At 53.3% G+C, this 57,671-nt stretch carries 48 protein-coding genes and 2 riboswitches (1 of these 50 only partly in view); of the genes, 27 read left to right on the forward strand and 21 right to left on the reverse strand.

The annotated features are described in order from the left end of the window. Window positions 1-485: 485 nt before the first annotated feature. The 4 genes from argC to BN348_RS11135 form a co-directional block, all read right to left on the reverse strand. Window positions 486-1,523: an N-acetyl-gamma-glutamyl-phosphate reductase gene (gene argC / locus BN348_RS11120; protein ID WP_040198078.1), complete on the reverse strand. Its 1,038-nt coding sequence runs from the start codon at window positions 1,521-1,523 to the stop codon at window positions 486-488. After that, a complete protein-coding gene (gene argH / locus BN348_RS11125; RefSeq protein WP_040198079.1) occupies window positions 1,513-2,895 on the reverse strand; it encodes an argininosuccinate lyase in 1,383 nt (460 codons plus the stop codon). The genes argC and argH overlap by 11 nt, the downstream gene beginning before the upstream one ends. 342 nt (window positions 2,896-3,237) lie before the next feature. Next, window positions 3,238-3,627, reverse strand: a complete 390-nt coding sequence (locus BN348_RS11130; RefSeq protein WP_040198080.1) for a DUF4279 domain-containing protein — start codon at window positions 3,625-3,627, stop codon at window positions 3,238-3,240. A 150-nt stretch (window positions 3,628-3,777) separates the two neighbouring features. Next, a complete protein-coding gene (locus tag BN348_RS11135) occupies window positions 3,778-5,004 on the reverse strand; it encodes an argininosuccinate synthase (protein ID WP_040198081.1) in 1,227 nt (408 codons plus the stop codon). 574 nt (window positions 5,005-5,578) lie between these two features. Between BN348_RS11135 and BN348_RS11140 the strand changes: the two genes are divergently transcribed. After that, window positions 5,579-6,082, forward strand: a complete 504-nt coding sequence (locus tag BN348_RS11140) for a flavin reductase family protein (protein ID WP_040198082.1) — start codon at window positions 5,579-5,581, stop codon at window positions 6,080-6,082. A gap of 569 nt (window positions 6,083-6,651) precedes the next feature. On the opposite strand, the gene BN348_RS11145 is transcribed toward BN348_RS11140, so the two are convergent. Beyond that, window positions 6,652-6,879, reverse strand: a complete 228-nt coding sequence (locus BN348_RS11145; RefSeq protein WP_040198146.1) for a helix-turn-helix domain-containing protein — start codon at window positions 6,877-6,879, stop codon at window positions 6,652-6,654. Between the two features lie 205 nt (window positions 6,880-7,084). On the opposite strand from BN348_RS11145, the gene BN348_RS14330 reads away from it, so the two are divergent. Next, entirely contained in the window at window positions 7,085-7,216 is a 132-nt protein-coding gene (locus BN348_RS14330) for a hypothetical protein (RefSeq protein ID WP_278247749.1), read from the forward strand. Between the two features lie 961 nt (window positions 7,217-8,177). Here the strand turns inward: BN348_RS14330 and BN348_RS11155 are convergent. Further along, complete coding sequence (locus BN348_RS11155) at window positions 8,178-9,218, reverse strand: G5 domain-containing protein (protein ID WP_197068343.1); 1,041 nt, start codon at window positions 9,216-9,218, stop codon at window positions 8,178-8,180. A 283-nt stretch (window positions 9,219-9,501) separates the two neighbouring features. Between BN348_RS11155 and BN348_RS14140 the strand changes: the two genes are divergently transcribed. Then, a complete protein-coding gene (locus tag BN348_RS14140; protein WP_156136504.1) occupies window positions 9,502-9,738 on the forward strand; it encodes a hypothetical protein in 237 nt (78 codons plus the stop codon). Window positions 9,739-9,856: 118 nt separating this feature from the next. Here the strand turns inward: BN348_RS14140 and BN348_RS11160 are convergent, their stop codons facing one another. Then, window positions 9,857-12,109, reverse strand: coding sequence for a vitamin B12-dependent ribonucleotide reductase (locus BN348_RS11160; protein ID WP_040198086.1), 2,253 nt, complete (start codon window positions 12,107-12,109; stop codon window positions 9,857-9,859). 1,078 nt (window positions 12,110-13,187) lie between these two features. After that, complete coding sequence (locus BN348_RS11170; protein ID WP_040198088.1) at window positions 13,188-13,391, reverse strand: DUF1540 domain-containing protein; 204 nt, start codon at window positions 13,389-13,391, stop codon at window positions 13,188-13,190. A gap of 300 nt (window positions 13,392-13,691) precedes the next feature. Here BN348_RS11170 and BN348_RS11175 point away from each other — a divergent pair, with 300 nt between their 5' ends. The 11 genes from BN348_RS11175 (at window position 13,692) to BN348_RS11230 (ending at window position 28,204) form a co-directional block, all read left to right on the forward strand. Next, complete coding sequence (locus BN348_RS11175; protein WP_156136505.1) at window positions 13,692-18,218, forward strand: carbohydrate-binding protein; 4,527 nt, start codon at window positions 13,692-13,694, stop codon at window positions 18,216-18,218. 710 nt (window positions 18,219-18,928) lie between these two features. Then, entirely contained in the window at window positions 18,929-19,444 is a 516-nt protein-coding gene (locus tag BN348_RS11180; protein WP_156136506.1) for a DUF2752 domain-containing protein, read from the forward strand. Between the two features lie 63 nt (window positions 19,445-19,507). Then, window positions 19,508-19,993, forward strand: a complete 486-nt coding sequence (locus BN348_RS13335; RefSeq protein WP_052446899.1) for a CD225/dispanin family protein — start codon at window positions 19,508-19,510, stop codon at window positions 19,991-19,993. A 488-nt stretch (window positions 19,994-20,481) separates the two neighbouring features. After that, entirely contained in the window at window positions 20,482-20,979 is a 498-nt protein-coding gene (locus BN348_RS11195; protein ID WP_040198092.1) for an NADH-quinone oxidoreductase subunit NuoE family protein, read from the forward strand. 9 nt (window positions 20,980-20,988) lie between these two features. After that, a complete protein-coding gene (locus BN348_RS11200) occupies window positions 20,989-21,546 on the forward strand; it encodes an ATP-binding protein (RefSeq protein WP_040198093.1) in 558 nt (185 codons plus the stop codon). A 31-nt stretch (window positions 21,547-21,577) separates the two neighbouring features. Next, window positions 21,578-21,946, forward strand: a complete 369-nt coding sequence (locus BN348_RS11205) for a (2Fe-2S) ferredoxin domain-containing protein (RefSeq protein WP_040198094.1) — start codon at window positions 21,578-21,580, stop codon at window positions 21,944-21,946. Window positions 21,947-21,956: 10 nt separating this feature from the next. Continuing rightward, window positions 21,957-22,469, forward strand: coding sequence for a magnetosome magnetite crystal formation protein family (locus tag BN348_RS11210; protein WP_040198095.1), 513 nt, complete (start codon window positions 21,957-21,959; stop codon window positions 22,467-22,469). A gap of 19 nt (window positions 22,470-22,488) precedes the next feature. After that, entirely contained in the window at window positions 22,489-24,282 is a 1,794-nt protein-coding gene (gene nuoF / locus BN348_RS11215; RefSeq protein ID WP_040198096.1) for an NADH-quinone oxidoreductase subunit NuoF, read from the forward strand. A 15-nt stretch (window positions 24,283-24,297) separates the two neighbouring features. Further along, window positions 24,298-26,040 (forward strand): NADH-dependent [FeFe] hydrogenase, group A6, encoded by a 1,743-nt coding sequence (locus tag BN348_RS11220; protein ID WP_040198097.1) that lies wholly within the window; start codon window positions 24,298-24,300, stop codon window positions 26,038-26,040. A gap of 258 nt (window positions 26,041-26,298) precedes the next feature. Then, on the forward strand, window positions 26,299-27,441 hold the full coding sequence (locus tag BN348_RS11225; protein WP_040198098.1) for a chymotrypsin family serine protease: 1,143 nt from the start codon (window positions 26,299-26,301) through the stop codon (window positions 27,439-27,441). Between the two features lie 211 nt (window positions 27,442-27,652). Continuing rightward, window positions 27,653-28,204: a hypothetical protein gene (locus BN348_RS11230; RefSeq protein ID WP_040198099.1), complete on the forward strand. Its 552-nt coding sequence runs from the start codon at window positions 27,653-27,655 to the stop codon at window positions 28,202-28,204. Between the two features lie 981 nt (window positions 28,205-29,185). Here the strand turns inward: BN348_RS11230 and BN348_RS11240 are convergent. Beyond that, a complete protein-coding gene (locus BN348_RS11240) occupies window positions 29,186-29,494 on the reverse strand; it encodes a helix-turn-helix domain-containing protein (RefSeq protein ID WP_320408682.1) in 309 nt (102 codons plus the stop codon). Here BN348_RS11240 and BN348_RS14095 point away from each other — a divergent pair. Beyond that, window positions 29,493-29,708: a hypothetical protein gene (locus BN348_RS14095; RefSeq protein WP_040198102.1), complete on the forward strand. Its 216-nt coding sequence runs from the start codon at window positions 29,493-29,495 to the stop codon at window positions 29,706-29,708. The genes BN348_RS11240 and BN348_RS14095 overlap by 2 nt on opposite strands. Window positions 29,709-29,743: 35 nt before the next feature. Here the strand turns inward: BN348_RS14095 and BN348_RS11250 are convergent, their stop codons facing one another. The 6 genes from BN348_RS11250 to BN348_RS11275 form a co-directional block, all read right to left on the reverse strand. Then, window positions 29,744-30,418 carry a sigma-70 family RNA polymerase sigma factor gene (locus BN348_RS11250; protein ID WP_040198103.1) on the reverse strand — a complete coding sequence of 225 codons (675 nt, stop codon included), beginning with the start codon at window positions 30,416-30,418 and terminating at the stop codon, window positions 29,744-29,746. An 85-nt stretch (window positions 30,419-30,503) separates the two neighbouring features. After that, on the reverse strand, window positions 30,504-30,944 hold the full coding sequence (spoIIAB, locus tag BN348_RS11255; RefSeq protein WP_040198104.1) for an anti-sigma F factor: 441 nt from the start codon (window positions 30,942-30,944) through the stop codon (window positions 30,504-30,506). After that, entirely contained in the window at window positions 30,928-31,260 is a 333-nt protein-coding gene (locus BN348_RS11260; protein WP_040198105.1) for an STAS domain-containing protein, read from the reverse strand. The genes spoIIAB and BN348_RS11260 overlap by 17 nt, the downstream gene beginning before the upstream one ends. Before the next feature lie 210 nt (window positions 31,261-31,470). Then, a complete protein-coding gene (locus BN348_RS11265) occupies window positions 31,471-32,766 on the reverse strand; it encodes a bifunctional folylpolyglutamate synthase/dihydrofolate synthase (RefSeq protein ID WP_040198106.1) in 1,296 nt (431 codons plus the stop codon). A gap of 299 nt (window positions 32,767-33,065) precedes the next feature. After that, entirely contained in the window at window positions 33,066-33,305 is a 240-nt protein-coding gene (locus BN348_RS11270) for a hypothetical protein (RefSeq protein WP_040198108.1), read from the reverse strand. 491 nt (window positions 33,306-33,796) lie between these two features. Continuing rightward, on the reverse strand, window positions 33,797-36,415 hold the full coding sequence (locus BN348_RS11275) for a valine--tRNA ligase (protein WP_040198109.1): 2,619 nt from the start codon (window positions 36,413-36,415) through the stop codon (window positions 33,797-33,799). A 531-nt stretch (window positions 36,416-36,946) separates the two neighbouring features. Here BN348_RS11275 and BN348_RS11280 point away from each other — a divergent pair. The 12 genes from BN348_RS11280 to BN348_RS11335 all read left to right on the forward strand — a co-directional run bounded on the left by BN348_RS11280 (window position 36,947) and on the right by BN348_RS11335 (window position 52,010). Beyond that, the gene (locus BN348_RS11280; RefSeq protein ID WP_040198110.1) at window positions 36,947-37,207 is read left to right on the forward strand and encodes a stage V sporulation protein S; all 261 of its coding nucleotides are present in this window, start codon (window positions 36,947-36,949) and stop codon (window positions 37,205-37,207) included. A 382-nt stretch (window positions 37,208-37,589) separates the two neighbouring features. Then, on the forward strand, window positions 37,590-37,931 hold the full coding sequence (locus BN348_RS11285) for an Asp23/Gls24 family envelope stress response protein (RefSeq protein WP_040198111.1): 342 nt from the start codon (window positions 37,590-37,592) through the stop codon (window positions 37,929-37,931). Window positions 37,932-37,973: 42 nt separating this feature from the next. Then, on the forward strand, window positions 37,974-39,620 hold the full coding sequence (locus tag BN348_RS11290; protein WP_040198113.1) for a DAK2 domain-containing protein: 1,647 nt from the start codon (window positions 37,974-37,976) through the stop codon (window positions 39,618-39,620). Between the two features lie 301 nt (window positions 39,621-39,921). Continuing rightward, window positions 39,922-42,021, forward strand: a complete 2,100-nt coding sequence (gene recG / locus BN348_RS11295; RefSeq protein WP_278247750.1) for an ATP-dependent DNA helicase RecG — start codon at window positions 39,922-39,924, stop codon at window positions 42,019-42,021. A 321-nt stretch (window positions 42,022-42,342) separates the two neighbouring features. Beyond that, a riboswitch (FMN riboswitch) is annotated at window positions 42,343-42,476 on the forward strand. A 135-nt stretch (window positions 42,477-42,611) separates the two neighbouring features. Continuing rightward, window positions 42,612-43,178 carry an ECF transporter S component gene (locus BN348_RS11300; RefSeq protein ID WP_242844342.1) on the forward strand — a complete coding sequence of 189 codons (567 nt, stop codon included), beginning with the start codon at window positions 42,612-42,614 and terminating at the stop codon, window positions 43,176-43,178. 141 nt (window positions 43,179-43,319) lie between these two features. Then, a riboswitch (FMN riboswitch) is annotated at window positions 43,320-43,453 on the forward strand. Window positions 43,454-43,584: 131 nt separating this feature from the next. Beyond that, the gene (locus BN348_RS11305) at window positions 43,585-44,148 is read left to right on the forward strand and encodes an ECF transporter S component (RefSeq protein ID WP_242844343.1); all 564 of its coding nucleotides are present in this window, start codon (window positions 43,585-43,587) and stop codon (window positions 44,146-44,148) included. A gap of 685 nt (window positions 44,149-44,833) precedes the next feature. After that, window positions 44,834-45,772, forward strand: coding sequence for a GDSL-type esterase/lipase family protein (locus tag BN348_RS13340; protein WP_052446900.1), 939 nt, complete (start codon window positions 44,834-44,836; stop codon window positions 45,770-45,772). Window positions 45,773-45,777: 5 nt separating this feature from the next. Next, entirely contained in the window at window positions 45,778-46,251 is a 474-nt protein-coding gene (locus BN348_RS11315; RefSeq protein ID WP_040198115.1) for a DUF4358 domain-containing protein, read from the forward strand. A gap of 162 nt (window positions 46,252-46,413) precedes the next feature. Further along, window positions 46,414-47,835, forward strand: a complete 1,422-nt coding sequence (locus BN348_RS11320; RefSeq protein WP_040198117.1) for an MBOAT family O-acyltransferase — start codon at window positions 46,414-46,416, stop codon at window positions 47,833-47,835. Window positions 47,836-47,849: 14 nt separating this feature from the next. Continuing rightward, window positions 47,850-48,992: a DHHW family protein gene (locus tag BN348_RS11325; protein ID WP_040198119.1), complete on the forward strand. Its 1,143-nt coding sequence runs from the start codon at window positions 47,850-47,852 to the stop codon at window positions 48,990-48,992. A 351-nt stretch (window positions 48,993-49,343) separates the two neighbouring features. Then, window positions 49,344-50,963 carry a potassium/proton antiporter gene (locus tag BN348_RS11330; protein WP_040198120.1) on the forward strand — a complete coding sequence of 540 codons (1,620 nt, stop codon included), beginning with the start codon at window positions 49,344-49,346 and terminating at the stop codon, window positions 50,961-50,963. A 321-nt stretch (window positions 50,964-51,284) separates the two neighbouring features. Continuing rightward, the gene (locus BN348_RS11335; RefSeq protein WP_040198121.1) at window positions 51,285-52,010 is read left to right on the forward strand and encodes an HAD family hydrolase; all 726 of its coding nucleotides are present in this window, start codon (window positions 51,285-51,287) and stop codon (window positions 52,008-52,010) included. Between the two features lie 323 nt (window positions 52,011-52,333). Here the strand turns inward: BN348_RS11335 and BN348_RS11340 are convergent, their stop codons facing one another. From BN348_RS11340 to BN348_RS11360, 6 genes are all read right to left on the reverse strand, one after another. Beyond that, the gene (locus tag BN348_RS11340) at window positions 52,334-53,869 is read right to left on the reverse strand and encodes a sodium:solute symporter family protein (RefSeq protein ID WP_040198122.1); all 1,536 of its coding nucleotides are present in this window, start codon (window positions 53,867-53,869) and stop codon (window positions 52,334-52,336) included. Between the two features lie 635 nt (window positions 53,870-54,504). Then, a complete protein-coding gene (locus BN348_RS11345) occupies window positions 54,505-55,188 on the reverse strand; it encodes a hypothetical protein (RefSeq protein ID WP_040198123.1) in 684 nt (227 codons plus the stop codon). Between the two features lie 212 nt (window positions 55,189-55,400). Then, window positions 55,401-55,589 (reverse strand): hypothetical protein, encoded by a 189-nt coding sequence (locus BN348_RS11350; RefSeq protein WP_040198124.1) that lies wholly within the window; start codon window positions 55,587-55,589, stop codon window positions 55,401-55,403. A gap of 389 nt (window positions 55,590-55,978) precedes the next feature. Next, the gene (locus BN348_RS11355; protein ID WP_040198126.1) at window positions 55,979-56,446 is read right to left on the reverse strand and encodes an immunoglobulin-like domain-containing protein; all 468 of its coding nucleotides are present in this window, start codon (window positions 56,444-56,446) and stop codon (window positions 55,979-55,981) included. A 166-nt stretch (window positions 56,447-56,612) separates the two neighbouring features. Beyond that, complete coding sequence (locus tag BN348_RS14430; RefSeq protein WP_420885261.1) at window positions 56,613-56,837, reverse strand: helix-turn-helix domain-containing protein; 225 nt, start codon at window positions 56,835-56,837, stop codon at window positions 56,613-56,615. A 685-nt stretch (window positions 56,838-57,522) separates the two neighbouring features. Then, window positions 57,523-57,671, reverse strand: partial view of a YbaK/EbsC family protein gene (locus BN348_RS11360; protein WP_040198127.1) — the 3' end only. It continues 340 nt past the right edge of the window; 149 of the gene's 489 nt are visible here — the last part of the coding sequence; its start codon lies off the right edge, out of view; it ends in the stop codon at window positions 57,523-57,525.

Genomic DNA, 57,671 nt, shown 5'->3' on the forward strand with positions numbered 1-57,671 from the left:
AGCGGCATAGCCGAGCGCCCCACCGCAGGTGGTGGCCCCCTTAAAAATCCCCTCAGATATCCCGCTTTCCGTTTCGGCCGCCTGCGGGCGGCGTTTGGTTTTGGTCAGGGCGGCTGAATGGCTAGTAGCGGATGCTTACGTTCCCTAATGCTATCTTAACTGGTACCCTGATTCCCGAAGCCGCTGTGTAAATGATTACTCAGACGGGGAACGCCGTAGGCGATTGCTCCACCGCGGTGGTGTGGGCGGCATTCTGTTTTGGGCTGAGTGGTTGGGCATAGCTAGCAGCGGACGCTTCTCCGGTTACAAGCCGCTTCTGTGGTATCCCAATACTTAAGGCCGCTGCGTAAACCAAGCTCCGGTCTCAATAAGCCGGAGATTTCTACAGGTGGAACATCATCAAACCTTCGCCAGCACGGGACGGCGGCATACCGATAGGACAAACAGCGGCAAACCTACAAGATTGCCGGCATACGCCCCATCGCTTAAAAGCTTGGCGGTACCAGTCTGAGACCGGTTTCTTCCGGCATGCCAAACAGGATGTTCATGTTCTGTACGGCCTGGCCTGCCGCGCCTTTGACCATGTTGTCGATGGCGCTGACCACGATCAGGCGGCCCGTGCGGCTGTCCAGATGCAGCGAGATGTCGCAGAAGTTCGAGCACCGCACGTTTTTCAGGTTCGCCGTGTCGCCCAGCTTCAACACCCGCACAAACTGTTCATCCTGATATAAATTCACATACATCGCGTGGATGCTTTCCAGGGAAATATCCTTTGTCAGACGTGCGTACATCGTCGAGATGATGCCGCGGTTGATCGGCAGCAGATGCGGCACAAAGGTGACCTTGACATCCCTGCCGCTGAGAATCGACAGCGTCTGCTCGATCTCCGGCGTGTGGCGGTGGCAGGCCGTCTTGTACGGCGCAAACGACTCGTTGCAGTCCGGATAGTGGGTGGTCTGCGTGAGCGAGCGTCCCGCGCCGGTCGTGCCGGACTTCGAATCGATGACCAGTGTGGAGAGGTCGATCAGCTCGTTTTTCACCGCGCCGTAAAGGCCCAGCGCGATCGAGGTCGGATAGCAGCCCGGATTCGCGATGATCTCACAGCCCGCGATCTGATCGCGGAACAACTCCGGCAGGCCATAGACCGCGCCTTCATGCAGCTGCGGGAACTTGTAGCTGAGCCCGTACCACTCCCTGTAGGCTTCCTCACTCTTTAAACGGAAGTCCGCGCCGAGATCAATGAGCTTTTTGCCCTTCCCTGAGCATTTTTCAGCCAATACTTCGCTGAGCCCATGCGGGACACAGGCGAACAGCACGTCGCAGGCTTCGATGGCGGTGTCCTCATCCACCAGCTTTTTTTCAAAAATCCCGTTGAAGACGGGATAAACTTCATTCATCTGCTGATCCTGAAAGCTGACCGAGCTGACCGCCGCAATTTCGGCGTTTGGATGGGACAGCAGGATCCGGATCAGTTCGACGCCGGCATAGCCGGTCGCGCCGATGACGCCAACCTTAATCTTCATGCGGCAACACCCCTTCTATCTCTTCGATCTGTCTGAGCACCGATTCCACGGCCGGTCCGCCCGGAATCCTGCGGCCACCCACGCAGCGTTCCAGTGAAATCGCGTCGTAGACATCCCGCTCAAACAGCTCGCAGATATCTTTATAATATTCGATCTCCAAGGTTTCCAGCGTCTTGTTCTGCCGGATGCACTCTGCTACCAGTACGCCGGTGCATTTATAGGCGTCGCGGAACGGCAGGCCCTTCTTGACCAGATAGTCCGCGCAGTCGGTCGCGTTGATGAAGCCCTTTGCCGCCGCGCGGCGCATGTTGTCCTTTAAAACCGTCATCGTATCGATCATGCCGGTGAAGGTGATGATGCACAGCTTTACGGTGTCGACCGCGTCAAAGATGGCTTCCTTGTCCTCCTGCATATCCTTGTTGTAGGCCAGCGGCAGGCCCTTCATCATGCACAGCAGGGTCATCAGGTCGCCGTATACCCGGCCGGTCTTGCCGCGCACGAGTTCGGCCACGTCCGGGTTCTTCTTCTGCGGCATGATGCTCGAACCGGTCGCGAACGCGTCATCCAGCTCCACAAACTTGAATTCCCAGGAACACCACAGGATGATCTCCTCGCTGAAACGGGACAGATGCATCATGATGGTGGCAATCGCGCTGCCAAGCTCGATGCAGAAATCGCGGTCGGACACGCCGTCCAGGCTGTTTTCGGTGATCTTCGCAAAGCCCAGCAGGTCGCAGACCCGCTGCCGGTCGATCCCATAGGTCGTCGAGGCCAGCGCGCCGCTTCCAAGCGGCATGGCGTCCATGCGCCGGTATGCATCCTGCAGCCGGTCAAGGTCACGTAAGAACATCTGCGCATAGCACAGCAGGTGATGCGCAAAGGTGATCGGCTGTGCCCGCTGCAGATGCGTGTAGCCGGGCATGACCGCGTCGGTGTTCTTCTTCGCCTGCTCCACCACGACACGGATGAGCGCGGTCAGAAGCTTTTTGATCTCGTCGACCTCATCCTTCAGATAGAACCGGATGTCCAGCGCCACCTGGTCGTTCCGGCTGCGCGCGGTGTGCAGCCGCTTGCCTGCCGCGCCCAGCCTTTCGGTCAGCTGGGTTTCGATGAACATGTGGATATCCTCCGCCGTTTCATCGAAGGCGAGCGTTCCGGCTTCGATATCCGCAAGGATCCCTTCAAGTCCCCTTACAATCGATTCGGATTCGCTCTTCTCTATGATGCCGGTTTCCCCGAGCATCGTGGCATGGGCGATGCTGCCCAGAATATCGTGCCGATACATCCTCTTGTCAAAGGAGATCGAGGAATTGAAGTCGTTTACATCCTTGTCGGTTTCCTTCTGAAACCGGCCGGCCCACAGTTTATCCATAGGTCTGCTCCTTTACTGATTTTTCACCCTTCGAAAGGGCGGGAAAGTACCTCTTGACAATGTGCAGGCATCCTTTCGCCGTCCGGCGGCGTCCTGCAGATTGGCAAGGTGCCTTATCGAATCATGGCTGTACAGGGAACCGGATCATCACCGCCCGATAAACAGGGACCGCCTGCATCCCCGCAAAAGGGACTTTCGGCATTCCAGCGCATCATGTTGCGTCATTTGCTTCATGCCGGATGCATGTGCCCAAAGCAAGGCGGCCATCTTCTCGAATCCGTCCGGGATGGCCCGTGCAATCCAAGGACTGTCCGCAATCCAAAAAGGACTGCGGCGGCCGTCTTAATAGATGTCCACGCTGATCTCCGCGTCGATCATTGCCGCGAACTGGATGCATCTCCGGCTGAACTCAATCGCCGGGCTTTGACCCTCTTCGGCCTGGATGACAATGCTGAATCCGCATTCCAGTGCATGGTCCCGCAGCGTCTGCTCGATATCGGACGCATGGTCCCAAAGCAGGTCGACCATCTTTTCAAATTCATCCGAGACGGTGTCGGTCTGGATATATCCGGTCTCATAATTCCACCGGGTACACGCAAACATCGGGTTTCTGCATTCCTCTTTGCTGCAGGTCTGCGTCGGTTCCACGCCAACCGCCTGTGTCACCGTGTCGAAATCAAACTCGTCGCCGGTCACCCAAAAACTGATCATGACATTCATGCTTTCATCCATCAGATGCTTCCTCTCCGCTGTTCGGAGGTATCACAGCCATTTGTAACGGCGTTTTCTTCTCCCCGGCACAGTCTTCCATAAAAAGAATTGATAGTAAGGGCCGGTTTGGCCCTTACTATTCGTATTTCAGCACATCATTTCTACTGAATGTTATTTATTTTCCTTCTCGGCTCTTTTTTCATCCATCAGCGCCTTGACCTTGATCGGCAGGCCGAACAGGTTGATGAAGCCGGCGGAATCGGTCTGGTCGTAAACATCGTCCTCGCCGAAGGTCGCGATCTCTTCGCTGTACAGCGAATATGGGCTGCAGACGCCCGCATTGATGATATTGCCCTTGTAGAGCTTCATCTTCACGTCGCCGGTGACGGTCTCCTGCGTGGAATCGACAAACGCGCTGAGCGCTTCTCTGAGCGGGGTGTACCACTGGCCGTCGTAGACGATTTCGCCGAACTTGACCGCAACATGCTGTTTGAAGTGCGCGGTCGCCTTGTCCAGGCAGATGCTTTCAAGCACATCGTGCGCATGGTACAGGATGGTGCCGCCCGGGGTCTCATAGACGCCGCGGCTCTTCATGCCGACCAGCCGGTTCTCGACAAGGTCCGCAATGCCGATGCCGTTCTTGCCGCCCAGCTCGTTGAGCTTCTCAATCAGCGTGACGCCGTCCATCTTCTCGCCGTTCAGCGCGATCGGGATGCCCTTTTCAAACGACAGGGTGATGTAGGTGGGTTCGTCCGGGGCTTTCTCCGGGGAGACGCCCATTTCCAGAATCTTATCATAATCCGGCTCGTTCATCGGGTCCTCAAGGTCGAGTCCCTCATGTGACAGATGCCAGAGGTTTTTGTCCTTCGAATAGTTGGTTTCACGGGTCAGCGCGATCGGCACATTCTTTTCGATCGCGTAGTCGATCTCCTCGTCGCGGCTCTTGAGATCCCAGATCCGCCACGGCGCGATGATCTTCATGCTCGGCGCATACGCCTTGATGGCCAGCTCGAACCGCACCTGGTCGTTGCCCTTGCCGGTACAGCCGTGTACGATGGCGTCCGCGCCCTCTTTCTTCGCGATCTCGACCAGCCGTTTTCCGATGATCGGGCGCGCAAAGGAGGTGCCCAGCAGGTATTTGTTCTCGTAGACCGCCTGCGCCTTGAGGGTCGGGAACACATACTCCTCGACGAATTCCTTGCGCAGGTCCTCAATGTACAGCTTGGACGCGCCGGTCTTGATGGCCTTCTCTTCAAGGCCGGAAAGCTCCGCGCCCTGTCCGACATCCGCCGCGACCGCGACGACTTCACAGCCGTAGTTGTCCTTGAGCCATGGAATGATGATCGAGGTGTCCAGTCCGCCGGAATACGCCAGAATTACTTTTTTGATATCGCTCATAAAAAATCCCTGCTTTCTATGTATCGTGGTTTGTTATTTTAAAAATACAGTTTCTATTTGATCGGGATGTTCTCATCCCGGAACAGTTATAATTATACACGTTTCGCGTTAAAATGCAAGTCTTTTCTGAATATTTATGCTGTTTTCCCATTTTGACCAGAATCCATCCTGTACAGTCGGCTGGATTTGTCGATTTTACCGCCGCAGTTCCTTCTTTTTCATTTGTTTATCCACGACCAGATGACGGCCATTCCCGACGCTTCCATCGGCTGCGGTGTATTTTTATGTTACATTGGATGAATGATTATAAGCGCCATTCGTTTTCCGCCGCCGAATCCCGGCCGCAGGCTCCGCCGTGGCTGTCAGCGTTTCAGATGCCGGAGAATCCGCCGGTTCTATTGTATAGGAAGCGGTCATACAATGGCTGTGAGCGCTAACCGCGTGATTGACGCGGATGGTATAATAGAGATGAAAGAGGGCGGCTGTCAGAAAGCTTTCGCCTTCCCGCCGGGCGCCCCGCCGCGCAGGGAACCGGACGGCAGAACGACTGCGCGGAGAAAAGGCGGTGTATGATATGCATCAGGAATTGACCACACTGGAAATCCAGGATAATCCGTTTAAACTCATCAGCAAGGACTGGACGCTCATCACGACGAAATGCGGCGGCAAGGTCAACACGATGACCGCGAGCTGGGGCGGCGTCGGCACGCTCTGGCACAAGGATGTCGCGTTTATCTTCATCCGTCCGCAGCGGCTGACCTTTGAATATCTGGAGAATTCCGATACCTTCTCGCTGAACTTCATGACGGAGGATTACCGGAAGCAATTGAGCCTGTGCGGCTCCAAGAGCGGCCGCGATGTCGATAAGATTGCCGAATGCGGCTTCACGGTCGGCACATCGGAGGATACGCCGTATCTGGAGCAGTCGCGGCTTGCGCTGGTCTGCAGGAAGATGTACTTTTCGGATCTGGACCCGAAACATTTCCTTGATCCGTCGATTGACAAGAACTATGCGGCGAAGGATTATCACCGCATGTATGTCGGTGAAATCCTCAAGGTTTTATCCGCCGACGAATAGTAAAAAGAAGGCCGGAACGCCGATGTGTTCCGGCCTTCTTTTTTGGACTGTTAAAAAACGGGGAATAGCTATAGCTGTTTTCCAGAACAGCCTGACAGGGTGTTTGTTGAAGCATAGTGTTGTACCGCTGTAGTACAGCGGCTTTCTTATGTTTACCAAGTGACACTTGGCTGTGTGGTCGTTACTTCTTTGCGCGGCCAAAGAAGTAACCAAGAAAGGCCGTTCAAGGGGGCCATGCACTGTGCCACTTAGGGCCAGATGGCCCCCTTGAAAATCCCCTCTGATATCCCGCTTTCCGCTTCGGCCGCCTGCGGGCGGCGTTTTGCTTTGGGCTGAGTGGTTGGGCATAGCTAGCAGCGGACGCTTCTCCGGTTACAGATTGCTTTCATAGTACCCCAACACCCCGGCTGGTACGTATCTTTAAGGGTTCATCTTTCTTTGTCCGGTCTTCACAGTCAGTTATTTGAATAAATGAAAGCTGGGCACTGTGAATTTTTTCATTCTTATCAACTTATACCAAAAAGCGAGAAGCCATCTACTTCTCGCTTTTTCAGTTCATCATCTACGTTTCAAGTTACATCTTTTGACCGTTTATATGGTCTGTCGTCATCAGTTAGCCCAGCCAAATAATCCATACTCGTTCCTAAGGCCAAGGCCAGTTTACGGCACTGCTCGAAGGTCATATAACGGCGCCCGTTTTCCAGCTTTGAATAATCGCTTTGGTCAATTCCGGTCATCATCTGCACTTTGATCTGCGTGTAGTTCCTTTTTAATCGCATTTCCTTTAATCTGCTCATTTTATCACCCAAAGTAATTATGGTGCATTTGACCTATTGATATTATGGTGTAATTGACCTATAATTACTGATAGAGGCAATAAATATTTTAATTCTATATTATTTTAAGTACGGTGTATATAAAACTATTAACAGGAAAAAGGGTGATAACATGCATATCAAATGTGATAATGATCTCTGTATTTATGAAAAGGAAAAATGCTGTATGCTGGGGAGTATCTCTATGGACAGCATGGGGATGTGCAGTCAATGCATCCGGATAAACATCGATGAGCGTGTTCGCGACAATGCAAAGCTGCATATGCTGGCAGAGCTTGAGCACAAAGGACTGCTTTGATTATTGGGGCATGAAAGAGTTCCTGCTGTGCTGTAAACACAGCGGTCTGGCTGTGTTTACCAAGTACCACTTGGCAAGTGGATGTTCTTCTTTGCGTGGCCAAAGAAGAACCAAGAAAGGCCACCAAAGGGGGAATGCCGCTTCGGTACAATGAGAATGGACGTCATTCCCCCTTTGGATTCCCCCTCTGCCCGTCCGCATCATATTTAGGGCAAGAACGCACAGCGTTCGCTGGGTTCGAACGTCCGTTATTCTGGCGGTTATATCTATATATTCCGTTCGCCCCGTATTCCGAATCCATTGGAATAATTGATCTGCTCTATGCTGTATGGTAAAGGTTTCGTTTTGTACTCTAAATAAGCAGGGTGGTTGCCCGACGTGCCTGTCTAAGAGAGTTAAATCCCTGTAGATTCTCTGTAAGATACTTAATCGAAGGATTGTGATATATCTATGACCAATGAAACCTGCAAGAATCGATGTCAGTTCACGAACCAGCTAAGGTATTGGGGTACCATGAGAGAAACCAATAACCGGGGAAGCGTCCGCTGCTGGCTATGCCCAACCACCCTGCCAAAAGCAATACGCCGCCCGCAGGCGGCCGAAGAGGATAGCGGGATATCAGAGGGGATTTTCAAGGGGGCCATCTGGCCCTAAGCGGCACTCTGCATGGCCCCCTTGAACGGCCTTTCTTGGTTACTTCTTTGGCCGCGCAAAGAAGTAACGACCACACAGCCAAGTGTCACTTGGTAAACATAAGCAAGCTGCTGCGCCACAGCGAAGTAACGACCAGATTGCCAAGGTGCCTTGGCAATCAAAGAAAAGCCGCTGCGCCACAGCGGTACAACAATCCCTCCAGCCAAGCATACAAAGAAACCCCAAGACTAAATACATGATATTTGACAAAAATAAAGCGGGGATTCATCGATCGATGAATCCCCGCAAAGCCTTGCATTATCTACCATTACTCCAGAATATAAATGTCAACCGCCTTCTTGCCGAATTGGCAGCTCTCCTCATAGGTGGAGAAGAACAGATCCACATCGATGATGCCCTGATTCAGCGCAACACCGGTATCCGCCGCAACGGCATATCCGTAAACATAACTGCCGTCCGGCGTGCGGATATACAGCTTGCTTCCGTAAGGGATGACATTCGGGTTGACGGCGACATGGCCGACAATGGCCGGACGCCCACTTGCGGTGCCCGCGCCCGCTCTCGCGCTGTATGCGGTTGCGACCGCATTCTTCATGACGCTTTTGTAGCTGACCGGGACACCGTTTGCATCCAGCTCAACCGTGCCGAGATCGGAAACGACCGACATCGTGCCGACCTCTTCCACCTGATTGACCGGTTCCTTTGTCACGCTGTCGCTGACAAGCTCGGTGCTCTGCACCATACCGTCCACAATCTTCTTGGAGTAGACCTTTGTTCGCTCCCCTTCCTGTCCGGCCGTCACAACGGTCCTCTGCCAGGATGGCTGGAGGGAATTGGTCCTCGTCTCGGTTTCATAGGCAATCGCTTCGCGTTCTTCTATCGTTTCATATTGTACTCGTTTGATGACGATGGTGGTGTTCCGCTCAACAGGAGCGGAAAGCGAGAGGTTGATCTGATCATCCTGTGCGACGGTGACACCCGCCTGTTTCAGCGCATCCTTTACCTGGCCGTCGGTCATGTACACGAGCTGCGTATTTCCATCAGCGGTCACGCTGACCGGAAACGCGCGGTCGATTTTGATCTCGCCGGAATTGCCGTCAAAGCCTGTAAAGGTGATGTTGTCATGCGCAACGGTCCGGATTCCCTGCTCCTTCAGGATTTCACTCGGATCGGTTTCGGTTGTAAATGCAAGACTTACTTGTTCGCCATCGTGGATATAAACGGTTTTGGTCTTATCGCTGACAACAGCGACCGTGAAGGCCAGAACCACACACAGTGCCCCGATTGCGAAGGCCCGGCTCTTTAAAAACTTTAAAGAAGCGCTGAGTGTTTCAAATAAGTGATTCATACCTATCTCCTCTTTTTGGTTTTTTGGTCCGGCCGCATATGCCGCCGGAAACAATATACAAATCCTTCTTGTTGTATATTTTGCCAAGTTCTTAGCTATTATATTCATCGGACAACCCGTTGTCAAATAAAAAAACTCCCAAAAAAAGGGGCGAAAATGGGCGATCACAGCTGTATCAGAGCAGTTCATTGTTCACTAATTACATTTAACCCCAACTTCTCCCTTAACAATATGTGCAAACCGCACAAAACAGCCATGTTTTTGAATCTTAGTGATTTTGACTATGAAATTCCAGAGCTCTTTCCAAACTACTTGGCATCTTCTACAAACAAAAATAAATATTCTGAAAAGAAAACATCCATCGGCGGATATGCATATTCTTCCAGATCAGGTGGCACCCGATGGATATAAACCGCAAAGCCCCTGCAGACGGCGTTTTACCGATAAAAAAAGTCCCGGCATGTTTGCTGAAAACATACCGGGATTTTACGCCATTTATATAGAAGAAACACGTCAATAAAAACCGCTTTCCTCTATTAGAATCGCTTTGTCCCTATCCTTATATAAAAGGAAACTATCTGGATGAAAATGAAGGCTGTGCATGGACCCCACATGGTAACAGCGTTTCATTCAGACATTCAGGAGCATTTCGAATAACCGCAGTTGCGGCAGGTCACACAGCCGCCCTCGTGTTCGAGCTTTTCACCGCACTCCGGACAGTACCGGAACCCATCGGACTCGGGTCGTGAAGCCGGCTCCGGAACAGACGCGATCTGCTTGGAGATATCCTCGGGCTTCATGCCGCGCATATCCTTGACCTTCTTAATGACCCGGGCAATCGCGTCGGGGCAGGAGGTACAGGACACGCCCTTCTGCCGCGTCGTGGACGGGCAGCGGATGCCGCGCAGCTGCTCGATGATCGCATCCTCGCTGATTCCGGAACGCATGGCGATGGAGATGAGTCTGGCCGTCGCTTCGGACTGTGACGGGCAGCCGCCCGCCTTGCCGGTGTTGGTGAACACCTCGCAGATTCCCAGCTCGTCATAATTGACCGTGACATACAGGTTTCCGCAGCCGATTTTCATCTTTTCAGTGATGCCCATCGTGATTTCCGGGCGCCTGCGCGGCTGCAGGTTCATTGGAAGCTCAGGTTTATCCTCCTTCGGCGTTTCCTTGCCGTCGTTCACCTTGCCGATGTTCAGCACCTGGGAATCCCGGCTTCCGTCGCGGTAGATCGTCACACCCTTGCAGCCAAGCTCATAGGCCAGCAGATAGACCTCGCGGACCTCCTCGGCCGTCGCGTCGTTGCAGAAGTTGACCGTTTTGGAAACGGCGTTGTCGGTGTACTTCTGGAACGCGGCCTGTGTTTTGGTGTGATAGACCGGGCTGATGTCGTGGGACGAGACGAAAACCCGCTTGATGTCGTCCGGCAGCTCATCGATGTGCTGCAGACTGCCCTGCTCGATGATCTTCTTCATCAGCTCGTCGCTGTAAAGCCCACGCTTTTGCAGCTCGGCCTTTAAAATTGGATTCACTTCGAGCAGCTCGGTGCCGTCCATGACGTTGCGGATGTAAGCATACGCAAAGATCGGCTCCACGCCGGAGGAACAGGACGCGATGATCGAAAGCGTGCCTGTCGGCGCAATGGTGGTGACCGTGGCGTTGCGTACGGGCGCGCCATCCATATAGATACTTTCCTCAAACACCGGGAACGCGCCGCGCGTTTCTGCGAGTTTGCAGCTTGCTTCATGGCCCTTCTCAGAGATAAACCGCATGACCTCCTCGGCAAGCTGCACCGCCTCTTCGCTGTTGTAGCCAATGCCCAGCATCAGCAGCATATCGGCGTAGCCCATGACGCCAAGGCCAATCTTGCGCGCCTTCTTGGTCGTCTCATCAATGATGGGAAGCGGATATCTGTTGACCTCGATGACGTTGTCAAGAAAATGCACGGCGTTCTCCACCGTTGTTCCAAGCTTGTCGTAATCGATTTCATAGCCGCCGTCAGTCTCCTTGAGCATCCTCGAGAGGTTGATGGAACCGAGGTTGCAGGATTCATATGGAAGCAGCGGCTGTTCGCCGCAGGGATTTGTGCTCTCGATCTCGCCGAGCGTCGGAACCGGGTTGTCACGGTTCAGCCGGTCCAAAAAGATGATGCCCGGCTCGCCGTTGCGCCATGCGCCGTCCACAATCTTGTCGAACACCTCCTTGGCGTTCAGCCTTCCCTCCACCTCGCCGGTTTTGGGATTGCGAAGATCATACATCTGGCCGCTGAGCACCGCCTGCATAAATGCTTCAGTCACACCGATTGAGATGTTGAAGTTGGTGATCTCGGCGTTGTCCTTCTTGCAGTCGATGAACGCGAGGATATCCGGGTGGTCGACTCTGAGGATACCCATGTTCGCGCCGCGCCGGGTGCCGCCCTGCTTCACTGCCTCGGTTGCCATGTTGAACACCCGCATAAAGCTGATCGGGCCGCTGGCAACGCCGCCGGTCGTCCGCACCGTGCTGCCCTTGGGACGCAGCCGCGAGAATGAAAAGCCTGTGCCGCCGCCGGACTTGTGGATCAGCGCGGCCTGTTTGATGGCCTCAAAAATCTCCTCCATGCTGTCCCCGACCGGCAGAACAAAGCAGGCGGAGAGCTGTCCCAGCGGACGGCCCGCGTTCATCAGCGTCGGGGAGTTCGGCAGGAAGTCCAGCTCGGTCATCATCTTAAAGAAGGTCTCTTCGGTCTTTTTTACATCCGCGTCTTTATCAAATGAAGCGTCAGCTGCCGCTATGGCGTGCGCGACCCTTTTAAACAGTCCTTCCACATCCTCCAGATAGTTCAGGTTTTCATCCTTGGCCAGGTACCGCCGCTTCAGGACGGTTTCTGCGTTTTTCGATATTTGCAAGCGGAACAACTCCTTTATCTTGTATCATAATATGTATAGAACACAACATATTGTAGCATAGGCGCAGAGTACTGTCAATGCAAACAGCAGGATTTTTAAAAATATACCTAATTGGTTCATAAGGAAATGTTTGATTCCTGTTAAAGCCCCAGATAAGTGCCGTATAATGACATCGAAGAAGCAAAGGACAAGACGATCTGCCTCGGCAGCGACGCCATATAATTGACACAAGCAGATAAACGAGTGCTGCGTTCATAAACAGGCATGGAGAAAGAATTGTTCCAGACAGCAAGTATTAAAGGATAAACACTTTCATTATAAATAGTAAAAAGCATCGGCTAATATTTATTTGAACTATGCAGTAAAACGATATACAGACAGAGGAGCCGTTAAGCTCTGCAGAATTACATGTTATGTATGTACCCGCCAAAGAATCAGAATGCCATTGGAGCAATATATATCCGGAAAAGCACTGCTCCACCATCTCCAACCAGAAAACAAAGCTTAGCGCTGCGGGCACCACCTGCGGTGGAGCAATCGCCTACGGCGTTCTTCGTGGAGGAATGTTTTACGCAGCAGTTACGGAAATTGGGGTACCAGTAAAGATAGACTTCGGGAACGTAAGCATCCGCTGCCAGCCATTCAGCCGCCCTGCCCAAAACAATTGCCGTCCGCAGACGGCCGAAGCGGATGAAGGGATATCAGAGGGGATTTTCAAGGGGGCCATCTGGCCATAAGCGGCACACTGCATGGCCCCCTTGAACGGCCTTTCTTGGTTACTTTTTTGGCCGGCAAAGAAGTAACGACCACATTGCCAAGTGTCACTTGGCAAACACCGCAATGCCGCTGCGGTATAGCCTCATTATGCGAAGGCTTCCTAGCCAACAGCATAAAAGCCGCCGCGTCACAGCGGCATATCACTCATACAGCCAGGATATCCGGCCAGACTGGATGAATCCACTGCCCACAGCGGTACAAAGGCCGCTTCGGATACAAATACGCCTTTCCAAACAATGTGTAAGATACACTCCGCAAAATAAGAAAAGAGGGGCCATCCGGCAGGACGGCCCCTCTTTTCTTATTTTGCTTCGAAAGACATACAGTCGGTACATGGCTTGACACTCGGATGGCTCTCATGTGTTCCCACCTGAATGGCCTCAAGCGCACAATAGTCCTGGTCCTGACAGTGGTTTCTGCACGATACGACGGTGCAGCGGATGCAGTGGTTTGCACCACAGTAGCCTGTTTTCTGGTTCTTATTTTGAAGCGGATTGTTCAGCATTTTTTCTCCTCCATGATTCCCATCTGTACTGCGCGGACAGATTTTTAAAATATGCTGCAAAGAACGCTTTCGGCAACCTGTTTTACGAAAAACCTGTCCGGTATTATTGTTGACCAAACCATATCGCTTATGAATTTCTTTTTTTTACAGAAAACCGCCAATTTCCAACCCAAAAATATATCATTTTTTTAAATCTTCTGTTTACATGTGTCAATTTTTATGTTAGAATAATGAAGAAAGATAGACATCCGATGTGGAATGGTTTCCATATCGTGCCATGGCAAAAAAGGAGGATAAAAATTGAAAACAAAAGGGCGAAAGATACTCAGCTTATTCCTGAGCCTCTGCATGAGCCTGACCGTCATTCCGGCGATATCATCCGCACCGACCGTACTGGCGGCAGACACCGGAATCGGCAGTTATGAATCCCACACCGAGGACGGCAACCTGATGACCTTCCAGTCCGGTGACGAAGAACTCCAGGTGGAGCTCTGCACCGACCGGATGGCACGCATCCAGCTTTCGGTGGACGGCAGCTACCGCGGTGAGGACGAGCTGTACTACATGGTACAGAAAAACGAATGGCCGGCTGTCAGCAAAACGGTCAGCGACGAAGGCGGCTACATCAAAATCGCAACCGATGAAATGGTCATCCGCGTACAGAAATCCCCCCTGCGTGTGCAGATGTATGAAAAGGATAACCTGACACTCATCAGCAAGGACACCGACGACACCGGCATGTACTACAACAGGGATACCGGCGTCCGCGGCGTCAGAAAGGTGGAAGGCCCGGGCGGCGGCGGAATCTTCGGTTTCGGCACCGGCGAAAAGGGTCACACCGAACAGCTCAACAAGTATGACAAGGATATCACCGACTTTGCTATGGACCACGGCCAGCTGATCGCTCCGTTCTACATGAGCACCGTCGGCTACGGCATCTTCCTGAACACACTGGATCAGAACACCAAGTTCTTCAAGCGCGGCGGCGGCTTTGAGACGCGGGACTACCTCGATTACTTCTTCATCTACGGCCCCGACTTCAAAACCATCCTGAACGAATATGCCGAGCTGACCGGACGCATGGAGCTTTACGGCAAGTGGGCGCACGGCTTTATGCTTTCGAAATACGGCAATGACAACGCCACGCAGGATGAATTCATCGAATGGATCGAACGCCTGCGGAATGAAGACTATCCGTGCGACAGCTACGTGTTCGACTATGGCTGGCGCGGCGACAAGTGGAGCCCGCACAGATGGGATACCACCCGCTTCCCGGATCTCGAATCGATGTTCCAGCGGGCGGACGAGCTGGGCTTCAAGGTTGGACTGCACAACAACAAGGGAACCCCGGAGGCCAAGGAGAACGAAAGCGATCCCACGAACAAAGGCGGCCGCTTCTGGATTCCGGAGGTCCGCGAGAAATGGGTCAACGCCCATATGGATAACGTCATCAAGCCGGGCTACGGCGACTGGTTCTGGCCGGATGAATTCGACATCGCTGAAGGAAACACCCACTACAACTACATGCCGACCCTGTCCGCCAAGTACGTCTATGAGGCATGGCAGGCATATACCGACCAGTCCAGGCCGATGTTCATCACGCGCGGCAGCTACGCGGGCCAGCACTTCGCAACCGCGTGGTCCGGCGACATCCAGAACACCGTCAGCGAGATGGGCTACCAGATCGGCTACTCCTTAGATGCCGGACTTGTCGGCTACTGGAGCGTATCGAACGACCTCGGCGGCTTCATGAAGCGTCCGAGCAACAACCTGTATACCCGCTGGGTATCGGAATTCGGCGCCTGGAGCAGCATGATGCGCACCCACGGCCACGACGGCCGCGAACCCTGGACCTTCGACCAGACCGCGCAGGACACGCTGCGGCAGAACTTGAAGATCCGCTACAGCCTGTATCCGTACACCTATTCGCTGGCCTATCAGGGCTACAGCGCGGGCGTGCCGATGATGCGCCCGATGCTCCTGGAGGACAACAACCAGAACAACCCGGACGCATGGGACCTCGACCGCCAGTACTATTACGGCGACTGGTTCTTAGTCGCGCCCGCCCTTTCCGAGACCGACACCTCGGTCAAGGTCTGGCTCCCGGCGAACACAACCTGGTACAACTACTACACCGGCGGCCGTTATGAAGGCGGCGAAGAGGGCCGCACCATGCAGGTGAGCGCAAAGCTCGACGAGATCCCGGTCTATGTCAAGGCCGGCGCGATCGTGCCGATGGGACCGGATGTCGACTATGCGGATGAGAAGCCGCTCGACCCGTTGACACTGGACATCTACCCGAAGGGACACACCTCGTTCACCCTGTTTGAGGACGACGGCGAAACCCGTGAATATATCACCCAGGACGCATACGCGACCACCACCTTTGAGAGCATGCAGGACGGCAGCGACATCTCGTTCAAAATCAACGAACGCGCCTGCCCGAACCCGGACGTCTATCAGCCGGTGGAACGCTCCTACAACCTGAAATTCAACCACATCGAGACGCTGCGCGGCGCAACGGTCAACGGCACCCTGGTCGCACCGGTCGATACCCTCGACGCTTACAACGCAGCCGAGCAGGCCTGCTATTTAGATACCGAAAACAGCGTTGTCTATGTCAAAACCCCGGATACCGGCAAGGAAATCCTTGTCACGATCGACACCGACGGCATCGTGGAGCCGGATCTCGGCGCCGAAGAGGACATCCGTGTCACTGAGATCAACCCGGGCGACCTGTTTGAGATGGAAGAAGCGGAGCTGATCCCGAACGACTTCAACCATGTCCGCGTTGCAACCGACCATGCCGGCTACACTGGAAGCGGCTTTGTCGCGGGCTACAAGCAGGTCGGCGATACCGCTCAGTTCAACGTCGATATCAAGAAGGGCGGCAACTACGACCTCGTGCTGCGCTGCGGCAGCGGCAAGAAAAATACCGCCGGACACCCTGAATACGACAATTCCCCGCGTCAGGGCGCTTTGTATGTCAACGGCCAGAAGGTCAAGGACATCAATATTCCTGTCAAGGATTCCTGGAAGGAATGGTTCGAATACGCGATTGAGGACGTCAAGCTGTCCACCGGCGTCAACCAGATCAAGGTCGTATCCGAGGGCAGCGTCAACCCCGGCAACTTCAACCTCGACTCGATGCGCTTCGACTACATCCTCAACACCGTCAGCGCCTATGGACGGATAGAAGCGGAGTCCGCCAGCGAACGAAACGGCATCGACATCAAAAAGGGATGCAGCGACGGCGGCGACGCGCTCAACCACATCGAGAACGGCGACTGGGCCAAATTCAGCGACGTGGACTTTGGCGAAGGCGGACTGACCGGCTTCGAAGCGCGTTATGCGGCCGGCCTGCAGGGCGGCACCCTGGAAGTCTGGGTCGACTCGATGGCCGACCAGCGCGCAGTGGAGCTGAAGCTTGAACCCACCGGCGACTGGAATACCTGGAAGACGGCCAGCACCTCCGAATTACAGAATATCACCGGCATTCACGATATCTATATCAAGTTTGTCAACGAAGAAACCACCAGTTCGATCTGCGACTTCAACTGGTTCCGGTTTATTGCCCCGGAAATTGTCGTGCACGACGCATCCAAGAGGATTGAAGCCGAAACGGCCGACGTCCGCGAGGGCATCGACATCAAGAAAAACAGCGGCGACGACAGCACCGGCGCGCTCAACCACATCGAAAACGGCGACTGGGCGATGTTCCAGTATGTCGACTTCGGCGCGGGCACGCTGGACGGCGTGCAGGTGCGCTATGCGGCCGGTCTGCAGGGCGGTACGCTGGAGCTGCGGCTCGACACTCCGGACGGACAGAAGATCGCGGATGTTGCGCTCGACCCGACCGGCAGCTGGAACACCTGGAAGACCGTCAAGGCGGCCTGCGAAAAGGTGACCGGCGTGCACAAGCTCTATCTCAGCTTTGTCGGCGAAGGCGCCGGCTCGATCTGCGATATGAACTGGCTGCAGTTCGTCGTGCGGGACCCCGACGCGTTTACCAAGATTGAAGCCGAAACGGCCAAAGAACGCAGCGGCATCGACCTCATCAGCAAGAACAGCGACGACGGCACCGGCGCGCTCAACCACATCGAGAACGGCGACTGGGCGCGGTTTGCAAACATCGACTTCGACGCAAAGACCGCAAACGGCATCGAGATGCGCTACACGGCGGGCCTGCAGGGCGGAACCGCTGAGATCTATCTCGATTCGCTGGACGGACAGAAGATTGCCACCGTTCCCATCACCTCCACCGGCGCGTGGACGGTCTGGAACACCGCGAAGGCTGCCTGCGAAGCGGTCACCGGCGTCCATGACGTCTATATCAAATTTGTCAACGAAACGACCACCAAATCCATCTGCGACCTGAACTGGATTCGGTTTGCCGACGACTATGTACAGCCGGTCATCGAACCGGACGACGAAGCGCTGAACCTTGAAGACGGCATCCTGTACGGGCTTTCCGCCGAGACGACCGTTTCCGAACTTTCCGGCATGCTCAAAGCCGTGCCGAACGCGGAGTTTGCCGTGCTGAACGCTTCCGGCGAGAAGCTCGCGGACGATGCGTTTGCAGGCACCGGCTGCACGCTGCAGCTGCTTGTGGGCGGCGCGGTCGTGGATGAAGCCGTTCTGTGCGTGCTGGGCGACGTCACCTCCGACGGAGTCCTCGGCGTCGGCGACCTGCTGTCGATCAAAGCCGATATCCTGGGCAAAGCTCCATTGGACGGCGTATACAAGACGGCAGCCGACTATGACGGCAACGGAAAGGTCAACGTTTTGGACCTGCTGAAGGTCAAGCTGGCCATCCTGGGCGCCTGAACGATGTTTCCCCGTGGGACGCATCCCATCTTATATGACAGGACATCCTGGCATTGACATAAATCAAATAAGGAAGCGGAGATTCTCTCGAGTCTCCGCTTCCTTATTTGCAGCATCAGTGAAAACAAACCATCGGCTATGCCGGTGAGAATAAGAAGCTGCCGCTTTCAGCTGGAATGAAACAATGACAACAACAATTTTGCTCAGAATGAAAAGCTGTGGGATACGACTGCTTCAGCAGCTGCAGCGCGTGCGATGCAAATGGCGGTTTTTCAGTGCCTCTTGAGAGACGAACCGGTATAATGCCCTTCCCGAACCGGTGCATGCTGCCAGTTCAACCGATGGTTTTGGTTCCGCGCCATGCCAGCGTCAGAATCAACGCACATCAGGAACGCGCCTGTACAGGATCTGCAAGTCCGCAATCAAGGCCCCTCTGTCCCCCGCGGCTGTCTTGCCCGCATTCCCCATATGTGCGCATATTTGACAGTCCCACACCATATCTTTCTATGAAAACGGGCCGATGAAGGTCACGAAAGATGTTCCGGACTATGCCGTCCGCCTGTGCTGTACAGGCAGTGCACCATCAAGATAAAATGCTGAAATCAGGGAGTTTTAGAAAGATTTCAAAATTTCCAGTTGAAAAATGTCGCAAAGTATGGTAAAATACACTTAAAATTTATGACTATAATTTGAACGCGGAGGGTGTTGGATTGTCCAATCGTCAAGAACCATCTGTTTCCCGCCAGCAGACTGCCGGCACGCATGGTGCGGGTTCTGCCGGGAACGGAGAAATCCCCCAAAAAACGCCTCTGAGCGGTCGGATGTGGTTCCGTATCCTGATTGGCGTCTCGCTGCCGCTCCTGTTTGCGGCGGGAGCCGTCTACCTGTATTTATACCGCAGCCCGTTCCCCTGCGTCTTTCACGAGCTGACCGGGCTTTACTGCCCCGGCTGCGGCGCGGGACGCGCGGCATACAGCATCCTGCATCTGGACCTTCTGCGGGCGCTCGGTTTTAACGCGCTTTTTGTACTGGCAACGCCTTTTTTGGCATATTATTTTTTAAAGATTTATCTGAAAATTGTGACCGGCAGGGATCTGCTCCCGCTCTTTCGGGTGACGGTCAGGCAGTATTCCATCGCGGTCCTCATCATTCTGGTATTTACGATCCTGCGCAACATCCCCGTTTTCCCGTTCAGCCTGCTGGCGCCGGGATCGCTCTTTGCTTAAAATTACCGCTTTGGTATTTTTAATAGATTTATCTAAAGGTTAGATTTTGAAGGAGGAGAAAAAATGGCAATCTGTAACAAATGTGGATCTCAGGTCGAGGACGGCAGTACCTTCTGCCCCAACTGCGGCAGCCAGATGATGGACAACGCGCAGTTCCAGAACGGACCTGATCTCAGCAAGCAGCAGACCCCGCCACCGCCACCCCCGCCACAGTATAACAATCAATACAATCCGAATGCGCAGTACAACGCGTACAACCAGCAGCAGCCAGCACAGCCGCCGGTCAGCATGACAGGCATGCTGGTTTGGGCAATTCTGAACACCCTGTTCTGCTGCCTGCCGTTCGGTATCGTCGCCATTGTCATGTCGGCCAAAATCAACAGTGCCATGAGCTATGAAGAAGCGAGAATGGCTTATGACAGCGCAAAAAAATGGAATCTGGTCGCAACCATTGTCGGTGCCGCGGTCGTTATCCTGTACTTTATTCTGGTGTTTGTTGGTGTATTCTCATTCGCCAATATTGTAGGCAGCTACGACTATTACTATTGATCCCGCTCCCCGGAGATGGTTCTCCCGGGACTACATAGCTTCGGGCAGACAGGCGTGTCTGCCCGATTTTCACAATACCGCGCCGCCTTTGACAGCGCTCCCCTTTCTTTTCTCATAAAGTTGGGGAATCGCGGGAGATTTTGGCGGTTTGGTGCAAAAAAAGAAGAATTAATTGTTTAAACTTATAGACAATGAAAATTCTTTTTGATATAATTTTATTCATAGTACGCAACTTCGAAATTTAACAGCTGAAGGATTTTACGGGATCTGTCCCAGAGGGGGGACTGCTTCCGTTTTTCATTGCGCAAACGGGGTGCACAAAGGTTTTGTCTCCGTGCGCGTTTTTTCATCCTTTCCGAAAGAATTTCAGCGTATGACATTTGGTTTTGCTTATGTCCTAACAAAAACGGGGGAAACCCGCGCTTCATAAAATCCGGCCTTTTTTCGGTTTTTTATGAAAAAATGTTTAAGGGAGGTCAATGTTTAAAATGGCTAATGTGAAGACAAGCGTTCCGTTTAACGGAACAAAAGAGCAGGAAGAACAGCTCATGAAGGTCATTGAAAATTTGAAGGATGAAAAAGGCGCGCTGATGCCGATCCTTCAGCAGGCGCAGGATATTTACGGATATCTTCCGCTCGAGGTCCAGAAAAAAATCTCTTTGGAAACCGGTATCCCGCTTGAGGAGATTTACGGCGTCGTCACCTTCTATTCGCAGTTCTCTCTGAATCCGAAGGGCCAGTATAAGATTTCCGTCTGCCTTGGAACCGCCTGTTATGTCAAGGGTTCCGGCGACATCTTCGAGGAGCTCAGCAAGAAGCTCGGCATCCAGAACGGCGAATGTACGTCGGACGGCAAGTTCTCGCTGGAAGCATGCCGCTGCATCGGCGCATGCGGACTGGCTCCGGTTCTGACCGTCAACGAGGACGTTTACGGCCGCCTGACCGTGGACGATGTCGACCACATCCTCGAAAAATACGCCGGCTAAGAACCGATTATGATGCAGGAAATATCGCTGAATGTCCTGGACGTCGCGCAGAACAGCGTGTCCGCCAAGGCCACGCTGATCGAAATCGGCGTTATGGAGACATCGGCGCACGAAATGACCGTGCACATCACGGACAACGGCTGCGGCATGACCGGGGAACAGGTCAAAAGCGTCGTGGATCCGTTCTACACCACCAGGACGACCCGCAAGGTCGGGCTCGGCGTGCCGTTCTTCAAGATGGGCGCTGAGATGACCGGCGGAAGCTTCTCGATTGACTCAACGGTCGGCGCCGGCACCACCGTGAAGGCCGTCTACCGGACGGACCACATTGACTGCATGCCGCTTGGCGACATCAATGAGACGATCGTCACCCTGGTGTCCTGCAATCCGCAGATCGACTTCGTATATACGCGTTCCTACGACGGGGAATCGTTTGTCATGGACACACGGCAGTTCCGCGAAGTGCTGGGAGGCGTTCAGCTCAACGAACCCGAAGTGATCTCGTTTCTGCGCGGCTTTCTGATAGAAAACACAGCGGAGCTTCTGCAGAACAAAGGCGAAGCGTAAAGAAAACTATAGATATGGGGGTACATATTCCATGAAAAGTTTGGCTGAATTACAGGCTATTAAAGAAAAAATGCAGAATAAAGTCGGCATCCGTGAAGAGAGCGGCGACAACATCCGCGTTGTTGTCGGCATGGCGACCTGCGGCATCGCTGCCGGCGCGCGCCCGGTTTTGACCGCCTTCACCGATGAGGTCGAAAAGAGGAACCTTCAGAATGTCACCGTCTCCCAGACCGGATGCATCGGCATCTGCCAGTACGAGCCGGTTGTCGAGATCTTCGAACAGGGCAAGGAGAAGGTTACCTATGTCAAGATGACCCCGGAAAAAGTGGCAAAGATCGTCACCGACCATCTGGTCAACGGCAATGTCGTGTCGGAGTACACCATTGGATCGGTAAAATAAGGAGGATACTATGGCTTTTTGTGAAAAATGCGGCGTACAGCTCAAAGAGGGCGCTCAGTTCTGCCCGAACTGCGGTACCCAGCAGAGCAGCTTCCAGGAACAGCAGAAGGGCCCTTATCAGAATCAGGGACAAAACCAGTATCAAAATCAGAACCAGTACCAGAACCCGTATCAGCCGCCGATGCAGGACGACGTCAGCCAGAATAAGGTCATGGCCATCCTTGCATACATTGGCATTCTGTTTCTGGTCCCGCTGCTGGCTGCGAAGGATTCCCCCTATGCGCGGTTCCACGCCAACCAGGGGCTGGTGCTCTTCATCTTTGAGGTCGCAGGCTCGGTGATTCTGTCGATTGTTTCCGGCGCGTTCTGGGGCCTTCTGTGGCCGCTCGGCGTCATTTTCAGTGTCCTTAACGGTCTGATCTGGATCTTCTGGCTGGTGCTGGTCATCATGGGAATAATCAATGCGGCACAGGGCCACACAAAAGAGCTCCCGATCATTGGAAAAATTCAGATTATTAAATAAATAAGGAGGAACTACGCATATGTATCGTTCTCACGTACTTGTCTGTGGTGGTACAGGCTGCACTTCTTCCGGTTCAGAACAGATCATCAAATCCCTGGAAAAAGAAATTGAACTGGCAGGCTTAAGTGAAGAAGTTAAAGTAATCAAAACCGGATGTTTCGGACTCTGCGCATTGGGCCCGATCATGATCGTCTATCCGGAGGGCTGTTTCTACAGCATGGTCAAAAAAGAGGATATCCCGGAAATCGTTCAGGAGCATCTGCTCAAAGGACGCATCGTCAAGAGACTGCTCTACTCTGAAACGGTCAGCGAAGAACAGGATCACGTCAAATCCCTGAACGAAACCGACTTCTATAAAAAACAGAAACGTGTCGCGCTGCGCAACTGCGGCGTCATCAACCCGGAGAACATCGATGAATACATCGCGTTCGACGGCTATGCGGCGCTTGGCAAATGCCTGACCGAATACACCCCGGAACAGGTCATCCAGATCATCAAGGATTCCGGGCTCAGGGGCCGCGGCGGCGCGGGCTTCCCGACCGGACTCAAATGGAGCTTCGCGGCCGCGAACGACGCGGACCAGAAGTATGTCGCCTGTAACGCCGACGAAGGCGACCCGGGCGCGTTCATGGACCGTTCGGTTCTCGAAGGCGACCCGCACGCCCTGATTGAAGCCATGGCGATCGCGGGCTACGCAATCGGCGCAACCCAGGGCTACGTCTATGTCCGCGCGGAGTATCCGATCGCGGTCCAGCGTCTGCAGATCGCCATCGACCAGGCGAAGGAATACGGCCTTCTGGGCAAGGACATCTTCGGCACCGGCTTTGAGTTCGACCTGGGTCTCCGCCTTGGCGCAGGCGCGTTCGTCTGCGGCGAGGAAACCGCGCTGATGACCTCGATCGAAGGCCACCGCGGCGAGCCGAGACCGCGTCCGCCGTTCCCGGCAGTCAAGGGACTCTTCGGCAAGCCGACCGTCCTCAACAACGTTGAAACCTATGCCAACATCCCGCAGATCATCCTGAAGGGCGCCGACTGGTTCGCTTCGATGGGTACCGAAAAATCCAAGGGCACCAAGGTCTTCGCGCTCGGCGGCAAGATCCACAACACCGGACTTGTCGAGGTCCCGATGGGCACCACGCTCCGGGAGATCATCGATGAAATCGGCGGCGGCATCCCGAACGGCAAGAAATTTAAAGCGGCTCAGACCGGCGGACCGTCCGGCGGATGTATCCCGGCTGAGCATTTCGATATCCCGATCGACTATGACAACCTGATCGCCATCGGCTCGATGATGGGCTCCGGCGGTATGATCGTCATGGACGAGGACAACTGTATGGTCGACATCGCGAAGTTCTTCCTGGAATTCACGGTCGACGAATCCTGCGGAAAATGTACGCCGTGCCGCGTCGGCACCCGCCGTCTGCTCGAATTGCTGACCAAGATCACCGACGGCAAGGCGGAGATGGAGGACCTCGACAAGATCGAAGAACTCTGTCATTACATCAAGGAAAACTCGCTGTGCGGACTTGGACAAACCGCACCGAACCCGGTACTCTCGACCCTCCGGTATTTCCGTGATGAGTACGAAGCCCATATCAAGGACAGGACCTGCCCGTCCGGCGTCTGCAAAGCGCTGCTCAACTACCAGATCGACAAGGAAAAATGTACGGGATGTACCCTCTGCTCGAGAGTCTGTCCGGTGCACGCAATTGAGGGTACCGTGAAGCATCCGCACACCATCGACCTTTCCAAGTGTATCAAGTGCGGAGCATGTATGGATAAATGCCGCTTTGGCGCAATCAGCAAGAAGTAAGGAGTGTACCAACGAATGGAAAATGTAAATATTAAAATAAACGGTATGCCGCTATCCGTGCCGAAGAACTGTACCATTCTGGAAGCTGCACGTCTCGGCGGTATCGAAATCCCGACCCTCTGCTTCCTCAAAGAGGTCAACGCAATCGGCGCCTGCCGTATCTGCGTCGTAGAGGTCAAGGGCGCAAGGAGCCTGGTGGCTGCCTGTGTCTACCCGGTCAACGAGGGTATGGAGATCTTCACCCATTCCCCGAAGGTCCTGGAATCCAGAAAGATGACGCTCGAGCTGATTCTTTCGACCCACGACCGCAAATGTCTTTCCTGCGTGCGCAGCGGAAACTGCGAGCTGCAGAAGCTCTGTAAGGATTTCAAAGTGGATGACGCCAGCCGTTTCGATGGCGAGAATCCGCATTACGATATCGACGACAGCGCCATCCACATGTTCCGCGACGACAACAAATGCATCCTGTGCCGCCGCTGTGTCGCCGCCTGTGCAAAATGGCAGGGCATCGGCGTCATCGGCCCGAATGAAAGGGGCTTCAACACCCATGTCGGATGTGCGTTCGACATGGATCTTGACAGTGTCGCCTGCGTATCCTGCGGACAGTGCATCGTGGTCTGCCCGACCGGAGCCATTGCTGAGAAGGACGACACCGACAAGGTATGGGAAGCGCTCAGCGACCCATCCAAGCATGTCATCGTACACACCGCTCCGTCCATCCGCGCCACACTCGGCGAGGCGTTCGACTATCCGGTCGGCACCAACGTCGAAGGCAAGATGGTCGCGGCGCTCAGAAGGCTCGGCTTTGACGGCGTCTTTGACACCGACATCGCGGCCGACCTGACCATCCTCGAGGAAGCCAACGAGTTCATCGAACGCGTCCAGAACGGCGGCGTGCTGCCGATGATCACCTCCTGTTCCCCGGGCTGGGTCAAATACTGCGAACACTATTTCCCGGACTTCATCCCGAACCTGTCCACCTGCAAATCCCCGCAGCAGATGTTCGGCGCACTGGCCAAAACCTGGTACGCGCAGAAGAACGGCATCGACCCGAAGGATATCTTTGTCGTCGGCATCATGCCGTGCACCGCGAAGAAGTTCGAGGCGCAGCGTGAGGACCAGTCGGCTTCCGGCTATCCGGACATCGACGTTTCACTGACCACAAGGGAGCTTGCCCGCATGATCGACCGTGCAGGCATCATCTTTAAGGATCTGCCGGATGAGCAGTTCGACGCACCGCTCGGCACATCGACCGGCGCGGGCGTCATCTTCGGCGCAACCGGCGGCGTTATGGAAGCGGCGCTGAGAACCGCAGTCGAGACGCTGACCGGCGAAGAGCTTGGCAAGCTGGAGTTCCAGGAAGTCCGCGGAACCGACGGCATCAAGACCGCCACCTACAATGTGAACGGTATGGACGTCAACGTGGCCGTTGCTTCCGGTCTTGCAAATGCGAAGAAACTTCTGACCCAGGTCAAGAACGGCGAAGCAAGCTATCATTTCATCGAGATCATGGCGTGCCCGGGCGGATGCGTCAACGGCGGCGGCCAGCCGGTACAGCCGGCAGTTGTCCGCAACTTCGTGGATCTCAAGAGCCTGCGCGCGTCCGCGCTGTACAATGCGGATGAGAACATGCCGCTCAGAAAATCCCACGACAATCCGGTGCTCAAGGAAGTCTATGAGGAATTCCTCGAGAAGCCGGGAAGCCACAAGGCTCACGAAATCCTGCACACATCCTATGTGGTGCGTGAACGGTTCTAAGCGAAGTTTCATACGGGTTTCTATATAAGCAGAATTTTGCCCTTCCCCGCTTTGGGGAAGGGCTTTTTTTATTCTGCGTAAACACATGTATTTTGTAGAATATTGCGACCGATTTTTTCCATATTTGGTTGTATGCACAAATATTTTGTGATATACTGTAAGCACAGTAGTGATTTTCATATACTATAAAAATAGCATCCTATGCTAAAACTGCTGAATGAAAATGACAGATATATGTGCAAAAAAGGAGGAGTTAGAATGAAAAAGCGTATGATCAGTTTCGTTACCCTTGCAGCGGTCGTTCTTTCCAGTATTTCATTTGTATCCGCGAATGGAACAATCTCTAGTGAACCAATTTCTGAAGAAGAGATGGTGGCTATTCAGGAGCAGTCCAATAATGAATACAATCGCATCTATCAAGAAAATTCTATGGGAAGGTCCGCTTCTTATCCATCCGATTATGCAGGTGGATACTTGGATGAAAACGGCGAGTTGGTGGTTCTCACAACGGATGATTCAGAAGAGACTCAAAAACAGTTGAAAAACATGGCTGGAAATCAGGATTTACAGGTTCGAAAAGCTGAGTACTCTTATGAATATCTACAGTCATTAGCCGATAAAATTACTGATTACATGAACAGCGATACCGCAAATAGTATCATAAAAAATTCTCTTGGTACTTGGGGCGTGTACGACGACAAAAATTGTATTATTGCTACTATAAAAGACCTTGATACAACTAAAATTGACTTGTTCAAAAGCGAGATAAGTGATTCTGGAGCTATTCGATTTGAAAATCAAAGTGGTGAAATTATTTTAGATAAATCTTTAGGCGCAGGTGCTTGTATTAAAGATCGTGTTCATGCTGATTATAGTATTGGGTATCGCGCAAGACGTTCTGTCGGCGGCTCCTACGAATATGGATTTGTGACTTGTGGACATGGTAACGCGGTTGGGGATCCTGTTTATGACGGTATGATTAAGATTGGTCAGATTACCGCTGTAAAATTTGGTGGTAATACTGATGCTGCATTTGTAAAAATTACAAACAGCGATTATAATATAACCAATTCAATAGCTCGTACAAACAAAACACTAGTAGCTGGTGGTTACCGAACTGTTTCCGTAGGAACTACAATTAACAAATCTGGCTGTGTCAATGGCGTTGGTAGTGGACAAGTTACAAGTTCTAGTTTTAGATGTAGTTATCAAGGCAGCACATTTACTGATTTAATACAATCCACCTATCCCAGAGCAGGTGGAGACAGTGGTTGTATTGTGTATTCGAATGATTCTTCCCCATATATAGTCGGTACACATATGGGAGCTACTGTTGATGGCCGTTCTATTTCAGTAAAAGCCAATAATATAGTAAATTCTTTGAATGCATATTCTTATTAATTTTCAGCATTACTTTGAAATTTGTTATTTTGCCCTTCCCCGCTTTGGGGAAGGGCTTTTTTTATTTGTTTGATTATGAGGAATCATCATCAAATTTCTCCATTTATGGTTGAACACAGAAATTCTCTGTGCTATACTGTATTTACAGCATATATTTCAACGCTTTATATCTATAATGTTGAAAAAACCTTCGTATCAAGGAGGAATTGGAATGAAAAAGCGTATCGTCGTGGTCTTGACTTTATTAACGTTGTTGACAGGGCTTCTGTTGGTTTCCGCCAATGAACCGGAAGCGTTGTCACAAAAAAGTGCTTCGCAAGAGGAGGCAAACCGGCAGTACAACCAGATTTATCAGCAGCTTCCAGACAGATCGATCAGTTATCCTCCCTATTATGCCGGTGCATACATTGATGAAAATAATCAGTTGGTTGTGCTGGTCACCGAAGAAGGACTGGCAGAGAAGGAAACCCTCAAGAAAATCACTGGAAATGATGATCTGCAAATCCGGCTTGCAGCCTATTCCTATGGATATCTGCAGTCATTGATGGATGATATCCAGGCCCATATGCCGGAACATGTCATCGATGATGGACAGTCCCTCTTGATAACATCCGCTTATATCAAGGACGATCAAAATTGTATCATGGTATCTTTAAACAATCTTACTGATGAAAACATATCGAAATTCAAACAGGATGTCAGCAATTCTCCCGCTATTCGATTTGAAGAAGGTGGATGTTTTGAATTTACTTCCGCAGTGTAAACAGTAATGTTGTAATGAAATCATGTATGGTTATGCCTGTTGTCTCGTCAGTATTTCATTTTTGCCCTTCCCTTGCTTTGGGGAAGGGCTTTTTTATTTGTTTAACTTGATTTTTTCTTTGCTGAGATTTTGTGCCGCTGTGTCACAGCGTTCTTTTTTTGTTTGCCAAGAACTGCTTGGCACGGTGGTGGTTACTCTTTTGCACGGCCAAAAGAGTAACCAGAAAAGGCCGTTCAAGGGGGCCATGCAGTGTGCCGCTCCTAGCCAGATGGTCCCCTTGAAAATCCCCTCTGATATCCCGCTTCCCATTTCGGCCGCCTGCGGGCGGCGTTTTGTTTTTGGCAGGGTGGTTGGGCGCACCTAGCAGCGGACGCTTCCCCGGTTACAAGATGTTCTCATGGTACCCCAATACCTGAGCGGATACGTGAATGGGTGGTAGCCATTAAGAATTTTTTTACCTATATAACAGTTTACAAGTGAGCCGTATTTGGGTGCTGTGCATAGGCCATGTGGCAGTCAGCACCGTAGACGGCACAATCGCCTGCGGTATTCTTTCGCGGAAGAATCATTTGCGCAGCAGCTTCGGGAATTGGGGTACCGGAAAAGATCGTCGTAGGGAACGTAAGCGTCCGCTGCTAGCCATTCAGCCACCCTGCCATCTGGACGCCGCCCGCAGGCGGCCATAACAGAAGCAGTTAGAACATAGGGGGATTTTCAAGGGGGGCCATCTGGCTTGGAGTGGCACACTGCATGGCCCCCCTTGAACGGTCTTTCTTGGTTACTTCTTTGGCCGCGCAAAGAAGTAACCACCACTTGCTAAGTGGTACTTGGCAAACAAAGCTTAGCCGCCGCGCCCCAGCGGTACAAAAGCCGCCCTGCCGCGGGACCAGGCAGACGGAGTAAAACCGCTCCGCTTTTAAATAAACATAAAAGAAGCCCGCATCCACAGCTGTGAATGCGGGCTTCTTGATATGTGCTGTTTTAAGAACTATATTGTTTTTTTTCAGAAAGTCCCACAAGGTAATCAATACTGACTTGGTAAAGCAAGGCCAATTTAATTAACATAGAAACAGGTATTTCTCGAATACCTCGTTCATACCGTGCGTATACCTGCCGGTTGCAATGCAGGTAGTCGGCAATCTCTTGTTGCGTTTTATCGTTATCTATACGGAGTTCGCCTATACGTGGAAAATACATAAATATCACCTCTTGATTATGGTACCAAATGGTGTTATAATGAACGCAGAAACGGTACCATATGGCACCATAAATAAAGAGGTGGTATAACATGCAGTACAGTTTCTCTTCTAAGGAAGGAAATATACGAATCTCCTATAAAGAGTACATGAAGCAGGCGGACCGCTATCACGATCGGATAATGGCGGTGATTGACGACAGTTCTCTGACGATGGAGGAATGCACACAGCGTGTAAGACAACTGCACAACGAGTGGGAAACGTGGAAAGGCAGTCATATCATAGAGGAATTTCTCCACAGTGAATAAAACTTTATTGTGAGCTTGTTGAGCGGGTGAATGTATCACCCACTCAATATACTTCGTAAGCCTTGTAGGATTTTTTTCTCCCGCCGCGATACCTGTACCTGTGTCATCCCAAGTACCTCCGCGGTTTGGGTTTGGGTCTTGTTGCCGAAATACCGCAGCGTAATCAGCTTGCGGTCTTCCGCGTTCAGATGAGCAATGACCTCCTTTAACGATATGACCTCGGATAAATATTCCTCCGGCGACGACACCGGAATGTCGAACTGCCCCCCGCCCTCGTCGTCGCTTTCGGTCAGCGATACCGGCGGCATGCAGGCGCCGAGCGCCTCAACCACCATGTCTACCTCCACGTCGAGCAGCTCGGCCAGCTCGTTGATGGTCGGTTCCCGGCCGTTCTGGTTCGAAAAGCGTTCTCGCTCCCGCGTCGCTTTCAAAGAAAGCTCCTTTAACGTGCGGCTGACCTTGACGCTTCCGCCGTCCCGGAACAGCCTGCGCATCTCGCCGAGGATGACCGGCACGGCATAGGTGGAGAATTTGACGCCGCGTTCCCGGTCAAACGCGTCGTAGGCCTTGATCAGCCCCATGCATCCGGCCTGGAACAGATCGTCGTATTCGATGCCGCGCCCCTTGAAACGATGCGCGCAGGAATGTACCAGGCCGATATTTTGGCCGATGATCTCATCACGGCTCTTTCCTTCAAATGTATAGATCATGTCAGCAGCGGCGGGACGCCGTCTAAGATACCCTTAAGCGCCGTCACAGCCCCGCGCCCCCCTTCCGGAAAGATTTCCATCCATGCTAGGACTCTTCCTTCGAGGTCAGCGTCTTTTCCATCGTGACGCTGGTGCCCTTGAACGGGCGGGAGCGCACCCGGACCTTGTCCATAAAGCTCTGCATCACGGCAAAGCCCAGCCCGGCGCGTTCTCCGGTCGTACAGGTGGTGTACATCGGTTCCATGGCCTGCTTGATGTTGCCGATGCCGCATCCGGTATCCCGGATTTTAATCGTGATTTTGCGGTCGTCGAGAATCCTTGCATGTATGTAAATCGTGCCGATCGTATCCTTATAAGCATGTACAATGCTGTTGGTCACGGCTTCGGAAACGGCGGTTTTGATGTCCGCCAGCTCATCGATGGTGGGGTCCAGCGCCGCGATAAACGCCGAGACGGCGACGCGCGCAAAGCTTTCATTGCTGGATTTGCTGGGAAAGCTCAGTTTCATCTCATTTAACACATTCATCTCTTTTTCCTCCATTGATCTGGGCCAGCCGGTCAAGTCCCGCCAGGCGCATGACGCGTTTGATATGGGAGGACACATTGTAGATGCGCACCTCTCCGTCCAGCTCCTGCATCAGCCGGTATCGTCCCATGACCAGCCCGATGCCGGAGCTGTCCATGAAGCTGACATCCCGGAAATCCAGGTTTAAAAGCCTTGGGCGGTTGCGTTCCAGACAATTGTCAATCTCTTCCCGCATATCCCTGGCGGTGTGATGATCGATGTCCCCGATCAGATATGCGGTCACTTCTTTGTCGTCAATCTTTAATCTGACAGACATTGTTACACCTTCCTTTTAACTGGGAGCCTGTCCCATCCGTCGCTTTAGAAAAACGCGGTCAAATGCGAAAAATCTGCCCTTAACCTGCCGCAAAGCGGTGCGTTTTGAAAGAAAAAGGGCAAAAAAATATTCTTAAACTTCGTACAGTTTAAGAATATCTCATATGGCCTGCGAATGAGCGCGAAACGCGCGCGCGGTTTCACAGAATTTTTATCGGTTTGCGGCGAATGCCGTCTGAACGGTCTTACGCATATCGCCCGCCATGTACAGCGATCCGCAGATGACGGTGGCGGACACATCCCCGGCCTGTTCGGCGGCCGCGTCCACCGCGTCCCGATAATTCGCAAAGGAACGGACGCTTTTGCAGAATTCCCCGGCCGCTTCGGCCATTTCAGCTGCGGGCAGCGCGCGCGGATTGTCCGGCGTGACGGTCAGGATGCGTTTGGCGTACGGTGCGATTTTGGACAGCACGCCGCGGACATCCTTGTCGCGCAGCATCCCGATGATCAGTGTGACGCCGCGGTCCTTGAACGCTTCGAGCATATCGGCCAGCGCGGCGGCCCCGGCGAGATTGTGCGCGGCGTCCAGCACGAACAGCGGGTCGCGGTGCAAAATCTCCATGCGCGCCGGGAAGAAGGTGGTGGAGATACCCTGCCGGATATCCTCGTCAGACACCGTAAAGCCGAGCCGGCGGAGCTGTTTGATGATTTCGATGACCGTGACGGCGTTGGCGATCTGATGCCGGCCGGCCAGCGAGATGCGCAGCTGCAGCGAATCGTACCGGATTTCGGTTCCGAACGGGCGGTCGCTGAGGATTTCGACGCCGCCTAAATTGCCCATGCTAAGCTGATTTCCGTTTTTGCTGCAGCTTTCCATGATCACAGCCAGCGCGGCGGGGGACTGCATCGGATAGGATACGACGGCCGCTCCCGGCTTGATGATGCCGCATTTCTCGAACGCAATCTTCTCGATATCGCTGCCGAGGATGTCTGTGTGGTCGAGGCTGATGGCGGTGATGACGCTCAGCAGCGGCGGATCGATGACGTTGGTCGCGTCGAACCGGCCGCCCAAGCCCACCTCCAGACAGACGATGTCGCAGCTCTGCTCACAGAACCACAGCATCCCGATGGCGGTGACCGCTTCGAACTCCGTGACGATTTCATCCTGTTCCAGCAGCAGCTCGCAGGCGTTTTTGACCCGGCCGGTCAATTGGACGAGCGTCTCTTCGGGGATCATCTCCCCGTTGATCTGCATGCGCTCGCGGAATTGCAGCACATAGGGGGAGATGTACATGCCGGTCTTGTATCCGGCGGTTTTCAGGATGTTCGCGGTCATGGCGACGGTCGAGCCTTTGCCGTTGGTCCCGGCGACATGCACGAATTTGAGCCGCTTCTGCGGATTGCCGAGCAGGTCCAGCAGCTTGGCAATCCTTGTGAGGCCCAGCACCGAGCCGAACCGCAGCAGCGAATGGATGTAGTCGAGCGCTTCGGAATAGGATTCTATCATGGTTGCATCCCTCTTTGTATGAAGATGGTTCCGCCGTTTGGCGGGTGTGATGGCGGGCGCCTTGCTGTTTGCGGCTGTGCTGCCGGGAACAGCAAGGCTTTGCGGCGGTTATCTGTATGGATGTGGTGTTTGCCGGATATGCCTTGGCAGGGTGGCGGCAATCCTGCACGGAGGTGCAATGGGTTTCCTTTGTTTTGCCAAGTAAGCCCTGGCAAGTGGCAGTTACTCTTTTGCGTGGCCAAAAGAGTAACCAGAAAAGGCCATTCAAGGGGTCTGCTGCCCCCTTAAAAATCCCCCAATCACGCAGCTTTTCCGGAATTGGGCAGTTCCTGCTTCCAGATGACGGCAGAGTACCCGCAATGGCTCGGATCAGAGGCCCCATGTCGCGCGGCGCTCCCCCGTTTCTCCGTTTTGTCGCTGTCAGCTTTATCTTCCAACGAAGCGAAACTCTCGTCTAGCCTCATTGTCCCCACCACGTCATAGCGGGCATTGTTCTTTTCAGGATAAATCTGCATGGAATCTGAATCATGCTCATTCAAACGAACTTGCTTCCCAATATGGAAATCAAGTTATCTCCCAGCTTTTTGTTTCGGGGTACTATGAATACAGCCTTTAACCACAGAAGCTTCCGCTGCTAGCCCTGCCCAACCACTCAGTCCAAAACCTGACGCCGCCCGCAGGCGGCCGAAGCAGAAGAAGGGATATCTGAGGGGGATTTTCAAGGGGGACCATCTGGCCCTAAGTGCCTCTGTGCATGGCCCCCCTTGAACGGCCTTTCTTGGTTACTTCTTTGGCCGCGCAAAGAAGTAACCACCACACTGCCAAGGTGTCTTGGCAAACTAAGCACAGCCGCTGTGCCGCAGCGGAACAACTGTCACACAGCCAAACGTTACTTGGCGAACACAGTAGAACTGTTTGCCACAGCGGCACAACTGCCGCCATGCCAAGTATCACTTGGAAGATAAGGATAGGATAAACCCGCCGGGTTTCCGGCGGGTTATGAGCTTTATAAAAGGTTGAGATTCTCTCATTAAAGCGCTGCGATGCTGTCGAGAATCTTGGCGAGCTTCTCCTCTGCCTTCTGCAGCTTCTGGCGCTCCTGTTCAACGACCTGAGCGGGGGCTTTGGCGACAAAGCCAGCATTGTTCAGCTTGCCGGAGAGGATGGAGATATCCTTTTCACAGTTCTTTTTCTCTTTATTCAGCCTTGCAAGCTCCTTCTCTTTGTCGATGAGTTCATCCATCGGGATGAAGGTGCGCGCGGAGTCGGTGATGACCTGAACCGCGCCCGGCATCTCGAATTTGTTCAAAACCTCGACGCCCGAAGCCGATGCGAGACGTTCGAAGAACACCGACGCGCTGCGGAAGATATCGGCATACGGCGTTTCGATGAACAGCGACGCCTTCTTGCTGGGCGGGACGTTCATTTCGGCGCGGGTGTTGCGGATGGCCTTGATCATATCCATGATCTTCTGGAAGTCCTGTTCTTCCTCTTTGAAGTTCAGTTCTTCCCGGTATTCCGGCCATTTTGAAATGCAAATGCTTTCTCCGTCATGCGGCAGCGCCTGCCAGATTTCCTCGGTGATGAACGGCATGAACGGATGCAGCAGCTTTAAGGTGTTGCTCATGACATACGTGAGAATCTGCCGCGCGTTGTCGGCCGTCTCGCCGCCGGCAATCAGCCGCGGCTTGCTCAGCTCGATATACCAGTCGCACAGGATGTCCCAGATGAAATCATACAGCTTCTGCACGGCGATGCCCAGCTCGAAATGCTCGATGTTTTCGGTGACCTCTTTGACCAGCGTGTTGTACTTGCTGAGCACCCACTTGTCCTCAACGGCCAGCGTTTCGGGAAGCGTGAGCTTGTCAAAGTCCTCGTCCAGGTTCATCAGAATAAAGCGGCTGGCGTTCCAGATTTTGTTGGCGAAGTTGCGGCTTGCGCGGACCTTGTCTTCGGAGAAGCGCAGGTCGTTGCCCGGGCTGTTGCCGTTTGCCAGCATGAAGCGCAGCGCGTCCGCGCCGTATTCGTCGATGACCTCCAGCGGGTCGATGCCGTTGCCGAGCGATTTGCTCATCTTGCGGCCCTGCGCGTCGCGCACCAGACCATGGATCAGCACCGTATCGAACGGGACCTCGCCCATCTGCTCGATGCCCGAGAAGATCATGCGGGAAACCCAGAAGAAGATGATGTCGTAGCCGGTGACCAGCGTGTTGGTCGGGTAGAAATATTTGAGCTCTTCGGTGTCATGCGGCCAGCCGAGCGTAGAGAACGGCCAGAGCGCCGAGGAGAACCAGGTGTCCAGCGTGTCCGGATCCTGCTGGAGATTCTTGCTGCCGCATTTCGGGCAGGTGCGGACATCCTCCTTCGAGACGATCATCTCGCCGCAGTCCTGACAGTACCAGGCCGGAATGCGGTGGCCCCACCAGAGCTGGCGGGAGATGCACCAGTCCTTGATGTTCTCCATCCAGTGATAGTAGATTTTATCGAACCGTTCCGGGATGAATTTGGTTTCACCCTTGCGGACGGCTTCAATCGCGGGCTTGGCCATCGGCTGCATTTTGACGAACCACTGCTTCGAAACGCGCGGCTCGACCGTGGCCTTGCAGCGGTAGCATTCGCCGACGTTGTGCTTGTGGTCTTCGATTTTCACAAGAAAGCCCTGCTCATCGAGGTCCCGGACGATGGCTTTTCTGGCTTCATACCGGGACATGCCCGCATATTTGCCGCCCTTTTCGTTGATGGTCGCGTCGTCGTTCATGACGTTGATGACCGGGAGATTGTGGCGCAGGCCGACCTCGAAATCGTTCGGGTCGTGCGCCGGCGTGATCTTGACGACGCCGGTTCCGAACTCCATATCGACGTATTCGTCCGCCACAACCGGGATTTCGGTGCCGACGAGCGGCAGCGTGACGGTCTTGCCGATGTATTTCTGATAGCGTTCATCGTTCGGGTTGACCGCGACGGCGGTGTCGCCGAGCATCGTTTCCGGGCGGGTGGTCGCCAGCTCCAGATAGCCGCTTCCATCGGTCAGCGGGTACCTCAGGTGCCAGAAATGGCCGTCCTTCTCATCGTATTCGACCTCGGCGTCCGAAATCGAGGTCAGGCAGGTCGGACACCAGTTGATGATGCGTTCGCCCTTGTAGATGAGCCCCTTTTCATACAGGCGGACAAACACCTCTTTAACGGCTTCGGAGCAGCCTTCATCCAGCGTGAAGCGCTCGCGCTCCCAGTCGCAGGAGGAACCGAGCTTTTTGAGCTGCTCGATGATCCTGCCGCCGTACTGGCGTTTCCACTCCCAGGCGCGTTCGAGGAATTTCTCGCGGCCGAGGTCCTCCTTGGTGAGGCCCTCCTCCTTCATCGCCTGTACGATCTTCGCCTCGGTTGCGATGGACGCGTGGTCGGTGCCCGGCATCCAAAGCGTGCAGCAGCCCTGCATGCGCTTGAAGCGGATCAGGATATCCTGCAGCGTGTTGTCCAGCGCATGTCCCATATGCAGCTGTCCGGTGATGTTTGGCGGCGGGATGACAATGGTGTACGGGTCCTTGGTTTCATCCGGTTCGGCGTGGAAATAGCCGCCCTCCAGCCAGGATGCGTATATGCGATCTTCGACCTGCTTGGGGTCGTAAAGCTTGTCCAGTTCCTTTTTCATAGGCCAATTTCCTTCCCATTATAATAGTAAAAAGCATACATATTCTTATTATGCGTGAGCGGGCGCGGATTGTCAAGTTTTTTTCGCAACTTTCCGCCCTGTATGCTTGCAGGCGATGGCCGCGGCGGATAAAATCAACTGGGTGAAGGAATTACAGGCGGAGCGGCATAGCAGCCCTGCCGATGGATTCATAGAATGAAAAAGAATTGTTTTCTTTTTGTTTATTTCGGTATTTTCTGCGTCTTTGCGGCATGATTCCATAATAAGTTATGAATTTCTTGATATTAGGCGTGAAATGGGGTGAAAAGTGTGAATCTTATACAAAAAAGCAAAAAGATATAAGAAGTTATATCCAAACACTTGAAATTGTCAGTGATTTGGTGTATTATTAACTTAAATTTAAAAAAGTATTACAAATCCACCGGGAACCACTGAACAGGAGTGCAGGAAAGCGAACTGCTCAAAGAGCTTTGACAAGGAATGTGACTCTGCAAATTTGAAAAAGACATCAATCATGAGGAGGCTTCAGAAATGGAAATTTTAAAAGTATCAGCAAGATCTCTCCCCAATTCTGTTGCAGGTGCAATAGCAGGCGTAATCAGGGAAAAAGGCGCTGTGGAAGTACAAGCGGTCGGAGCGGGCGCATCAAATCAGGCGGTCAAAGCGGTGGCGATTGCCAGGGGGTATCTGGCGCCCGCGGGCATCGATCTGATCTGTGTCCCGGCTTTTGCGAACGTCGTCATCGACGGCGATGAGAGGACGGCCATCAAGCTGATTGTGGAACCCAGATAAAGGCCGCGTCACTCGGGCGGATTTGCAATAGCGGCATTCATATGCCAAAGAGTTTATAAGCGGCTGCGTTTTTTTAAAATGCTGTCGCTTTTTTTGGCATAGAATCCGTTTTACGGCCGTAAACTGTACAGAATTGCCGGTGAAATGGACGAGACCGTTCCCGAGCGGTCAAAGAGGTATGAATTTTTTGTAAAACCTCTGGTGTTTTCTCATTTTGATTGTATAATATACTTATATGAAAAGCGATATTGGACCGAAAACGGCAGACGGACGCGGGGAAAGGCAGCGCGGGACATTCCCGGACGCTGCGTATCGTTTTGCGGTGATCCGGGTACCCCGGACAGCGCGGTGCGGCCGGGTCCATCAACAGGAGGGTAAGCGAATGATTGTGATAGAGAATTATCTGGGCGTCATTGAAGTGTCGGAAGCCTTTGTGACCAATCTGATCAGGATGTCGGTCAGCGAATGCTTCGGCGTCAACCGGGTCGGAGAACCCGACCAGCCTGAAAACCAGAAACCGTCCAAAAAGAAACAGATGAGCCTTGTCACAGCGCAGTATACAAAGGCGGGGCTCGTTGTGGATCTGCATATCGAGGTGCCCTACGGCGTCAACATCGTCGAGGTGGTCAAGAGCGTCAAAGAGAAGATCCGCTACAATGTCAAAGAAACGCTGGACATTCCGGTCAGCGCCGTACACGTGTATATCGACGGCATGAGGGTCTGATGCGGACCCCAGCCATCTTACATCTTTTTGGGGGTAAATGAAGTGATAAACGGGACACTGTTTAGGGATAGTATTTTATCAGCGGGACACAATCTGATGAACAGGAAACAGCGGATTGACGAGCTGAATGTCTTTCCGGTGCCGGACGGCGATACCGGCACCAATATGTCGATGACGATGTCGGCCGGCCTGCGCGAACTGGAGATGATGGCGTCCGAAGGCGTCGAGACGATGTCCAAGGCGCTCGCATCCGCACTGCTGCGCGGCGCGCGCGGAAACTCCGGCGTCATCCTGTCGCTGCTCTTCCGCGGAATTGCGAAGGGCCTGCAGGACAAGGAGACCGCCAGCAACCAGGAGCTTGCCGAAGCGCTGGAAATGGGCGTCGAGGCAGCCTACAAGGCGGTTATGAAGCCGACCGAGGGCACGATTCTGACCGTGGCGCGCCTTTCGGCACAGAAAGCGAAGGAGATCGCCGGCGAGATCGAGGACCTGCCCGTTTTCTGGGAAGCGGTCTGCGGCGCCTGCAAGGAGGCGCTGGAGAACACGCCGAACCAGCTTGAAGCGCTCAGGAAGGCCGGCGTGGTCGACGCGGGCGGCATGGGGCTGTATGTGATCTTCACCGGCATGCTGCATTTCTTCCAGACCGGGGAAATCCTGCCGCTGAAGGAGGAGGAACGGGTCGTCACGCTCGACAACTTCAAAGACGCGGCGGCTGAATACGACGGGGAGATCACCTTCACCTACTGCACGGAGTTCATCGTCATGAAGGACGATCCGGCACCGCGGGCTGAGGATGCGAAGGCGTATCTGAGCACCATCGGCGACAGTCTGGTCGTGGTTGAGGACGACGACATCCTGAAGGTGCACGTACACACCGACAATCCGGGCAACGCACTGCAGAAGGGGCTTTCATACGGAAGCCTGACCAATATGAAGATTGAAAACATGCGCGAGCAGCATGCCAATAAAAAGAAGGCGGCAAAGAAGCGCGAAGGCGAGCAGTTCAGCTACAGGCCGGTCGATCCGTCGATCGAATATGGGTTTGTGGCGGTCAGCGCGGGCGCGGGGCTGCAGGCACTGTTCAAGGAGCTGGGCGTGGAGCACGTCGTCAGCGGCGGACAGACCATGAACCCGAGCACCGACGACATCCTGCGCGCGATCGAGGCGACGCCGGCGAAAAACGTCTTTGTGCTGCCGAACAATAAGAACATCATCATGGCCGCGGAGCAGGCGGCCGACATGACCGACCGCGGCGTCACGGTGCTGCAGACCAGGACGATCCCGCAGGGCATCTCGGCGCTGCTGGCGTTCGATCCGGAAGGCGCGCTGGAGGAGAACCGGCTGAACATGACCCGCGCGCTGGACGCGGTCAGCACCGGACAAATCACCTTTGCGGCGCGCGATTCGCAGTTTGACGGCCACAAGATCAGGGAAGGCGAAATTCTGGCGCTGGAAAACGGCAAGATCTCCTTCACCGAAAAGGATCTGGTCAAAGCGGCCTACAAGCTGACCAAGTCGATGCTCAAAAAGGAAAGCAGCTTTGTCACGGTATACTACGGCGAGGACATCACCAACGAACAGAAGGAGCAGGTCGAGAAGCTTTTGACCGACAAGCTCGGCGATGATTTGGACCTCAACTTTGTCGAGGGCGGACAGCCGGTTTACTACCTGATCATTTCGGTCGAATAGGACTGGCCGATGGGCTCTCACAGCGGCCCGACCGCTGCGGGGAACTGCGTTTGCGGGTGAAATCGGCGGACATCGGGACGGCGCGGACACACCGCGTTTTACCACTGATGCCGAATCGTCGAGTATTTAAAATGGAGAACAGGCGGCAGCAATGGTTTTACCGCCTTGCTTCGGGTGTTCTCCTATCACATATCCCGGCGGGAATAACCGGCCTGCCGGACTTGGCACAGGCAATCCGACAGCTAAGGCTGCCTTAAAGCACCCGTTTTAAGGCAGCTTTTCTATTGCATGATATGGATGCATAAATAGCAAACAGCAAGAAAACAGGGGCGAGAAAGGCGGGAAACGGCGGATGAACGACCTCAGACATACCGACATCCAATATTTAAAGGGCGTCGGCGAAAAACGCGCGCAGCTTTACCAGAAACTGCAGATTGCCACGGTTGACGATCTGCTGCGTTATTACCCGCGCAAATATCTCGATTTTACCGAGCCGACGCCGATTATGGCCGCCCCGCTTGAGCAAAATGCCGCCGTGCTTGCGTATTATCGGGGCGTATATGGCGAAAAAACGGTTCGGAAAGGCCTGACGATTTATGAATTGATGTTTTCAGACGGGTTTACGGATCTCAGGGTTCATATTTTCAACAGCAAATATACAGTCGATGCTCTGCAGTTTGACGAGGCTTACATCCTCTATGGGAAAATAACCGAACCGCATGGCCGGAAGAGACGCTATGAGATGGCTTCTCCGCTGATTGAAAAGGCCGACGCGGTCAAATCCCTGACGCCGGTCTACGCGCTCACCAAAGGGCTGACCAACAAGCTGATCGGCGCGAATGTCCAGCAGGCGCTCAAGGGCGTCGAAGAAACCATGGCCGACCCGCTGCCGGATGATCTGCGTCAGCGGCATCAGCTCAGCCATCTGCACTGGGCCATCGAGAACATCCATTTCCCGAAGGACCGCGAAGCGCTGCGGCTGGCGAAGCGCCGGCTGATCTTCGAGGAGCTGTTCACGCTGCAGCTGGCGCTGTCCCTGATTAAAAACAAAAACCGCCGCACGACCTCCTATCAGTTTGAGGAAAGGCCGCTCGACGGCTTCTATGACGCGCTGCCGTTTGAACCGACCGGCGCGCAGAGAAAGGCCGTGGAACAGATCACGGCGGATCTCTGTAAAGAGGTTCCGATGAACCGGCTGCTGCAGGGGGATGTCGGAAGCGGCAAGACGCTCGTGGCGGCCGCCGCGGCGTATTTCTGCTGCAAACAGGGCTGTCAGGCCGCGCTGATGGCGCCGACCGAAATTCTGGCCGAGCAGCACGCCGCGACAATGGAAGCGTTCCTGTCGCCGCATGGCCTGCGCATCGCGCCGCTGACCGGCTCGATGACCGCGAAGCAGAAACGGCAGGTGCGCGAGGGTCTGCAGATGGGCGAGGTCGACCTTGTGATCGGCACCCACGCGCTGCTGCAGAACGAAGTCGCGTTTGAAAACCTCGCGCTGATCATCACCGACGAGCAGCACCGGTTTGGCGTCGAGCAGCGTTCGGCGTTTTCCTCGAAGTCCAGAAACCCGCACACACTGGTCATGTCGGCCACGCCGATCCCGCGCACGCTGGCCTTCACGGTCTACGGCGATTTGGACATTTCGGTGCTCGATGAACTGCCGAAAAACCGCCAGCCGATCGACACCTTTTTGATCGATTCCGGCAAGCGCGCGCGTGCGCTCGGCTTTATCAAAAAGCATGTCGCCGAGGGCAGGCAGGCGTTCATCATCTGCCCGCTGATCGAGAATGAGGAGGAGAACCCGGACAGCCAGCTCAAATCGGTCATCGCGTATGCCGAGCAGCTTGGCAGAACCCACCTGAGCACGCTGCGCACACAGTTTCTGCACGGGAAGATGAAGGCGGCGGAGAAGGATGCGATCATGCGGGCATTTCAGAAGGGGGAGATCGATGTGCTGATCTCCACGACCGTCGTCGAGGTCGGCATCGATGTGCCGAATGCGACGGTCATGCTGATTGAGAATGCCGAACGCTTCGGATTGTCCCAGCTGCATCAGCTGCGCGGCAGGATCGGGCGCGGCGTGCACAAGTCGTTCTGCATCCTGCTGTCCGACGCGACCTCCGGTCAGACCAGGACGAGGCTGAAGGCGATGTGCAAAACCAGCGACGGCTTCCAGATCAGCGAATATGACCTCAAGCTGCGCGGCCCGGGCGATTTCTTCGGCCTGCGCCAGCATGGCCTGCCGAAGCTGCGCATTGCAGACATGCTCGCGGACGTGCGGGTGCTCGCCGAGGTGCAGGAGGAAACAGAGCGCCTGCTCGCGTCCGACCCCATGCTGCAGGCTCCCGCGCACCACGCGCTCAGGGAAGCCGTGGCGGAGCTGATGAGAAATACCGCATAAGCGGTCTTCAGGTCTTACGGACGCTGGAACGCAGAAGATGGGGCGGATGGTCTGTTTTTGACCGGATGCCGGAAATCCTCCGCATTCGGTGAGTTGAGAGGCGGAGCGCGGTATGAAATTTGATTGGCGCGCGGCATCGTCCATCCATGATGCTGCTGGCGGCCTGATTTTCAAAGGAAAGCGGACTCCCAGATAAAAAAACAGACGCCGTATGAAATCGGAGAGCGCCGGGCAGATACAGAATAACGCGTAAAATTTTTCCGGAAGGATTGACATTCCTTTGTCAGCGTACTATAATGAGGGCAGGACAATCGATATAAGCTGATGTTTCAGGGCGAGGTGGAATTCCTCACCGGCGGTAAAGAGCCGATATGGCTACGAGTCCGCGAGCCTTACGGGGCAGATTTGGTTTGATTCCAAAACCGACGGTACAGTCCGGATGAAAGAAACGGCAACCCGCTGTCAATGGCAGCGGTTATCATGCTTTCTTCGCCTCTGGTGCATAAGCGCCGGAGGCTTTTTTGTCGCTTTGAAATCCGAACCTTCAGATATATCCGGTCCGTAACTTGATCTTGAGGAGGGGGTTCACAGTGAGTGAACTGGCAAAGAAAAACACGACGCATGAAAAAATCAGAAAGATTGTCACATTGGCGCTGATGGTCGCCATGTCGATCATGCTGATCTATCTGATCCGCTTTCCGATCTTCCCGGCAGCGCCGTTTCTCGAGTACGATCCCGCGGATATCCCGATCTTCATCGCAACCTATCTTTACGGACCGATCAGCGGCCTTGCGGTGACCGCTGTCGCCTGCCTGATCCAGGGCTTTACGGTCAGTTCGTCCAGCGGTGTCATCGGCATTCTGATGCACTTCTTCGCGACCGGCAGCTTCGTGCTGGTTGCGGGCTTCCTGTTCCGGAAGCACAAAAGCAATAGGCGATTGGCACTCGCGTCGGTCAGCGGCGCGCTGACCATGGCGGCGACGATGGTGCTGTGGAATCTGGTCTTTACGCCGCTCTTCATGGGAACGCCGGTCGAGGCTGTCCTGCAGATGCTGGTGCCGGTCATCATCCCGTTTAACCTGATCAAAGCGGGCGCAAACGCCCTGATTGCGGCATTCGTCTACAAGGGCATCCGGAAATGGGTGGTCAGGGACTGAACGCACGGCGTATAACTGTGGACAATACAATTGGATGAAAGCGGGCGCAAACGCCCCGCCGCGGCATTCTCCCGAAAGAGCGTCTGGACATGGGCCGCCAAGGGGAATGTACAGCGTATGACCGTAACAATATGATATAAGCTGATGTTTCAGGGCGAGGTGGAATTCCTCACCGGCGGTAAAGAGCCGATATGGCTACGAGTCCGCGAGCCTTACGGGGCAGATTTGGTTTGATTCCAAAACCGACGGTACAGTCCGGATGAAAGAAACGGCAATCCGCTGTCGATGGCAGCGGTTATTGTCTCTTTGCCTCTGGTGCATAAGCGCCGGAGGCTTTTTTATCGCATTGCAATCCGGACCTTTCGAATATCCAAGCCGCAGCCTGCATTTGAGGAGGGAATACACAGTGAATGAACTGACAGAGAAAAACACGATGCACAACAGGATCAGAAAGATCGTCACGCTGGCCTTGATGGCCGCCATGTCGATCATGCTGCTTTACCTGATCCGTTTTCCGATCTTTCCGGCTGCTCCGTTTCTCGAGTATGATCCGGCGAATATCCCGATTTTTATAGCGACCTATCTTTACGGGCCGTTCAGCGGCCTTGCGGTGACCGCTGTCACCTGCCTGATCCAGGGCTTTACAGTCAGCTCGTCCAGCGGTGTCATTGGCATTCTGATGCATTTCTTCGCGACCGGCAGCTTCGTGCTGGTTGCGGGCTTCCTGTTCCGAAAGCACAAAAATGGCAGACGCCTGGTGTTCGCGTCGGTCAGCGGCGCGCTGGCCATCGTCGGCATGATGGTGCTGTGGAATCTGGTCTTTACACCGCTTTTTATGGGAACGCCGGTCGAAGCGGTCCTGCAGATGCTGGTGCCGGTCATCATCCCGTTCAACCTGATCAAAGCGGGCGTCAACGTATTGATCGCGGCGTTTGTCTATAAGGGTATCCGAAAATGGGCCGCCAAGTGATGCGTTTATCCGCAGAACGGCCGGTGAGGATTCCCCCATCGGATTGACATCTTCCGCGGTTCTGTCCCGATAGAGTCTCCCTCACTGGACAGAGCCGCAATTTGTGGTCAGCCTCCTTTCACCTGTGAAAAGGGGGCTGACTTTCGTGTGGTAAGGGCGGTTTTCAGCGAAAAAGAGAAGAAACGCGTCGGCTTTTAAGAGAGATGGAAATGAAAGGCTGCCGGAGTGCGTACAATGTGCAGCCAGCTTTATCCGGCTACCTGAAAAATGGGTGATCAGCACAGAAATTTTCATAAAAAAATTAGAAAAATTAGCGGACAACCTGTTGTAATATAAAATGGGTATGGTATAATAATCTACAGGAATTGTTGTCGTTACCATACATAAATCTTTCCAGACGTGATGGAAAGAAATGAATAAAAATTGACAAGGAAACGGCGGTTGAAAGTTATCAGGTTTAAAAACTGAAAACCGTCTCTTTTTTATCTTTATTGGAATATTTTTTGTTAGAGTTATACAGAAATAGAAGATTGTTTTTGTTTTAGATAGATAGAAAATTGATCGAAAACGGATGCTTTTGCAGATACTAATGAAGTGGCGCCTGCCGTTATCCGGATACGGATAACAAAACAGACGTTTTGCCTTGGGAACCAGATCTGGTTCGGCCGGGAAAGGTGTGGCTGGTATGAAATATAAAAAAACATATGAAAATATTTTCCATAAGAAACAATGGCGGAAGAGGCTGGTCTTTCCGCTGTCCGTATTGGGGATTCTCGCGGTTGTCCTGCTGTCGTCTGGCGTCCTGTTTTTGGTGCAGGGCTCGCAGGACGGCGGCAATTCGCCCCAGCAGAACCACATCGGGGACAAGGGCGGGACCTCGAGCGGGCAGATCACCCATGCCGGGAGCAGCAGCCAGGCGGAAAGCTCATCGGTGAGCTCCAAGCCGCCGGAGCCTTCAAAATCTCCCTCCGAGGCGCCTTCCAAAGCTCCGGAAAGCAAGCCTGACGGGGAGAAGGAGGGGCCGCATCCCAAGGCTGAGCCGGTGGATGACAGCTACTTTGACGATACGCTGTTTATCGGCAATTCCCGCACCGAAGGTCTCAAGCTCTATTCCGGGCTGACCAATGCCACCTTCTATTCCTCAACCGGACTCACCGTTGCCGGCGCGCTGGAAAAACCGGTGGTCGAAACCGACGCGGGCTGCATCACGATTCCCGAGGCGCTCAAGCAGCGGGCCTTCGGCGAGGTCTATCTGATGATGGGCATCAATGAGCTGGGCTGGTATTACAGCGACGTCTTTCTGGAGGACTATGCCGAGCTCATCGACGATATCAAAGCCGCACAGCCGGATGCGGTCATCTATCTGCAGTCGATCCTGCCGGTATCCAGGGAGAAGTCGGATTCGGACGAGGTTATCAATATGAAGAAGATCGGCGAATACAACGAGTTGATCAAGCAGCTTGCCAGGGATAAAGGGGTCGTTTACCTCAATGTCGGCGAATGCATGTCCGACGATGACGGCTATCTCATTGACGACGCCACGACCGACGGCATCCATCTGAACAAAGAATACTGCCTGAAATGGGTGGATTATTTAAAGACACATACGAAAAGGAAGGGTTAAGCCATATGAAACACACAAAATATCTGCTGAGCATTGTCATGACATTCTGCCTTCTGCTGGCCGGCTGCTCGCAGGGCGGCAGCGTCAAGGAGTTTGAACCGGATGCCCTGGCGAAGGAGATCACCTCGAAGCTGCAGTTTGAAGATCAGCTGGAAGCAATCGACGAAAACGTGATCTATACGCTTTACACGATCGACAAGGAACAGATCGACAAAGCGGTCGTCTACATGGGATCGGGCGCGACCTCGGAAGAGATCGCCGTGTTTAAGGCAAAAGATGCCGCTTACATGGATTCCATCAAGGAAGCGCTGCAGAAACGCGTCGCGAACAAGAAAAAGGATTTCGAGGACTACATGCCCGAGCAGATGCCGAAGCTGGACAAGCCGGTCATTGTGACCAAGGGCAATTATGCGGTGTTGTGTATCAGCGGCAATGACAGCGATGCGCAGAAACTCATCGACGACTATATGAAAGCGTAAACGCGGCAAGCCGTCTGTTGGATTTTTATTCGCGGGTCGTCAAAGCCCTATCCTTTGTTTCCCGCGATGACAAATGGATATGTGCATATGGGGCGGGTAATCTGATATTACCCGCCCTTCTACTGTGAAAAACAAAATATACACGTTGAGGAGGCTCGTTTCGTGGTATTCAGCAGCCTGTTGTTTTTATTTTATTTTCTTCCGGTGGTTCTGCTCCTCTACTTTATCGTGCCGAAAAAATGGCGCAATCTGGTACTGTTTGTCTCCAGCCTGTTCTTTTATGCCTGGGGAGAACCCATCTATGTCGTGATCATGCTGTTTTCGACCGTCGTAGACTATACGCACGGATGGATGGTGGACAATGCCCTGAAAAACGGGCACCGCCGCAAAGCCAAGGCAGCCGTCGTATCGTCGGTTGTGATCAATCTGGCAATCCTGGGCTTCTTCAAGTACGGGGATTTCCTGATTCAGAATGTCAATTCGGTCTTTGGCCTCGGCATCCCGCTGATGAATCTGACGCTGCCGATCGGCATCTCGTTCTACACCTTCCAGACGATGTCCTATTCGATCGACGTCTACCGGCGGGAGGCGAAGGTACAGAAAAACATCCTGGATTTCGGCACCTATGTCACGCTGTTCCCGCAGCTGATTGCCGGCCCGATTGTGCGGTACCAGACCGTAGCCGATGAGCTGGGCAGCCGTCGGGAGAGCTTTGACGAGTTCGGAAGCGGCGTCAAACGATTTGTGACCGGCCTTGGCAAAAAGGTGCTGCTCGCGAACACCATCGGACAGGTATTTACGCTGGTCTCCGCGCAGGATACCGCCGCCATGCCCGTTTTGACGGCATGGATCGGCATCTTGGCCTACACCTTCCAGATTTACTTTGACTTTTCAGGCTATTCGGATATGGCGATCGGACTCGGACGGATGTTCGGCTTCCATTTCCTCGAGAACTTCGACTATCCATACATGTCCAAAAGCATCACGGAATTCTGGCGGCGCTGGCACATCTCGCTGGGCACCTGGTTCCGCGAATACGTGTACATCCCGCTGGGCGGCAACCGGAAAGGGCCGTGGCGGCAGATCATCAACATCATGATCGTCTGGCTGCTGACCGGCTTCTGGCACGGGGCAAGCTGGAATTTTGCCCTCTGGGGCGTCTATTTCGGCATCCTGCTGATGTTTGAAAAGCTGTTTCTGCTCAAATTCCTCAAAAAGCTGCCGGGCATCGTCGGCCACATCTACACGATGTTCCTGGTCATATTGAGCTGGGCCATCTTTGCCTTTGACTCGCTGCCGCAGGGGCTTTCGTTCATCGGCGCGATGTTTGGGCTGCACGGCAGCAGCTTCATGGACAGCCAGTCGGTTTACCTGCTGTACACGAACCTGATTTTGTTTGCCATCCTGATTGTGGCCAGCACCAACTATCCGCAGAGATGGCTGCGGTGGTGCTCGGAGAAGTTTTCGAAGAGGCCGGCGCTTCCCGGCGCCATGCAGGGCGTGCTGCTGTGCGCGGTCTTCTTCGTCTGCATCGCCTTCCTGGTGGATGCGAGCTATAATCCCTTCCTGTACTTCAGATTTTAAGGGGGCGGACGGATATGAGACAGGCTAAACTATTATCGATTGGGTTCTGCGCGGTGCTGCTGCTCGGCTTCGTGCTGCAGCTTGCGCTGCCCAAGGTCCGGTTTTCGGAAAATGAGAACCGCTATCTGCAGACCTTTCCAACCTTGTCAGGCGATACGATCCTCGACGGAAGCTTTATGAGCGATGTCGAGAAATATACCACCGACCATTTCCCGGCCAGGGATTTCTTTGTCGGGTTCAAAACCTCCGTTGAACGCGCGGCCTTCAATATGGACAACACCCGTGTCTATTTCGGCAGGGACGGCTACCTCTTTGAGAAGACTGACCGGTTCGACATGGAGAACGTTTCACGCAACCTCGATGCGCTGCAGATCTTTTTAGAAAGACTGAGCCGGCAGAATCCGGACGTCCATGCAAGCGTGCTGATTGCGCCGACCGCGTCGGATATTTTAAAAGAGAAGCTGCCGTATGCCGCGCCGATTGCCAAGCGGCAGGACCTCGCGCCGCTGGTTGAGGAAAAGCTCGGAGATCTTGCGGTGATCAGCGATATCCGCCATACGATGGAAGAACACCGAAATGAGGAAATCTACTACCGTACCGACCATCACTGGACGACCTACGGCGCGTTTCTGGCATACACGCAGTTCGCGCAGGAAAACGGCCTGACGCCGCTTGGCAGGGATGCATTCAAGGTGGAACGGATGTCCGACGCGTTTCTGGGCACCACCTATTCCAAGGCGAATATCTTCAGCCCGCGGATGGACAGCATCGAACGTTACCTGCCCAAACAGGAGGTTTCCTGTACCGTAGACTATGAAGGTAAGACCGCGCTGAGCTTATATTTTCCAGAGTATCTGGAGAAGAAGGACAAGTATTCCTACTTCCTCGGCGGAAACCATCCGATCACCGATGTGAAGACCAGTGTGCAGAACGGCAGGACCCTGCTGATGATCAAGGATTCCTATGCGCACTGCTTCATCCCATTTCTGACCAATCACTATGAACGGATCATCGCGGTGGACCCGCGGTATTTTAAAGAAGACCTGATGACCAAAATCGAGCAGGAGAAGGTGACCGATCTGCTGGTGCTGTACAATGCGGCCACCTTTGCAGAGGACACCAATCTGCCCAAGCTCAATATTGGAACGCAGTCGTGATGAAAAGGCCCGTATATCGGCTCGAAGCCGATATACGGGCCTTTTTGACCGGTAAGGTTGGCCGCGGGAAATCTTTCAAATGGTGCAGAAACCGCAGCCTTCTTATGAATTTATACAAGTTCGGTCTGTCGATCCGGATAAAAAAACTTCTATTTTTTCACTTTTAATGTTATAATAATAACATAACCACATTTGGCGTTACAGGATTTCCATATGATTGGGATTGTTTCGCATGGACGGGCTCTTATGCGGAGAAGAACGCCGAGAGCCGGCAGCGGGTATGCAGTACCGGCATGTGCTGTTTTCCCTGAAGGGCGGATATTCCATAAAAAAGACAACGGAGGTGTTTTGATGGCCCTTACCATTCTTATTTTTTCCGTGACCATGATCATCTGCGTTGCCTGCAGCAAGCTTTCCACGAAAATTGGTGTTCCCTCACTGCTGTTGTTCATTGTGCTGGGCATGCTGTTTGGTTCGGATGGCATTGTGGGCATCCAGTTCGATGACTACCACTTTGCACAGAAATTCTGTTCGGTCGCCCTGATCTTCATCATGTTCTACGGCGGCTTCGGAACCAACTGGCGGATGGCCAAGCCGGTTGCGAAGCAGGCGATCCTGCTGTCAAGCGCCGGGGTCGTCATGACCGCCGCGCTGACCGGGCTGTTCTGTCATCTGGTGCTGCGCATGAGCCTGCTCGAAGGCCTGCTGGTCGGGTCGGTCATCGGATCCACCGACGCGGCTTCGGTCTTCTCCATCCTGCGTTCCAAAAAGCTCAACCTCAAGCATTCTCTGGCCTCTTTGCTGGGAATCGAGAGCGGCAGCAACGATCCAACCGCCTATATGCTGACGGTGATCTGCCTGTCGCTGATGTCTGCCGGAAAGGGTGACAACTACTTCTATATGATCTTCGCGCAGATCGGTTACGGCCTTGCCATCGGATTTGGCATCGCGTTTCTTGCGGTTATCCTGGTCAAGAAGATCAAGTTCGAGAGCAGTGGGCTCAGCACGATTCTGGTCGCGTCGATTGCGCTGGCCGCCTATGCGCTGCCGGAGATGATCGGCGGAAACGGCTATCTGAGCGTCTACATCACCGGTATTGTGCTGGGCAATCAGAAGTTTTCCTCCAAGATTGAATTGGTACATTTCTTCGACGGATTTACCTGGGTCATGCAGATCTTCCTGTTCTTCTCGATTGGACTGCTGGCAACCCCGTCGAAGATTCCAACCATCCTGCTGCCGTCGGTGCTCATCGCGCTGTTCCTGACCTTTGTGGCGCGCCCGGCGGCGGTGTATTCCATCCTGTCCTGCTTTCGGATGCCGTTCAAGCAGCAGACGCTGGTCGCCTGGTCCGGGCTGCGCGGGGCAGCTTCGATTGTATTTGCCATTTACGCGGTGGTCAGCGACGCGTATACCAAGAGCGACATCTTCCACATTGTATTCTGTGTGGCGCTGCTGTCGGTAGCCGTGCAGGGGACGCTCCTGCCGATTTTGGCCCGCAAGCTGGATCTGGTCGGATCGGGGGACACCGTTTTCAAAACCTTCAACGACTATCAGGACCACACGCAGGTACGGCTGTTTGATGTGCCAATCGAAGAGAACCATCCATGGGCCGGCTGCAAGCTGCGCGATATCCTGCTTCCGCCTGAATCGCTGGTGGTGGTCATCAAGCGCGGCGCAAAGAACATTGTGCCGAATGGGAGCACCAAGCTGCTCGCGCATGACGTCGTCGTGCTGAACGCGGCTGTCTATCAGGAGGACGCCGAGGAAACCATGTATGAGGAGACCATTCATGAAGGGCATCCGTGGATTGGGAAGAAGGTCTACCAGGCTAAATTGCCGCCCGACGCTTATATTGTGATGATCGACCGTGACGGGGAACGGATGATCCCGCAGCGCGATACCGTGATCAGGCAGGATGATCTGGTCGTCATGAACCTGATGGCGCCGGAGGCGGCCGCCAAGAAGAAATAGCGGCGGACTTCACAGATGTTTTCCGGAAAGACATGAAAACAAGGAGCTTACAAAGGGCCGTCGTCTTGACCATTTTGTCAAGACGACGGCTTTTTCAAGTTGTCAATAGACAAACTTTGACGATAAAGATATATCGACGAAATAACCGCTGGACCCCTCCACGCTGCGATTTCACGCTGTTGCCAAGTGACGCTTGGTGTTCTTTTTGGCGGTTTCTTGACTTCACCGCAATGAAACGCTATACTGGATAAGACAAATCCATAAAATATTGTGCACAGATCATAGACGGCAATGACATTGATACGGGAGGAATAACAGAGTATGATCAAAATCATCTTATTTGATTTGGACGGCACACTGCTGCCGATGGACCAGGATGCCTTTACAAAGGCATATTTTAAGCGTCTGGCGGCCAAGCTTGCGCCGCACGGATACGAACCACAGAAGCTGATCGACGCGGTATGGGCGGGAACCGCCGCCATGGTGAAGAACGACGGCGGATGCACCAACGAAGAGGTGTTCTGGAAGCGCTTTACTGAAATCATGGGCGCCGGTACTTTGCGGGACAAGCCAATTTTTGATGAGTATTACCGCGTGGAGTTTCAAAACGTAAAGGAAGCCTGCGGGTTTACTCCACAGGCAAAATCTGCTGTTAAGCAGTTAAGGGAAGCGGGATACCGCCTGGCACTGGCGACCAACCCGATTTTTCCGGCGGTTGCGACACAAAGCAGGATTCGATGGGCAGGACTGGAACCGGAGGACTTTGAACTGTATACCACCTATGAAAACACCTGCTATTGCAAGCCGAACCCTTCCTATTACAAGGATATCCTTACAAGACTGCGATGTGAAGCGGATGAATGCCTGATGGTGGGCAACGATGTCGAGGAGGATATGGTTGCCCAATCGGTGGGCATGCGCGTCTTTCTGCTCACCGATTGCCTGATTAACAAGCGGGACAAGGATATCTCCGCTTTCCCGCAAGGCGGCTTCTCTGATTTATGCCGCTATATGGAGCATGGACAGAACGGCGGAACAGGGAATTGAGACAAGCCGGGCTGAGAAATAGCCCGATGAGTGAACGCCATCGGCTGCGGCCATATCCGTTGATTGTGCGTGTAAAAATTGCACTGGCAGATTGTCAGATGTGCGGTATGTGAAAACATGGTTTCATGAAAAGTACCCGGGAAATGGCCGTACGGCTATTCCTCGGGTATAAAGCGTTTTTGAATGATTATAAAAAGGCCAGCCAGCATCCAATACATATCTTTTTAGAAAAAATGGCTCTGCGGAGATCTCCGCAGAGCCATTTTGTAATCCCAGCTGGGATTAGCCGCCAACGACACGCCGCTTTCGTCTGGCGGCGTTTGTTATACGGATGCAGGTGTTTTCTTCTGTTCATCCTCCAGCTTCTCTTCGCCGTTTTTGAAACAGATGAAGATGCCTTCGATGAAGCTTTTATCCAGTTTCCGGCTGATCAGGCTGACCAGAGGAACCACAACGAGTCCGGCGACCATTGCCAGCGCGCCGGCATTGATCGGGGATTCAATGAATTTGAAGAACATATTCGACACCGTGATGCCGATGCCGACGATGAAGCTCGCCCAGACCGAAGCTTTGGTGACCCATTTGCAGTACAGGCCGTATAAGAACGGGGCGAGGAATGCGCCGGCGAGAGCGCCCCAGGAGATGCCCATCAGCTGTGCGATGAAGGTCGGCGGATTGATGGCAAGCACGACCGAAATCACAATGAAGAAGACGATCAAAATGCGCATGATCAAAAGCTGACGGTTTTCCTTCATGTTTTTCATGACGGTGCCCTTTAGGAAGTCCAATGTCAGCGTGGAGCTGGAGGTCAGCACCAGAGACGAAAGCGTGGACATCGATGCGGAGAGCACCAGAACCACCACGATGCCGATCAGAATATCCGGCAGGGAGGAAAGCATATGCGGAATGATGCCGTCATAGACGATCTTGTCGCCGCTGTGGATGGCCGGGTTGTCAAACAGACGTCCGAAGCCGCCCAGAAAATAGCTGCCGCCCGCGATGATCAGTGCAAAGACGGTGGAGACGATCGTTCCGGTGCGGATCGCTTTGCCGCTTTTGATGGTGTAGAACTTGTGGATCATCTGCGGCAGGCCCCAGGTTCCCAGCGAGGTCAGCACCACGACGCCCAGCAGGTTCAGCGGGTCCGGCCCGAACAGCGAGGTGAACAGGCCGGTCTGTCCGGCGTTTGCCGCCGCATCGCTTGGGACTGCGGCAAGGCTCTGCAGCGCTTCTGTAAAGCCGCCCTGTCCGTTCAGAACCGCGATGATGACAACCACGATGCCGATGAGCATGATGATACCCTGAATGAAGTCGTTGATTGCCGTCGCCATATATCCGCCCAGGATGACATACAGACCTGTCAAAAGCGCCATGCCGATGACACAGTATTCATACGGGATGTTGAACGCCATGCCGAACAGGCGGGAAAGGCCGTTGTAAATGGACGCGGTGTATGGGACCAGGAAGACAAAGATGATCGCGGAAGCGGCGATCTTCATCTTCTGGGAGTTGAACCGTTTACCGAAGAAATCCGGCATGGTGGCCGAATCCAGATGATGGGTCATGACGCGGGTGCGCCGCGCCAGCACCAGCCACGCCAGCAGGCTGCCGAGCAGGGCGTTTCCAATGCCGATCCAGGTTGCGGAAAGTCCGTACTTCCAACCGAACTGACCTGCGTAGCCGACGAACACCACGGCGGAAAAGTAGGAGGTGCCATAGGCGAATGCCGTCAGCCAGGGACCGACCGAGCGTCCTCCCAGAACAAAATCGTTTACGTTTGTCGCATGCCGGCGGGAATACAGGCCGACAAACACCATAATCCCGAAGAATACGACCAGCAATATTATTTTTGATACCATTGTTATCTCTGCTCCTCCCCAAAATCTGTCGTAGCTTTTTGCATTTAAAGCTTTAACTCGTTGAATCAAATTATAACACAACCTCATGCATAAGTCAACAGAAAATTCACGGAATATTGACAGACATCAAAATGTTTTTCATATCTGCGGATATCACCGGTTCCAAAATCCACTCGGCTGACAGCAATGCCGTATCTGGTGTATTTAGATACATAAGCGGTGCCTGGTTAAGGCATCTATGATTGCTGCTGTTTTTCAGAATAATTGGAACAGCAGGTCTTCCGATGAAAAGAACCGTATACGCCATGCCTGCAAGGGTTTATATGGTTTAGGAACCACAGGCGCTGTCGGGAGGGACCGGTCTCACAAAGATATGGATAAAGAATGTGGACAAGAAAAAAGGCTCCCCGATAGAATGAAGTCAAGGTCTGGGAACCCCAACCCAAAGTATCGGGGAGATTTACATGACAGACAGAAATCGTTTCATACATACCAATACAGCCGAAGGTTTTGACAGTATCAGATAGAGGAGACAGCATACAGGCTTCGTGGAGGAAAACGCGTGCCGCAACCGCATGATCATGCAGGGATAAAGGGAACATCATCCCTGGAAAATGTGGACGATGCCGGTCTGTTTATCGGTGGGATGAATTGGTTCCATACCGCATCAGCGCGGCGATGCCGAGGATAAGAAGAACGATGCCGCCCAGCGCAAGCAGAACCACCTGAATCATATCCTGCGTCTCATATCTCTGCAGGACAAGATGTTTGGAGTTCTGCGGCAGGTTCGCCGGAATATATTTGCCGGTATCCGGGCTGTAAATACAGATATCTTCATCGGATGCACGATTCGGATTATCATACATATAGGCCGTCGAGCTGTCGGAATAGAAATCCATTTTACGGCCGCGGCTTCTTAAAAAGACCTCCAGAGCGGCCAAATCCGGGTCGTTCTGAGCATCAACCACTTCCAATGTATCCGTATCGTCGGTTGTGACCTCATAGGCGCCGTTTGCAAAGACATAACAGCCGTCGGAGCGGTCGACCGAAGCCGCAATACAGTCCCCGGGTTCAAAATGGTATTGCTCTGCGGCAACCTCAAGCGTATCAGGGACATCCAGCCGCTTGCTGCTCGCGGTGATCAGTTCAGACACAGCCACCTGATAACGCATATGTTCTGTTCCGGTAATCCTCCCTACAATGACATAGTCCTGGTCATCATGCATAAAGCTGTTTTGCAGGTCAGCCGCGCCGACCGTTCCGGTCAGACCCAGGCAGAGGATCATGATGAGCAGACAACCGTATATTTGATGCTTCATATGATTCACTTCCCATATATTGTCGTTTGATAAAGCCCGTGTTTTCCTTGGGAGAACGTTTACACGGCCGCTTTTCGAATAAAGAGCGCATCGGTTCGAGGGGAGAGATCAAAATACATTTCACAGACAACGGTTTTCGATGGAAACGAAGCCGTGCACATGGCACAGCATCCTTGCCATACGAAAACGATGCTGTGCCCAAAGCATTCGCTTTAGCTTTCGGCCATCTGGCGTCCGATGGGCGTATCACAACAAAAAGCGGATGTTTTCATATGGCTGCGGCAGTCCCGTTTCATATGGACAAAGGGCTGGTACATCCGGCTGTTCAACAGGAAGCCGCAGATGGCCAGCACGGCAAGCACCACCAGTATGCCGAGAATGGTAAGCAGTCTTCGCTTCATGCAGACACCTTCTTTTCATGTAATTTGAGAGAGTTTAACGATCCGGAGGGCTTATCGGGAAAGCGCGGATGGATTCTGAAATATAAATCCTTTTCGGATATAAAAATATGATATACTGCCTTTATCTTACCACAGGATGAGACGAATTACAAGTATTTCCTAATATGACACGATCTTTTTCGACAAAATATCCAATCTGTCACATCCGATTTGCACACTATTGCACAAGAGACGGTTTAAACTTGTTTGGATTTACAATGATAAAAAAGGACATCCCATCTGGAATGTCCTTTTCACAACATTTGAAGCATAAAACATACAGAGCGGCGTTTGCAGCGCTACAACCGGGCACAGCTGCTTTGCGTATCCCTGCAGATTGTGCATTCCGCTTACATCACCTGAAATTCGGCAAAAATATAGAAATCTTCGTGGAATCTTGATTGGTCTGACATCCGTTTGACGACCCGATAGGTACCGGAATCCAATAGGCCGTATTTTTCTTTGATAAAGGTGCAGTTTGCAATCTCGATTGTGGAATTGGGCCGAACGTTGTATGCAACGTCTAAGATCCCCTGTTCCTCCATGACCGGGACGGTGTACCAGATTCCGTTGATTCTTTGTTCTATGGTATAGTCCTGGCCGAATGAATAATCGGCTCCCGCATTGTTCCGGAAGACGAGCGTGACAGAGTCAACTGATAGCGCATCCTCTTCCTTGACATACATACTCACAGCGGCGCTGGATGGCGGCGCCTTGTGTTTGGAAGGCGTATAGCCCTCGGGAATGCTGCTTTGTGTACAGGCTGCAAGCAGAAGCAGGAGTATCCACAGGCTGGCAACAGCGAACCCTTTCTTCATTTGACGGCACCTTCTTTCAAGCATTGCTTCTGTACTTACAGTATATCACATAATAGTCATAAATCAACCATGATTCCACCATTATTTCTACGAAATTCGACAATATGAATGGCGAGTAAATAGCGCGTTACGCGGTTCGTACAGTGCGCCGATAAAGGCAAAAAGGCTACAGCTCATCCGGCATAAACAATTGTCTTGGTTCCAGATGAAAATGCTCCGACAGCCGGAATATGACGGTGACGCGCAATCGCGGCGGCATCATACCGGCTTCCAGCGTAGACAGCGATTTGACGCTGATACCCATTATCCGCGACATCTGTTTCTGGCTTAGCTGATGCTTGCTCCGCAGAGCTTTGACATGATAACAAAAGATTATAAACTCACCTGATATCTATGAATCCCTTCCCCAATTTAATACGGCACTGTTTTTCCATGTTAACGGAGCCATGCTTAAGGACTTTTAGACTACTGTATATGGCCAGTACAAGTTGGTAATACGACTATAACAGATTTTTGAAAGGAACTAAAAATACAAAAGTATTGCAGAAGTGGACTCCTACCAGACAGATGATTGTACCGGACAGAGGGAAGTTACCATAGCAGCTGAGGTATTGGGGTACCATGGGAACATCTTGTAACCGCGCAAGCGCCCGCTGCTAGGTGCGCCCAACCACCCAGCCAAAAGCAAAACGCCGCCCGCAGGCGGCCGAAATGGAAAGCGGGATATCTGAGGGCATTTTTAAGGGGGCCACCACCTGCGGTGGGGCGCTCGGCTGCGCCGCTTTTTCTACTGCGTTGTTGTGGTGCGTTGATCATAGGTTCTTTTCTTATTTCAGTGACGCGTAGCGCATGCACCAGCGCAGCTGGCCCCCTTAAATGGCCTTTTCTGGTTACTCTTTTGGCCACGCAAAAGAGTAACCACCACTCAGCCAAGTGGTTCTTGGCAACCCAAAAAAGACCGCCGCACCTCAGCGGCACAACCACCACGATGCCAAGTAATACTTGGCAAACAAAAAAGGCCGCTGCATCACAGCGACCCAATAAAGCCCATCAGACCATTTATGGTCATTCCCCCGCTACAGCGTCAGGATGCGAAGCTCATTCCCGCAGTCCTCGATGATTTCTTTCAGCGACGCGAAAGAAATCCAAAGCGTCGCCGTGTTGTCATTCGGATGCACGCCGATCCGCTGCATTCCGGTCAAATCCCGGTCGACAGCGACGATCA

This window comes from Candidatus Soleaferrea massiliensis AP7 (genome assembly GCF_000820765.1).
GTDB lineage: Bacteria > Bacillota > Clostridia > Oscillospirales > Ruminococcaceae > Soleaferrea > Soleaferrea massiliensis.

What these genes read in the sequence shown, in the direction of transcription:
- argC (WP_040198078.1), bottom strand. Translation starts at nt 1,523, where the DNA reads ATGAAGATTAAGGTTGGCGTCATCGGCGCGACCGGCTATGCCGGCGTC.
- argH (WP_040198079.1), bottom strand. Translation starts at nt 2,895, where the DNA reads ATGGATAAACTGTGGGCCGGCCGGTTTCAGAAGGAAACCGACAAGGAT.
- BN348_RS11130 (WP_040198080.1), bottom strand. Translation starts at nt 3,627, where the DNA reads ATGGATGAAAGCATGAATGTCATGATCAGTTTTTGGGTGACCGGCGAC.
- BN348_RS11135 (WP_040198081.1), bottom strand. Translation starts at nt 5,004, where the DNA reads ATGAGCGATATCAAAAAAGTAATTCTGGCGTATTCCGGCGGACTGGAC.
- BN348_RS11140 (WP_040198082.1), top strand. Translation starts at nt 5,579, where the DNA reads ATGCATCAGGAATTGACCACACTGGAAATCCAGGATAATCCGTTTAAA.
- BN348_RS11145 (WP_040198146.1), bottom strand. Translation starts at nt 6,879, where the DNA reads ATGAGCAGATTAAAGGAAATGCGATTAAAAAGGAACTACACGCAGATC.
- BN348_RS14330 (WP_278247749.1), top strand. Translation starts at nt 7,085, where the DNA reads ATGCTGGGGAGTATCTCTATGGACAGCATGGGGATGTGCAGTCAATGC.
- BN348_RS11155 (WP_197068343.1), bottom strand. Translation starts at nt 9,218, where the DNA reads ATGAATCACTTATTTGAAACACTCAGCGCTTCTTTAAAGTTTTTAAAG.
- BN348_RS14140 (WP_156136504.1), top strand. Translation starts at nt 9,502, where the DNA reads ATGAAATTCCAGAGCTCTTTCCAAACTACTTGGCATCTTCTACAAACA.
- BN348_RS11170 (WP_040198088.1), bottom strand. Translation starts at nt 13,391, where the DNA reads ATGCTGAACAATCCGCTTCAAAATAAGAACCAGAAAACAGGCTACTGT.
- BN348_RS13335 (WP_052446899.1), top strand. Translation starts at nt 19,508, where the DNA reads ATGGCAATCTGTAACAAATGTGGATCTCAGGTCGAGGACGGCAGTACC.
- BN348_RS11195 (WP_040198092.1), top strand. Translation starts at nt 20,482, where the DNA reads ATGGCTAATGTGAAGACAAGCGTTCCGTTTAACGGAACAAAAGAGCAG.
- BN348_RS11200 (WP_040198093.1), top strand. Translation starts at nt 20,989, where the DNA reads ATGATGCAGGAAATATCGCTGAATGTCCTGGACGTCGCGCAGAACAGC.
- BN348_RS11205 (WP_040198094.1), top strand. Translation starts at nt 21,578, where the DNA reads ATGAAAAGTTTGGCTGAATTACAGGCTATTAAAGAAAAAATGCAGAAT.
- BN348_RS11210 (WP_040198095.1), top strand. Translation starts at nt 21,957, where the DNA reads ATGGCTTTTTGTGAAAAATGCGGCGTACAGCTCAAAGAGGGCGCTCAG.
- nuoF (WP_040198096.1), top strand. Translation starts at nt 22,489, where the DNA reads ATGTATCGTTCTCACGTACTTGTCTGTGGTGGTACAGGCTGCACTTCT.
- BN348_RS11220 (WP_040198097.1), top strand. Translation starts at nt 24,298, where the DNA reads ATGGAAAATGTAAATATTAAAATAAACGGTATGCCGCTATCCGTGCCG.
- BN348_RS11225 (WP_040198098.1), top strand. Translation starts at nt 26,299, where the DNA reads ATGAAAAAGCGTATGATCAGTTTCGTTACCCTTGCAGCGGTCGTTCTT.
- BN348_RS11230 (WP_040198099.1), top strand. Translation starts at nt 27,653, where the DNA reads ATGAAAAAGCGTATCGTCGTGGTCTTGACTTTATTAACGTTGTTGACA.
- BN348_RS14095 (WP_040198102.1), top strand. Translation starts at nt 29,493, where the DNA reads ATGCAGTACAGTTTCTCTTCTAAGGAAGGAAATATACGAATCTCCTAT.
- BN348_RS11240 (WP_320408682.1), bottom strand. Translation starts at nt 29,494, where the DNA reads ATGTTATACCACCTCTTTATTTATGGTGCCATATGGTACCGTTTCTGC.
- BN348_RS11250 (WP_040198103.1), bottom strand. Translation starts at nt 30,418, where the DNA reads ATGATCTATACATTTGAAGGAAAGAGCCGTGATGAGATCATCGGCCAA.
- spoIIAB (WP_040198104.1), bottom strand. Translation starts at nt 30,944, where the DNA reads ATGAATGTGTTAAATGAGATGAAACTGAGCTTTCCCAGCAAATCCAGC.
- BN348_RS11260 (WP_040198105.1), bottom strand. Translation starts at nt 31,260, where the DNA reads ATGTCTGTCAGATTAAAGATTGACGACAAAGAAGTGACCGCATATCTG.
- BN348_RS11265 (WP_040198106.1), bottom strand. Translation starts at nt 32,766, where the DNA reads ATGATAGAATCCTATTCCGAAGCGCTCGACTACATCCATTCGCTGCTG.
- BN348_RS11275 (WP_040198109.1), bottom strand. Translation starts at nt 36,415, where the DNA reads ATGAAAAAGGAACTGGACAAGCTTTACGACCCCAAGCAGGTCGAAGAT.
- BN348_RS11280 (WP_040198110.1), top strand. Translation starts at nt 36,947, where the DNA reads ATGGAAATTTTAAAAGTATCAGCAAGATCTCTCCCCAATTCTGTTGCA.
- BN348_RS11285 (WP_040198111.1), top strand. Translation starts at nt 37,590, where the DNA reads ATGATTGTGATAGAGAATTATCTGGGCGTCATTGAAGTGTCGGAAGCC.
- BN348_RS13340 (WP_052446900.1), top strand. Translation starts at nt 44,834, where the DNA reads ATGAAATATAAAAAAACATATGAAAATATTTTCCATAAGAAACAATGG.
- BN348_RS11315 (WP_040198115.1), top strand. Translation starts at nt 45,778, where the DNA reads ATGAAACACACAAAATATCTGCTGAGCATTGTCATGACATTCTGCCTT.
- BN348_RS11325 (WP_040198119.1), top strand. Translation starts at nt 47,850, where the DNA reads ATGAGACAGGCTAAACTATTATCGATTGGGTTCTGCGCGGTGCTGCTG.
- BN348_RS11330 (WP_040198120.1), top strand. Translation starts at nt 49,344, where the DNA reads ATGGCCCTTACCATTCTTATTTTTTCCGTGACCATGATCATCTGCGTT.
- BN348_RS11335 (WP_040198121.1), top strand. Translation starts at nt 51,285, where the DNA reads ATGATCAAAATCATCTTATTTGATTTGGACGGCACACTGCTGCCGATG.
- BN348_RS11340 (WP_040198122.1), bottom strand. Translation starts at nt 53,869, where the DNA reads ATGGTATCAAAAATAATATTGCTGGTCGTATTCTTCGGGATTATGGTG.
- BN348_RS11345 (WP_040198123.1), bottom strand. Translation starts at nt 55,188, where the DNA reads ATGAAGCATCAAATATACGGTTGTCTGCTCATCATGATCCTCTGCCTG.
- BN348_RS11350 (WP_040198124.1), bottom strand. Translation starts at nt 55,589, where the DNA reads ATGAAGCGAAGACTGCTTACCATTCTCGGCATACTGGTGGTGCTTGCC.
- BN348_RS11355 (WP_040198126.1), bottom strand. Translation starts at nt 56,446, where the DNA reads ATGAAGAAAGGGTTCGCTGTTGCCAGCCTGTGGATACTCCTGCTTCTG.